The 51,803-nt window shown below is 56.4% G+C and carries 48 protein-coding genes (1 of these 48 only partly in view); 27 read left to right on the forward strand and 21 right to left on the reverse strand.

The window, feature by feature from the left end; translation table 11 throughout:
• The 3 genes from ACFFK0_RS16790 to ACFFK0_RS16800 form a co-directional block, all read right to left on the reverse strand.
• Nucleotides 1-1,570: the 5' portion of a CoA-disulfide reductase gene (locus tag ACFFK0_RS16790; RefSeq protein ID WP_377471422.1), read on the reverse strand. The gene continues 875 nt to the left of window position 1, outside the view; only the first 1,570 of its 2,445 coding nucleotides appear in the window; its start codon is at nt 1,568-1,570; the stop codon falls past the left edge of the window.
• A 145-nt stretch (nt 1,571-1,715) separates the two neighbouring features.
• Nucleotides 1,716-2,477 (reverse strand): YdcF family protein, encoded by a 762-nt coding sequence (locus ACFFK0_RS16795; RefSeq protein WP_377471423.1) that lies wholly within the window; start codon nt 2,475-2,477, stop codon nt 1,716-1,718.
• Nucleotides 2,478-2,486: 9 nt separating this feature from the next.
• Nucleotides 2,487-2,933 carry a DUF6526 family protein gene (locus tag ACFFK0_RS16800; protein WP_377471424.1) on the reverse strand — a complete coding sequence of 149 codons (447 nt, stop codon included), beginning with the start codon at nt 2,931-2,933 and terminating at the stop codon, nt 2,487-2,489.
• A gap of 87 nt (nt 2,934-3,020) precedes the next feature.
• On the opposite strand from ACFFK0_RS16800, the gene ACFFK0_RS16805 reads away from it, so the two are divergent.
• A complete protein-coding gene (locus tag ACFFK0_RS16805) occupies nt 3,021-3,701 on the forward strand; it encodes an HAD family hydrolase (protein WP_377471425.1) in 681 nt (226 codons plus the stop codon).
• 2 nt (nt 3,702-3,703) lie between these two features.
• On the opposite strand, the gene ACFFK0_RS16810 is transcribed toward ACFFK0_RS16805, so the two are convergent.
• From ACFFK0_RS16810 to ACFFK0_RS16840, 7 genes are all read right to left on the reverse strand, one after another.
• A complete protein-coding gene (locus ACFFK0_RS16810; RefSeq protein WP_377471426.1) occupies nt 3,704-4,135 on the reverse strand; it encodes a YmaF family protein in 432 nt (143 codons plus the stop codon).
• 62 nt (nt 4,136-4,197) lie between these two features.
• Nucleotides 4,198-5,265, reverse strand: a complete 1,068-nt coding sequence (locus ACFFK0_RS16815) for a YheC/YheD family endospore coat-associated protein (protein ID WP_377471427.1) — start codon at nt 5,263-5,265, stop codon at nt 4,198-4,200.
• 41 nt (nt 5,266-5,306) lie between these two features.
• The gene (locus ACFFK0_RS16820) at nt 5,307-6,425 is read right to left on the reverse strand and encodes a YheC/YheD family endospore coat-associated protein (protein ID WP_377471429.1); all 1,119 of its coding nucleotides are present in this window, start codon (nt 6,423-6,425) and stop codon (nt 5,307-5,309) included.
• Nucleotides 6,425-7,795, reverse strand: coding sequence for a YheC/YheD family endospore coat-associated protein (locus ACFFK0_RS16825; protein ID WP_377471430.1), 1,371 nt, complete (start codon nt 7,793-7,795; stop codon nt 6,425-6,427). The genes ACFFK0_RS16820 and ACFFK0_RS16825 overlap by 1 nt, the downstream gene beginning before the upstream one ends.
• Before the next feature lie 14 nt (nt 7,796-7,809).
• Nucleotides 7,810-9,015 carry a YheC/YheD family endospore coat-associated protein gene (locus ACFFK0_RS16830; protein ID WP_377471431.1) on the reverse strand — a complete coding sequence of 402 codons (1,206 nt, stop codon included), beginning with the start codon at nt 9,013-9,015 and terminating at the stop codon, nt 7,810-7,812.
• 12 nt (nt 9,016-9,027) lie between these two features.
• Nucleotides 9,028-10,419: a YheC/YheD family endospore coat-associated protein gene (locus ACFFK0_RS16835; protein WP_377471432.1), complete on the reverse strand. Its 1,392-nt coding sequence runs from the start codon at nt 10,417-10,419 to the stop codon at nt 9,028-9,030.
• A gap of 196 nt (nt 10,420-10,615) precedes the next feature.
• A complete protein-coding gene (locus ACFFK0_RS16840; RefSeq protein ID WP_377471433.1) occupies nt 10,616-10,777 on the reverse strand; it encodes a hypothetical protein in 162 nt (53 codons plus the stop codon).
• A gap of 161 nt (nt 10,778-10,938) precedes the next feature.
• On the opposite strand from ACFFK0_RS16840, the gene ACFFK0_RS16845 reads away from it, so the two are divergent.
• Nucleotides 10,939-11,628 carry a hypothetical protein gene (locus ACFFK0_RS16845; protein WP_377471435.1) on the forward strand — a complete coding sequence of 230 codons (690 nt, stop codon included), beginning with the start codon at nt 10,939-10,941 and terminating at the stop codon, nt 11,626-11,628.
• Nucleotides 11,629-12,520: 892 nt separating this feature from the next.
• Here ACFFK0_RS16845 and ACFFK0_RS16850 read toward each other — a convergent pair.
• Nucleotides 12,521-13,114 (reverse strand): hypothetical protein, encoded by a 594-nt coding sequence (locus ACFFK0_RS16850; RefSeq protein WP_377471436.1) that lies wholly within the window; start codon nt 13,112-13,114, stop codon nt 12,521-12,523.
• A 104-nt stretch (nt 13,115-13,218) separates the two neighbouring features.
• On the opposite strand from ACFFK0_RS16850, the gene ACFFK0_RS16855 reads away from it, so the two are divergent.
• Both ACFFK0_RS16855 and ACFFK0_RS16860 read left to right on the forward strand, forming a co-directional pair.
• On the forward strand, nt 13,219-13,917 hold the full coding sequence (locus ACFFK0_RS16855; RefSeq protein ID WP_377471437.1) for a response regulator transcription factor: 699 nt from the start codon (nt 13,219-13,221) through the stop codon (nt 13,915-13,917).
• The gene (locus tag ACFFK0_RS16860) at nt 13,914-15,188 is read left to right on the forward strand and encodes a sensor histidine kinase (protein WP_377471438.1); all 1,275 of its coding nucleotides are present in this window, start codon (nt 13,914-13,916) and stop codon (nt 15,186-15,188) included. Before ACFFK0_RS16855 ends, ACFFK0_RS16860 begins: the two co-directional genes overlap by 4 nt.
• Here the strand turns inward: ACFFK0_RS16860 and ACFFK0_RS16865 are convergent.
• Together ACFFK0_RS16865 and ACFFK0_RS16870 are read right to left on the reverse strand one after the other, a co-directional pair.
• Nucleotides 15,163-17,016: a transglycosylase domain-containing protein gene (locus ACFFK0_RS16865; protein WP_377471439.1), complete on the reverse strand. Its 1,854-nt coding sequence runs from the start codon at nt 17,014-17,016 to the stop codon at nt 15,163-15,165. The two genes, ACFFK0_RS16860 and ACFFK0_RS16865, sit on opposite strands and share 26 nt — an antisense overlap.
• A gap of 65 nt (nt 17,017-17,081) precedes the next feature.
• A complete protein-coding gene (locus ACFFK0_RS16870; protein WP_377471440.1) occupies nt 17,082-17,438 on the reverse strand; it encodes an aminoacyl-tRNA hydrolase in 357 nt (118 codons plus the stop codon).
• An 85-nt stretch (nt 17,439-17,523) separates the two neighbouring features.
• Here ACFFK0_RS16870 and ACFFK0_RS16875 point away from each other — a divergent pair, with 85 nt between their 5' ends.
• Both ACFFK0_RS16875 and ACFFK0_RS16880 read left to right on the forward strand, forming a co-directional pair.
• Complete coding sequence (locus ACFFK0_RS16875) at nt 17,524-18,540, forward strand: oxidoreductase (protein WP_377471441.1); 1,017 nt, start codon at nt 17,524-17,526, stop codon at nt 18,538-18,540.
• A gap of 411 nt (nt 18,541-18,951) precedes the next feature.
• The gene (locus ACFFK0_RS16880) at nt 18,952-19,230 is read left to right on the forward strand and encodes a hypothetical protein (protein ID WP_377471442.1); all 279 of its coding nucleotides are present in this window, start codon (nt 18,952-18,954) and stop codon (nt 19,228-19,230) included.
• A gap of 394 nt (nt 19,231-19,624) precedes the next feature.
• Here the strand turns inward: ACFFK0_RS16880 and ACFFK0_RS16885 are convergent, their stop codons facing one another.
• Nucleotides 19,625-20,230: a hypothetical protein gene (locus ACFFK0_RS16885; RefSeq protein ID WP_377471443.1), complete on the reverse strand. Its 606-nt coding sequence runs from the start codon at nt 20,228-20,230 to the stop codon at nt 19,625-19,627.
• A gap of 190 nt (nt 20,231-20,420) precedes the next feature.
• Between ACFFK0_RS16885 and ACFFK0_RS16890 the strand changes: the two genes are divergently transcribed.
• Nucleotides 20,421-21,734, forward strand: a complete 1,314-nt coding sequence (locus tag ACFFK0_RS16890) for a DRTGG domain-containing protein (RefSeq protein WP_377471478.1) — start codon at nt 20,421-20,423, stop codon at nt 21,732-21,734.
• On the opposite strand, the gene ACFFK0_RS16895 is transcribed toward ACFFK0_RS16890, so the two are convergent.
• On the reverse strand, nt 21,725-22,042 hold the full coding sequence (locus ACFFK0_RS16895) for a YtpI family protein (RefSeq protein ID WP_377471444.1): 318 nt from the start codon (nt 22,040-22,042) through the stop codon (nt 21,725-21,727). The genes ACFFK0_RS16890 and ACFFK0_RS16895 overlap by 10 nt on opposite strands.
• 154 nt (nt 22,043-22,196) lie before the next feature.
• A complete protein-coding gene (locus ACFFK0_RS16900) occupies nt 22,197-22,373 on the reverse strand; it encodes a hypothetical protein (RefSeq protein ID WP_377471445.1) in 177 nt (58 codons plus the stop codon).
• 124 nt (nt 22,374-22,497) lie between these two features.
• On the opposite strand from ACFFK0_RS16900, the gene ACFFK0_RS16905 reads away from it, so the two are divergent.
• From ACFFK0_RS16905 to ACFFK0_RS16915, 3 genes are read left to right on the forward strand one after another with little or no spacing between them, the layout of a single operon-like run.
• Nucleotides 22,498-24,780: an ATP-binding protein gene (locus ACFFK0_RS16905; protein WP_377471479.1), complete on the forward strand. Its 2,283-nt coding sequence runs from the start codon at nt 22,498-22,500 to the stop codon at nt 24,778-24,780.
• The gene (locus ACFFK0_RS16910) at nt 24,777-25,427 is read left to right on the forward strand and encodes a response regulator transcription factor (protein ID WP_377471446.1); all 651 of its coding nucleotides are present in this window, start codon (nt 24,777-24,779) and stop codon (nt 25,425-25,427) included. The genes ACFFK0_RS16905 and ACFFK0_RS16910 overlap by 4 nt, the downstream gene beginning before the upstream one ends.
• Nucleotides 25,424-26,344: a polyprenyl synthetase family protein gene (locus ACFFK0_RS16915; RefSeq protein WP_377471447.1), complete on the forward strand. Its 921-nt coding sequence runs from the start codon at nt 25,424-25,426 to the stop codon at nt 26,342-26,344. Before ACFFK0_RS16910 ends, ACFFK0_RS16915 begins: the two co-directional genes overlap by 4 nt.
• Nucleotides 26,345-26,362: 18 nt before the next feature.
• Here ACFFK0_RS16915 and ACFFK0_RS16920 read toward each other — a convergent pair whose 3' ends face one another.
• Both ACFFK0_RS16920 and ACFFK0_RS16925 read right to left on the reverse strand, forming a co-directional pair.
• Nucleotides 26,363-26,884 carry a sporulation membrane protein YtrI gene (locus ACFFK0_RS16920; protein WP_377471448.1) on the reverse strand — a complete coding sequence of 174 codons (522 nt, stop codon included), beginning with the start codon at nt 26,882-26,884 and terminating at the stop codon, nt 26,363-26,365.
• On the reverse strand, nt 26,881-27,210 hold the full coding sequence (locus ACFFK0_RS16925; protein WP_377471449.1) for a YtrH family sporulation protein: 330 nt from the start codon (nt 27,208-27,210) through the stop codon (nt 26,881-26,883). The genes ACFFK0_RS16920 and ACFFK0_RS16925 overlap by 4 nt, the downstream gene beginning before the upstream one ends.
• Before the next feature lie 121 nt (nt 27,211-27,331).
• Here ACFFK0_RS16925 and ACFFK0_RS16930 point away from each other — a divergent pair, with 121 nt between their 5' ends.
• The 8 genes from ACFFK0_RS16930 (at nt 27,332) to ACFFK0_RS16965 (ending at nt 38,398) form a co-directional block, all read left to right on the forward strand.
• A complete protein-coding gene (locus tag ACFFK0_RS16930) occupies nt 27,332-31,000 on the forward strand; it encodes a DNA polymerase III subunit alpha (protein WP_377471451.1) in 3,669 nt (1,222 codons plus the stop codon).
• A 154-nt stretch (nt 31,001-31,154) separates the two neighbouring features.
• Nucleotides 31,155-31,661 (forward strand): phosphatidylglycerophosphatase A family protein, encoded by a 507-nt coding sequence (locus tag ACFFK0_RS16935; protein WP_377471452.1) that lies wholly within the window; start codon nt 31,155-31,157, stop codon nt 31,659-31,661.
• Nucleotides 31,662-31,792: 131 nt separating this feature from the next.
• Nucleotides 31,793-31,981: a glutamate decarboxylase gene (locus ACFFK0_RS16940; RefSeq protein ID WP_377471454.1), complete on the forward strand. Its 189-nt coding sequence runs from the start codon at nt 31,793-31,795 to the stop codon at nt 31,979-31,981.
• A 70-nt stretch (nt 31,982-32,051) separates the two neighbouring features.
• Nucleotides 32,052-32,936, forward strand: a complete 885-nt coding sequence (gene accD, locus ACFFK0_RS16945; RefSeq protein ID WP_377471455.1) for an acetyl-CoA carboxylase, carboxyltransferase subunit beta — start codon at nt 32,052-32,054, stop codon at nt 32,934-32,936.
• A complete protein-coding gene (locus tag ACFFK0_RS16950; protein WP_377471456.1) occupies nt 32,926-33,900 on the forward strand; it encodes an acetyl-CoA carboxylase carboxyltransferase subunit alpha in 975 nt (324 codons plus the stop codon). Before accD ends, ACFFK0_RS16950 begins: the two co-directional genes overlap by 11 nt.
• Nucleotides 33,893-35,647 carry a pyruvate kinase gene (pyk, locus tag ACFFK0_RS16955; protein ID WP_377471457.1) on the forward strand — a complete coding sequence of 585 codons (1,755 nt, stop codon included), beginning with the start codon at nt 33,893-33,895 and terminating at the stop codon, nt 35,645-35,647. Before ACFFK0_RS16950 ends, pyk begins: the two co-directional genes overlap by 8 nt.
• 86 nt (nt 35,648-35,733) lie before the next feature.
• Complete coding sequence (locus ACFFK0_RS16960) at nt 35,734-36,153, forward strand: acyl-CoA thioesterase (RefSeq protein ID WP_377471458.1); 420 nt, start codon at nt 35,734-35,736, stop codon at nt 36,151-36,153.
• A gap of 148 nt (nt 36,154-36,301) precedes the next feature.
• Nucleotides 36,302-38,398 carry an RNA degradosome polyphosphate kinase gene (locus ACFFK0_RS16965; protein WP_377471459.1) on the forward strand — a complete coding sequence of 699 codons (2,097 nt, stop codon included), beginning with the start codon at nt 36,302-36,304 and terminating at the stop codon, nt 38,396-38,398.
• On the opposite strand, the gene ACFFK0_RS16970 is transcribed toward ACFFK0_RS16965, so the two are convergent.
• Complete coding sequence (locus ACFFK0_RS16970; RefSeq protein ID WP_377471460.1) at nt 38,370-39,911, reverse strand: Ppx/GppA phosphatase family protein; 1,542 nt, start codon at nt 39,909-39,911, stop codon at nt 38,370-38,372. The two genes, ACFFK0_RS16965 and ACFFK0_RS16970, sit on opposite strands and share 29 nt — an antisense overlap.
• A gap of 285 nt (nt 39,912-40,196) precedes the next feature.
• On the opposite strand from ACFFK0_RS16970, the gene citZ reads away from it, so the two are divergent.
• The 4 genes from citZ to ACFFK0_RS16990 all read left to right on the forward strand — a co-directional run bounded on the left by citZ (nt 40,197) and on the right by ACFFK0_RS16990 (nt 44,458).
• Nucleotides 40,197-41,309, forward strand: a complete 1,113-nt coding sequence (gene citZ / locus ACFFK0_RS16975; RefSeq protein ID WP_377471461.1) for a citrate synthase — start codon at nt 40,197-40,199, stop codon at nt 41,307-41,309.
• 132 nt (nt 41,310-41,441) lie between these two features.
• On the forward strand, nt 41,442-42,740 hold the full coding sequence (gene icd / locus ACFFK0_RS16980; protein WP_377471462.1) for an NADP-dependent isocitrate dehydrogenase: 1,299 nt from the start codon (nt 41,442-41,444) through the stop codon (nt 42,738-42,740).
• Between the two features lie 168 nt (nt 42,741-42,908).
• Nucleotides 42,909-43,850, forward strand: coding sequence for a malate dehydrogenase (gene mdh, locus ACFFK0_RS16985; RefSeq protein WP_377471480.1), 942 nt, complete (start codon nt 42,909-42,911; stop codon nt 43,848-43,850).
• A gap of 173 nt (nt 43,851-44,023) precedes the next feature.
• Complete coding sequence (locus tag ACFFK0_RS16990; RefSeq protein ID WP_377471463.1) at nt 44,024-44,458, forward strand: hypothetical protein; 435 nt, start codon at nt 44,024-44,026, stop codon at nt 44,456-44,458.
• A gap of 87 nt (nt 44,459-44,545) precedes the next feature.
• Here ACFFK0_RS16990 and yfbR read toward each other — a convergent pair whose 3' ends face one another.
• On the reverse strand, nt 44,546-45,142 hold the full coding sequence (gene yfbR, locus ACFFK0_RS16995) for a 5'-deoxynucleotidase (RefSeq protein WP_377471464.1): 597 nt from the start codon (nt 45,140-45,142) through the stop codon (nt 44,546-44,548).
• A 2-nt stretch (nt 45,143-45,144) separates the two neighbouring features.
• Nucleotides 45,145-46,038, reverse strand: a complete 894-nt coding sequence (locus tag ACFFK0_RS17000; RefSeq protein WP_377471465.1) for a polysaccharide deacetylase family protein — start codon at nt 46,036-46,038, stop codon at nt 45,145-45,147.
• An 83-nt stretch (nt 46,039-46,121) separates the two neighbouring features.
• On the opposite strand from ACFFK0_RS17000, the gene ACFFK0_RS17005 reads away from it, so the two are divergent.
• The 5 genes from ACFFK0_RS17005 to ACFFK0_RS17025 all read left to right on the forward strand — a co-directional run bounded on the left by ACFFK0_RS17005 (nt 46,122) and on the right by ACFFK0_RS17025 (nt 51,782).
• A complete protein-coding gene (locus ACFFK0_RS17005; RefSeq protein WP_377471466.1) occupies nt 46,122-47,669 on the forward strand; it encodes a fumarate hydratase in 1,548 nt (515 codons plus the stop codon).
• 78 nt (nt 47,670-47,747) lie between these two features.
• Nucleotides 47,748-48,236 carry a hypothetical protein gene (locus tag ACFFK0_RS17010; RefSeq protein WP_377471467.1) on the forward strand — a complete coding sequence of 163 codons (489 nt, stop codon included), beginning with the start codon at nt 47,748-47,750 and terminating at the stop codon, nt 48,234-48,236.
• 92 nt (nt 48,237-48,328) lie between these two features.
• On the forward strand, nt 48,329-50,158 hold the full coding sequence (pnpS, locus tag ACFFK0_RS17015) for a two-component system histidine kinase PnpS (protein WP_377471468.1): 1,830 nt from the start codon (nt 48,329-48,331) through the stop codon (nt 50,156-50,158).
• Between the two features lie 76 nt (nt 50,159-50,234).
• Nucleotides 50,235-50,951, forward strand: a complete 717-nt coding sequence (locus ACFFK0_RS17020) for a response regulator transcription factor (protein WP_377471470.1) — start codon at nt 50,235-50,237, stop codon at nt 50,949-50,951.
• A gap of 243 nt (nt 50,952-51,194) precedes the next feature.
• Nucleotides 51,195-51,782, forward strand: a complete 588-nt coding sequence (locus ACFFK0_RS17025; RefSeq protein WP_377471471.1) for a hypothetical protein — start codon at nt 51,195-51,197, stop codon at nt 51,780-51,782.
• Nucleotides 51,783-51,803 lie beyond the last annotated feature (21 nt).

The following is a 51,803-nucleotide window of genomic DNA, read 5'->3' on the forward strand; positions in this document are numbered from 1 at the left end:
GAGCCGCTGCGTATCCGCGCTGCCCGACCTGGCACGATACAGCGAGAGGAGCGTCCTTTGGAATATGTTGCAGCGAAAAGCGCAGCGAGTTCAGAGGCATGCAGACAGAGCCGGGAATGAAACCGAGCTCCCGTTCGATTTCGTCCCGAACGTCGATCAGCAGACCACCTTCTTGAACGAATCGGTCCACTTCATGCCACTGCATCGTCTCGACCAAACCGTCCATCACGTTGGAGGCGACATAGCCGGCCATATTGACCGGATCTTTCGCCGAAGAATAAGGAGGGGCATACGCCAATTCCAGATCGGCCAGCTCGTCGGCTCTCAGGCCTCCCCGCATCGCCGTTGCGATCACATCGATTCGCTTGTCCGCGCCATCCGCTCCGACCGCTTGCGCGCCAAGAATTCGGCCGGAGTCTTTATCGAAGAGCAGCTTGAGCGAAATGGAGGCGGCTCCGGGGTAATAGCCCGCATGAGAGCTTGGATGAATATGAACGGTTTCGTAAGGGATGCCGAGCCTTTTCAGCGTTTTCTCGTTATTGCCGGTTACGGCGGCAGTAAGGTCGAACACTTTCACAATGGCCGTACCGAAGGCGCCGGCATACGAAGCCGGTTTTCCGTTAATATGGTCGGCAGCAAGCCTGCCTTGCCGGTTCGCTCCCCAAGCGAGCGGAACGACCGTCTCGAAGCCGTGGATTCGATCTTTTACTTCAATGGCATCGCCAACAGCATAAATGGCCGGATCGCTTGTCTGCAAATGCTCATTTACCCGGATGGAGCCCCTGACGCCCAACTCCAGGCCGGCCTGCCGCGCCAGCTCGCTTTCCGGTTGAACGCCGACGGCAAGCACGATCATATCGGTAACGAACTGGCTGCCGGATGCAAGCCGTATCGTTCGTCCCCGATCAACGAGTTCGGCGACCGCGTCATTGAACACCATTGCGACGCCTTTGAGCGCCAGGTGCTGCTCGACGATCTTCGCCATCTCCGGGTCAAGCGGCCCGAGCACTTGCGGATTCCGCTCGATTACGGTGACCTCGAGGCCGCGATGGCGAAGGTTTTCCGCCATCTCGATACCGATAAAGCCGCCCCCGATAATCGTCGCGTGCTTCGGCTTGATGCTGTCAACGTGCGCTTTAATCTTGTCTGTGTCAGGGATACTGCGGAGGGTAAATACCGACTCGGCATCGGACAAGCCCGGAATGTCCGGAACGATCGGACGTGCCCCGGGCGACAGAATGACGATGTCGTAAGCTTGCTCATGGATGTCTCCGGTTACAACGTTGCGGGCGATCACCTTCTTGGCGGCACGGTCGATCGCCGTCACTTCGTTGAGCGTGCGGACGTCGATGCGAAACCGATCGTTCATCGCCTGAGGAGACTGAATCAGCAGCTTGTCGCGGCTCGCAATCGTTTCACCGATATAGTAAGGCAAGCCGCAGTTGGCAAAAGAAATATGCTCGCCTCGTTCGTACATAATGATCCGATCGTTCTCGCCCAGCCGACGAAGGCGCGCCGCCGCGGAAGCTCCGCCAGCCACGCCGCCGATAATAACTATTGTTCTATTCATTTGTTATCACTCCTAAAGTAAAAATGTCAAATACCCCTACGGGTATAATAATACCCCACGGGGTATGTAGAAGTCTATAAAAAAAATAACGGCGGACGGAACATCGCTTTTCGTGTTCCCATCTTCGCCGTCAATCGTCCCTTCGTTACCTTGCCCAAATCGCCAGCAGCCCCAAATATTCCTTCAGCGCGAGCGCCGTCAGCCCCATTCCCTGCGCGGATGGAATGTACGACAGCAGGGAAACGCCGATGTCCGTGTTTACTTTATAATCAGTCGGATACGCAATGGCATCGATCCCGTTCTGCCGGAATTCCGCCATTGACCGCGGCATATGGAAGGCGGAGGTGACCAGCAGCGGCTTGCTCCAGCCTTCCTGCTTCAGAATCGCCGCACTGTTAATGGCGTTCTCCTTTGTATTGCGGCTCGTCCTGTCTAACCGGATGCGCTCCGGCGGAACGCCGAGGCCGATCAGCTCGCGCTGCGCAATCTCGCCTTCATTGCCCGTCGTCGCGAAAACCTGGCCGCCGCTGACGGTAATCGGCAGCCCCGTCGCCAGCTGCAAGCGTGCGGCTGTGACGATGCGCGCGGCCGTATCCGATTGGGCATGGCCGAGGCTGCCTCCTACGTTCGGCGTATCCAGCGTCGCTCCGCCTGTCAGTATCACGATGCTGTCCGCTTGCAGCTGCCCGGGAGGAACGTACTGCCGTTCGAGAGAATGGGTAAGCAGCGAGCCGAAAAGCGGGGTGGAGACGATAGCGAACAGCACCGTGCCGATACCGGTAACGGCAGCGGCGCGACGGTGTGTCGTGCGTGCAAAGAGCCAAATGGAGGCTGCGCCAAACCAGATTACGAAGCAGGCGGGCGGCAGGAGTAAGGAGTACACGGATTTTACTAACAGCAGCAGCATATGAAGCCCTTACACCCGATCGAAATCCGGCTGCCAGTTCCGGATCGCTTTCTTGATATCGTCAGGCTTCATGGCCGACTCGGCGGCGCGGGCGGCAAGCGCAGGCAGCTCATCATCCCCGGCAAAACGCAGCGCAACGATCTGCTTAATGGTCAATCTCCGGTCAAGAGGCTTCGAGGTCAGGATGTAATGGCGAAGGTTCGTCTCGGCTCGAATGGCGCGGTCCTGTACTTTATTGCCGTACAGCCTTGTCAATGCACCGATGTTCAGCAGCGTGAATCCGATCAGAAACAGCAGCAGCGTTTGGAACGTGAACGATCCCTGGGCCGATTGCACGATCAGGTTGACAAGCGTTCCGATGAAAATGATCAGGCTGAGCGGTGCGGCGGCCATGTGATAGAGCGGGTCTAAACGACGATGATTGCTGTACTCTTGATTTTGCGGCACGTTGGCCATACGAGAATGCCTCCTTAACGGATATAATAGGTTGACACCTACTCCAAACTTTGACATGCTAGTAACAAAAATGCAAGGGAGCATTACATGCAAACAGGACCTCGCAAACCATCACAGCCGGAAGCGATGCTGTTCGATCTCGACGGCACGCTGTTTCAGACGGAGACGCTGCTGCTGCCGGCTTACCATGCAGCATTCGGCCAGCTTCGGGAGGAAGGCCTGTACAACGGACCGACTCCGCCGGAGGAGCGCATTCTCGGCTCGCTCGGGATGCTGCTTGAGCATATTTGGCAGCGGGTGCTGCCGGAGGCGCCGCCCGCCGTGCACCGCCGATTGGACGAGCTGCTGCTGCAGCGGCAGCTGGAAGGGCTCGAACAAGGCGTCGGCAATTTATACGGCGGGGTGGCGGACACGCTGCGGACGCTGCACGCACGCGGCATACGTCTGTTCATTGCCAGCAACGGACTGGAGGAGTACGTCAAGCAGGTCCCGCGGGCGACGGGGATTGCTGAATATTTTGAAGGCTTCTACAGTGCCGGAGAGTACCGGACCCGTTCCAAGGTCGATCTGGTCAGGCTGCTGCTCGACCGCCATCACATTTCATCGGCTTGGATGGTCGGGGACCGGTCATCCGATGTGGAGGCCGGCCGGCGCAACGGGCTGACCGTCGTCGGCTGCGATTATGCCGGCTTCCGTTCCGACGGAGAGCTCGACGGAGACGATATTCGGATTACGCAGTTTGCGCAGCTGCTGGACCATTTGGCTTAATCTTACCAGCCCGGCGGCGGATCCCCGAGGTTGCGGCTTGTGACAGCCTCGAACGTGTGGCGATGCCGTTCGCGGCCGCCTTCGGCATACACGACGCCGCCGGTGAGCGGGGTTCCGCCTGTGCCTTGCGCCTGTACCGGCTTCGTATAATTGTAGTAGGTGACGTCGCTGACGGTATGATAGTGAGAGCCGTCAGGAAGCGGTATCGCCGGTCCCGTACGGTCGTAATAGCGGTGGGTATGACCCGCCGCAGCTTCCGTGATGCCTTGGAAATAATGGAAGTGCCCGTCGTAGGCGCTGCCGTTTGCTGCATAAACGTAGCCGAGCAAGCGGTGCCGGTGACCCTCTTCAACGGACGTAAATGCACCGAACGCATGCGTATGCGGCGGATGCCGCCGCCAGTCCGGCTTCAGGCATGGAACCTTGCGAAGCATAGAATCACCCGCCCTTATCGAGAGTTCAATATTTACACGGAAAACAAGCAGCGACGCCCGGATTATTCCGAACGCCGCTGTTTGCGCTGCTTCAGCAGCCATAACGCATACTCCAGCGGACGGGATATCGCCCTTGCGTATACGTCCTTCTCTCCGATCTTGCGGAACACTTCCCTCGAAGGCTTGGGATTCACCTCAAGCAGCCAGACATGGCCTTTCGGATCGACGGCCAAATCGATGCCCAGCTCGCACAATGAGCCGTACTTTTGCTCCAAGTGATCGGCAATGATGTACGCCAGCCGATGCATAGACCGCTCGATCGCCGCGACCTGCGCGCGGGGGAAGCGCCGGGCGAGCAGCTGCTCGGTCTGTGCCGCCGTGCCGCCGCCATGCAGATTGGATGTGATCGAGCGCGGTGCGCCGATGCGGCCTGCGCAGCCGGTGACGTCCCATTGTCCGCGGCCGTTCTTTTGGATCAGCAGCCGGAAATCGTGAACGCGTCCGTCCGGCAGGACCAGGTTAATGCCCTGCTGCACCAAGTATTGCTCGGTCAGCCCCAGCGCGCCGAGCTTGGCGGCAAGCTGAGCGTCACTAATTCGCTGCGGCTGAAGAATGACCCGGTTGGCATTGCGGCCTTGCACCAAGTAATTTCCGGAGGACGTCTGTTCGATCCGGAGAATGCCCCGCCCGCCCGTGCCGTTGCGAGGCTTCAAATAAACAAGCTTATGTTTCTTGATGAATTTGACCGTATCCGGGATGCCGGTAAATTTTACGGTAACCGGCAGATGCGGAGCGATGCGGTCATTCTCGGACATGTATTGGTAGATGACCCATTTGTTGGCGAGCGGCCGGCCCAAGTATATTAATTTCGGGAACTGGTTGCGGAACGCTTTGACTTGATGATACTTAACCGGCCCCTGGTAGCGGCACCGATCGTAGATCAGATCCGGGATATTTGTCCAGCGGCGTATCCACTTTCCGGACGTACGGTCAAACACGAGAGCGCGAATTGCAGTCTGATCGGGCTTGACGTCTTCGGCCGTAAAGACGAGAACGTCGAGCCCTAGTGTGCGGCCGCGTTGCGACAGCTTCTGGAAGAATGCAAGCTCCTCCAGCTTTTTCTTGTTCATATAAACCGCCAATACGCCAAGACGGGGAAGGCTCAACCCAGTCACCTTCTTTTGTTCTTTTTGGCCAGGTACATCGCATAACGAATCGTGCGTTCAAGAGACTTGCGGCGAATTTCCGGTTCGTCGAACTTCATCGGTTTCGCGTTCGCTTCGAAGAACCATACCCGGCCATCCGTATCGACGCCGAGATCCATCGACATCTCCCCGTAGGTATGCCCCGACGATGCCTCGATTCGGGCGGCAATCTTCAGCGCTGCCTTCTTCACACGCTCGAGAATGCTTTCGGCCTCCGCCGGTCCGAATGCGGAGCTGAGCACTCGGCGCGGCTCGTTGATGGAGCCACCGCGCGGTACATGCGTTGTGATGCTCGCCTTGCCGGCGACCCGGGCGCCGACGCCGGTGACGCTCCATTTGCCCGTGCCTGTTTTCTGCACCAGCGCGCGCAAGTCGTACGGACGTTTGTTGTAGCGGGCGAGTCGGATGCCTTGCTGAACAATATATTCTTTGGACCCGATTTCCGAGCGAAGCTCAGGCCACAGTTCTTCGATACTGCTGAAGACGGCTTCTTGGGAGCCGGTCGTATCTTGCAGCTTCAGCACATACTTGGGCTGACCGCTGCGGAGCGGGCGCTCCAGCCGCATGATGCCTCTGCCGGCCTTGCCCTTCACCGGCTTCAAATACACCGTCCCGTGATCGTTCAAGAGCTGCTCCAATTGCCGGGAGCCAGTGAGCTGATGAGTAACCGGGATGAAGCGGCGCGTTTCGGCGGAGCGGTTCAGCCACTCGGAAAGAGACCATTTGTTAAAAAAGGACGGGTTGAACAGCTGAACTTTACGGCTTTTGAGACACATTTGGATCGTCTGCTGCACTTCCGGGAGCATCTCAAGCTTGCGGTACGGCACCCGGTTATAGATGACGTGCGGCATCGTTACCGGGCTGCGCCGCCATTTGCGGGCTTTGAAGTCGTAGCAGTAAGCGAGAAACAGGTCGCCGGTCAGCTTCAGGTCGGCTGTCGTCACGACGTAAACCTGGGCGCCGAGCTCCTCGCCGATGCGGATAATATCGATAAAATTTTGCTTATTGCCGCGGAATACCCGCTTTTGATCGGCTACCGTGAGAATGGCGATAACCGTTCGGCTGCCGTTAGGTTGAGAGGGCATTACGAATCCCTCCTCGCCTTAAATTGGCTGGCGTGCAGGCAGTAGTCGAATATGTTGGCAAGCGACTGGTAATCGGCCGACTTCAGGGATGGATGCTTGAAAATCGAGCGTCCCGGCTTGGCGTTAGCCTCGAACATCCATATCCGCTCGCTGCTGTCTATGCCGATGTCGAAGCCGAGCTCGCCCAGCCGGTGATGGTGATGGCGTTCGATCGCCTCGGCGAGGCGGATGGCCGTATCCTTGGCCTTCTGCAGAATTTGCTCGCCCCGCGCCCCGTACACTTGGCGCATCACCTGCTCCGGCGTCATCAGCATGCCGCCGCTGCGGACGTGCGTCGTCACGGAGCCTTTGCCGGCCTTCTTCGCGCCGATCGCGGCCACGACCCAGCGGTTATTTCCGTTCTTGGTCATATGGAAACGGAAGTCGATCGGGCAGCTGTCGATTTCGATAAGCCGGATGCCCTGCTGAGCGACGTAATGGTTAAGCCGTCCTTTGCCCGTGCCGAGCATGCGCATAAGGCTTTCAAACTTGTCGAAGCGGATCAGCACGTTCTTGCCGTTCTGGCGGTAGCGGGCGAAATAGCCGCGCTTCGGCGTATAGGTCAGCCGGTAAATGCCGATACCGAGCGAGCCTCCCGTCGGCTTCAAGTAAATAAAGCGATGCTTCTCGAGCATGTTTCTGATCTGTTCCGCCGACGGATTCAGATGCGATTCCGGTACGTGTTGAAACGCTTCGTCATTGCGGAGCAGGTCGTACACATCCCACTTATCGAAGAAGCTCCAGTTAAACAGCGGGATGCCCCGCTTCACAAAGCGCTGCTTGAAGCTGTTGAGCGAAATGCCTTGATCGGCTTGGCGGCTCGGAAGCCGGTTGTACACGACGTCCGGCAGCGGCACGGTCTTGCGAATCCAGCTGCCGCTTGGCTGCAGAAAGTAGCCGACGACGGTCCCGTTCTGCCATCTGACATCCCTCGGGGTGAAGACGAATGGCAGCGTCGAAGCATCTTTGCCGATTTCCATAATTTGTTTCATAAAACTGGTTAGTGTACCGAATGGCGCGGTCTTGTTGTTGAAGGCGCTGGCGAGCACCCCTACCAGCGGCCCGATGCGCATTTCGCCGCGTCCCGCGGAAATGGCGGAACATTGGCCGGTGCGCGGCAGCTTCAAAGCGGTCACAAGCGACAGCGGGAGGTACAAATGATTTCCGGCTTTCTTCACGAGCCGGAGCGGAGCCGTGACCGACGCGGAGCCGAGATGAACACGGACGTTCTTTGCTCCGTTCAAGCGCAGCGCACGCGCCAGTTCACCGGACACATAGACGGCGCGTTCCGCGCGCTGCGTTGCATGAATCGTGCAGGTTGTCAAACTCATGGGGTTTGTTCCTCCTATAAGGTTTGCGATGCAAGAATGGCATTGCTGCACTGCGCTCCCCGTCTCAGCAGTGAGCGGGCATACCGCAGCGGGTTCTCGACGGAGGCCCGGCGCGTATGCGGCGAGCCGATCCGGGCGAAGCAGGAACGGCCCGGCTTCGAGTTTACCTCGAGGAGCCAGATGCGGCCGCTGCGGTCAATCCCGAAGTCGATTCCAAGCTCGACAAGCCGTCCGCATTGCGACTCAAGAACGATAGGCACGATTTCGGACAGCTGTTGCAGGCGGCCTTCGATTCGCTTTGCCGTCTCCTTGCCGAACTCGCTGGCAAGGAACGGCTCCGCCGGTTCCGCCTCTCCGCCGCCGTGGAGGTTGGCCGTGACGCTGCCGGGAACGCCGCGCCGAACGGCCATGCCGGTGCGCTGCCATTGCCCGCTATCGTCCTTCTGGACGAGACAGCGGATGTCGAACGGCGAGCCGGCCCGATCGTACAAAGTCAAGTAAGGTTGAATCAAATAAGGCCTTGCCTGCACCCGGCGATGGATCCAATCAATGAATGCGGCCCGTTCGCTGAACGAGTAAGCGAACCGCTCGTTGCTTGCCGTACGGCCGCAAACGGTAATGCGATCCGAACCGTCGCCGAGGCCGATATGAAACGCACCGCGGCCCTGGCTGCCGCCGTCGGGCTTCAGAAACAGCTCGCCGTACCGATCGAGCAGGGCCAGCAGTCTCCGCGGGCTTCGAAACAGCTCTGTCGGTGTCAGGTATCGTGAAAGTTCTGCGTCTTTAGCGAGCATCCGCTGGACGGCTCTCTTACCCGGCAGACCGGCGCCAAGCAGCCGCTTGACACGGCCCGGCGCCGCCGACAGCTCGCGCAGCGCTTCGCGGTAGACGGACTGCTCGGCGGCGTTCGCTGCGAAATGACGATCGTAGATGTAATCGGGAAGCGGTACGTCCGCGAGCCGCCAGCCGCCCAAGGCGCTCATTACATAGGCAGGCACCATCGTGCCGTCGATATTCGTGCTCGGCAATTCTCCGCGTAAAGCGGTCAAGAGCCGCTGCGGCGTGACGATGACGACGCGAATGCCGAGCCGGATCCCGGCCTGAACCAGCTCGCGATGAAACGTCTCCCCGGCGAATCCCGGTTCGCCGGGGCGGCCCGCGACGAGAACGCCGACGGTTCCGAAGGCGTTCGAGCCGGTGCTGCGCATCCATCCGCTCATATCGGCCGCTCCTTACAGATGCGCCGCATGCCGGCAATATTTCACGATGCGTTTCACGGAAGGGCGGATTTTACTTTCTTTACGCTCCTCCTCGCTTGCTGCCAGCGGCGTGTTATCGTCCTTAGACGGCTTGGAATTAACCTCCAGCAACCACACCTTGCCCTTCGTGTCTACAGCCAGGTCGATGCCGAGCTCTGCGAAGTGGGCATCGATCTTCGACTCGATGCCCTGAGCGATAGCCAGGGCGCTGCGCCGCAGCTTCGCCAGTACCGAGGCGCGCATTCCGGCGCCCAAGTTCGATTTGGCCAGGGCGGCAGGGACCGTGCTGAGCGTTCCTCCTCGAGCCAGATTGGAAACAAAGTGGGATTCCCCGGCGATCCGGCCTACAATGGACGTGATCGACCATGCGCCGGTTTCGTCGCGCTGAACTAGTGCGCGGAAGTCGACGGGGCGGCCCCCGACGGAGATAAGCTGCAAGCCCTGCTGGATTTGATAACGCTGAGCCTTCAGCTTGCCGGACAGCACTTTGAACGCATCGGGAAGCGACCGGAACGATTGCTTGCGTGTCGCCGTCACTCCGGCATAATGAACCGAATAGCCACCGCCCGCATCTTTGCGCAGCAAAATAATCCCCTTGCCCAAGGAACCGGTAATCGGCTTTAAGAATAAAACCGAATGCCGGGAGGACATCGACTTCAGCATTTGGTAATTTTTGAGCAGATGCGATTCCGGGAGCAAGCCTCGCAGCGACTCCTCTTGGCCCAGCGCATCGAACACTTCGGTTTTGTTTAAATATTTTTCATTAAATACGGTCGCACCGTGCCGAGATTTGACGTCCTTCATGAATTGCTGGACGTTCGGCATATTCTCGTATTTTCGCGAAGTCAGGCGGTTGTACACGACATCCGGCACAGGGAACGTGCGCCGGACCCAGCCTCCGTTCCATGTCCAGCCGGCCACGCTGTTCGCGTTCCCGTGAATATCTTCCGGTATCATGAAGAAAACATGAGCCCCATAGGTCGCGCAGGCGTCGGTAAGCTCCCGGCTGAACGCGGTGATGGAGCCGAACAGCCGGTCGGGCCGCTTACGGTACACACGCGGAACCATGACACCGATCAACGGTCCGATGTGCAGCGTGCGGGTTCCGGGTCGGTAAACCAAACATAATTGAAGGCCGTTGTGAATCCCCAGCTTTGCTGCCAAAGAAGGCGCAAGCCTTAGCGACGAGGAGCGGGATACCGCCGCCACTTGAACCTCCGCTCTGGCTGAGCCGAAGCGCAAGTGTAGCGGCTGGTTCGTCGGGATGCGATATTTCTTCACGACGGCTCCGCCGAGAAATACGGTGCGTTCGTCCTGGGGAAGTTTCAATTGATGGACCTGAACCTGGACTTTTGTTCTGGCCATGAGCATGTCAGCTCCTTTCCGGCACAGGTGTCACATTGCTTTGAAGCATGCGTAAACTACTCCATCATATGAGGACATATATACCTTGGTGCTTGACAGTAGCCCGAGATTCGCCGCTTGGGCGTTAACCGCCGGGCCAAAAAAAAGACTACCCCGCATGAATCGGGATAGTCTGAGGAATGAATGAAGCGGCTGGCTACAGCACGTCTTCTTCCTGTACGGAGGCGATAGGACCGGCCTGCTGTTCGGCCTGCTCATACGCCGTTTCCAGGGCTCCTTCACCGGGTGCCTGCGCGAGCTGCGGGTTGACAACTTTCATATTTTGCGGCTTGGTCTTCTGCTGCTCTTGGTTCGCCATGGCTCTTTGCTCCTTTCCCTTCATGTGAATGTGCGTCGGCGGAACAGCTATAACCTAACCGTAAAAAAACGGATATATGCAAAAGTACGAACGCCTGTCGATCGGACGCACCTCCTCAAAAGGCGGAATCCGTTCGAACGTTGTGGAAGAGGTGAATGAAGATGAATAAAAAATTGGGAATAGCCGTTTTGGCCGCATTTCTGCTCATATCCGTCTTGTACGGCTGGACCGTGCTGGCGGCTTCTCCCGTTCCGGCGGCGAGCACCGGCTCGCTGACTGGCTTGTTCAAGGCGGCAAGTCAGGAGTCCGCAACGATTACGCTGACGTCGGCCGAGCAGGGCGAACAGACCTTCGCGCTGGCCAAGTCGGTTTGGGTATACCGGAATGAACAGAAAGCGAAGCTGAGCGACCTGCAGCATGGCGACAAAGTCGAGCTGATTATGAACAGCAAAGGGCAAGCCGCCTACGTGAAGGCCGTTTCCGCCGTCTCGGCGGCTGCCCGGCCGCAGATTGCTGCGGAGTCGGAGCAGACGCCGGCGCTGATTCCGACTCCGACGCCGTCGCCTGCGCCGGAAGCTCCGCCTGCCGCTTTGCCCGGCGTGCTTTCGCAAGCGGCGCCGGATGCCGCAAGTGCGCAAGAAGCTGGCTTGGTATCAGGTAAGCAAGGGAACGAACGGTGGAGCAAAGACGATGACGATGATAAAAACGATGACGACAGCGAAAGGAAAAAGGACGACGATGAGGACAAGCACGAGGACAAGCACGAGGGCGTTGACCGTAAGGGTAACTTGAAGTCTCAGGAAGAGCGCAGCAAGCATGCTAAAAACAAAAAAGATCGCGGCGATGACTAATTGGGCATTGCTGGGGCCGTTTCGATGTTCGTCTTTTGCTGCTGCACGGTGGTACGGCGGCGCAGCATGGACTCCTGCCGTAGAAGGAGCGGGATAGGTGTCTGACGACCCGGCAATGGGACGAAGAAGTCGCTGCCGGGCTTGTCAGTAAGCAGCTGCCTCGGTGCGCAAGGACAGCCCGTATGGGGTCGTCATCGCACGAACTGACCATCTCGGTGCCCAAAGACCGCCCATAATGGGCCGTCTTCGAACCAGCTGGCCGCATCGGCGCACAAAGACCGCCCACATGGTCCGTCTTCGCACGACCAGACCGTCTCGGCGCCCAAAGACCGCCCCAAATGGGCTCTCTTCGCACGACCAGACCGCTTCGGCGCCCAAAAACCGCCCATACTGGGCTGTCTTCGCACCACCTAACCCCCTCGATGTCCAAAGACCGCCTGTAGTTAACCGTTTAACACTGAAGGAGTGGAATCAACTGAAATCAGGGGCGGTGAGCCTGGGGAGACACTATGTTCACGAGTTGAAGGTTTGCATAAAGGCCGGAGGTCGCTGACAATTCGGAGCTTATTCCGAGCGGGGGGAGGACTAGATCGAGGGAATCGGATTCTGCGGGTAGCAGAAACCGGAAGCTTGAACAAAGGAAGCCGGATCCACGTGCGAGACAACTCCTTGTCCTTTCCGAAGCGGCCTGGTGTCAAAGGTAGCCGTACGGTTGATGTCATCTGCTTGAATAAACCCGAGATGAAGCGGGAAGGTCACAGATCGATCATACTTTTTTAATATCCGGATCGCAGTTTGAACACGCAACGGTCAACTCTCTCTTGTACAGTAGTATGCGTAAGGAACAGATTCCAGGAAAGAGAGGCGAACCTATTATGAAAAAATGGATCGGTTACACGGCATCGGTGCTGCTGCTTGCAGGCCTGTTAGCGGGGTGCGCAAATACGGGCAAGTCGAACGAATTGGAGAGCGACCTGCCGTCTTCGGCTCCGAGCGGCTCATCGGCGCCGAAGACGGAGGATTCGATGGTCACGTCCCCTTCTTCTTCCGGCAACACGGATTCGGGGAGCAAATCCGGCACGGGCTCGAAGACGAGCGATTCGCCGGCCGCCGGCTCTTCCAGCAAGTCGGATAGCACAAGAACAGGAACAGACACGGGCAGAAGCACAGGTACAGATATAAGCACAGGTACAAGCTCAGGTACAAGCTCAGGTACAAGCTCAAGTACAAGCATAGGCACCGGCACAGGCGCGAGTACGGGGTCAGGCACTGTCACAGGAGCGGGCTCCGAAACAAGCAGCGGTTCAAGTACCGGTTCAAGTACCGGATCAAATACCGGAGCAAGTACCGGTGCAAGTACCGGATCAAGCACATCCGGCGCCGACACCGAAGCATCAACCAAGTCGCCTACATCGACGGCACCGAGTGCGGATTCGAAAAAATAAGCAAAATCCCGCCCGCTAAATCCCCTTCCCCTTCCAGGCATTGCCCCGGGAAGGGGTTTTTTTTTTGCTCATACCCCCACAAAATTGGAAAACATGTCCGAATATTGTAAGGTGGACCCAAAATTCGGTTGGAGGTGTGATTGCCATGAACGGGTGGAAAGTGCTGATTGTGGACGACGATCCGAACGTGAGGGAAATTATCCGGCTTTATTTTCAGCAGCATCAAATCGAATTGTTCGAGGCCGGTGGCGGTGCGGAGGCACTTCGCCTTCTCGAGAAGCAGCCGGTGGACGTCGTCGTGCTCGACGTGATGATGCCGGGCATAGACGGCTATGAGACCTGCCGTGAAATCAACAAGCTGTATGACTGTGTGGTCATTATGCTTACGGCTAAGGGGGACGAATTCGACCGCGTGCTCGGCCTCGAGCTGGGCGCCGACGATTACATGACGAAGCCGTTCAGCCCGCGCGAGCTCGTCTCCCGGATGAAGGCGATATTTCGGCGCATGCTGCCGAAGAAGCCGCCCGGTGAGGAAGAGCCAAGAACGAGCCTCGAGTATGACGGTGTCGCCATCTACCTGGATCGGCGGGAGGTCGTCGTACGCGGCGAAAAAATCAGCTTCCGGCCGAAAGAATTCGATCTGCTGGCGTTCTTGGCCAGATCGCCTGGACTCGTGTTCAGCCGCGATCAGCTGCTCGAGCAGGTGTGGGGGTACGATTTCGTCGGCGATATTCGGACGGTCGATGTACATATCAAGAAGGTTCGGCAAAAGCTCAGCGATTTCGGCCGCGATTGCATTCATACGGTGTGGGGGATCGGGTACAAGTTCGAGGTGGACGCATGATATTCGGCATCCGCAAGAGCATATTCCGGCGGCTGCTGTTTAGTTTTATTTTCACCGTGCTGCTGGGGCTGTGCGCCGTTGGACTGATGATTGCACTCATGACCCAATCGTTCATAACGAATACGAAGAAAGACGAGCTGCTGCGGCAGGCTAAGAAAGTCAATCTCGCGCTGCAGCAAGTGGGACCGATGAATCAAGCCGGCATTCGGGAAGCGCTTATGTTCTTCGACCAGTCGTATGACGCCCGGGTGCTGCTGTTTGATGCGAATGGCGGCATCGTGCTTTCCGCTCCGGTGAAGGGCATGCAGGAGATGATCCGCAGCGTGCGGGAAACGGTGCTGTGGGCGACGCTGCTCGGCTTGACGATTTCGGTCGTCATCGCCTCATTCCTTTCGTGGTCGATCTCCAGGCCGCTGCAGACGATCGACCGTACGGCGGCGCGGATCGGCATGGGAGGGTACGGGGAGCGGATTCGCATCTCCTCCAAGGACGAGATAGGGGAGCTTGCCGTGACCATTAACCGGATGGCGGAGAAGCTGGAGCAAATCGACCGTGAGAAGAAGCGTTCCGAACAAATCCGTATGGATGTGCTGGCCAACGTGTCGCATGAGCTGCGGACTCCGCTGACCGCCATGCAGGGCTTCCTGGAGGCGCTGCAGGACGGACTCATCGACGAAGAACGCCGTCAGCGGTATTACGACATTCTTTACAATGAGACGCTGCATATGAATCGGCTGGTCGACGATTTGATGGACCTGATCAAGCTTGAAAATCAAGAGGTCGGACTTGTCCGGGTTCCCCTCAAAATCGGACCTATTCTGCATAATGCCGCTTTCAAATTCGGCCCTGAGGCGGAGGAGAAAGGCACCTCAATCGAGGTGGAGGTGGAGAACGAACTGCCCAAGGTAAATGCGGATTACGACCGGATTGAGCAAATCTTGAACAATTTGGTCAAAAATGCGGTGAAATTTACGGAGCGGGGACGAATCGTACTGCGTGCTTGCCGGGAGGAAGCGTTCGTTCGAATTTCTGTCGAGGATACGGGCCGGGGCATTCCCGAGAGCGAGCGTGAGCTCATCTGGGAGCGCTTCTTCAAGGTCGACCAGGGCCGCAGCTATGGCCGGGGCCCCAGCCGCTCCGGCCAGCACAAGGGCACCGGTCTCGGCCTTGCCATCGTCAAGGAGCTGGTCAAGCTTCATGACGGAAACATTACAGTCGACAGTGTGGTGGACGAAGGGACGACGTTTACGATTCGGCTGCCCGCAGCATGATTTCCCGAAACAAAATGGCCGGCACATGGCCGCCTGAAGTGGTTAAGTAGTGGTTGCGGTCGGTTCGGTCGTAGCCGAGCCAAATGGCGGCTGTCAGTTCCGCCGTATAGCCGACGAACCAGGCGTCCTTGGCGGCATTGCCGTCCAGGCCTTGAAACTCGGGGGTATCCGGCAGCTGCGTCGTACCGGATTTGCCGGCAGCCGGACGGTTCATCGCCGCGTTTCGTCCGGTCCCGCGGGTGACAGCCTCCTGCAGCATAGAGGTTATCGACGCTGCGGTTCGGGGCTTCATGACGGCTTGCCCTTGAACGTTCGCTTTGACGAGCAGATGGCCGTCTTTCGTCTTGATATTGGCGATCGTGTGCGCCTGAACGAGCACGCCTCCTGCGGCGAACGCGCCGTAGGCCTGGGCCATCTGCAGCGGCGATACGCCCTCCGACAAACCGCCGAGCGCAATGCCGAGCTGGCGGTCCTGCTTCGGCAGCGGTATGCCGAGCCGCTTCGCGAAGCTGAGGCCGCTGTCGATGCCGATCTCATGCAGCAGCCAGACGGCAGGCACGTTCCAGGAGGAGACGACCGCCTCGCGCATCGTCACCTGTCCCCGGGAACCGTGATCCCAGTCCTGCGGCCTGTAGCCGCCGATGTCAAGCGGTCCGTCGTAGAGCAGCGATTCCGGCGTATAGCCCTTCTCCAGCGCCGGACCGTATACGGCGATCGGCTTGAAGGCCGAGCCGGGCTGGCGCTTCAGCTGGGTGGCGCGGCTGAAGCCGCGGAACACCTGCTGTCCGCGGCCGCCCGCCACCGCACGGACAGCTCCGAAGCGATGGTCGAGTACGACGGCGCCGCTCTGGAGCAGCTGGTCCGGCTTTCCCGGCGGGAACAAGCTGTCGGTGCGGTATACGTCCAGCACCGCATCCTGTATCTTCGGATCAAGCTCGGTCGTAATCCGCAAACCTCCGGTCAGCAGCTGCTCCTCGGAAAAGCCGTACCGCTCGATCGCTTCCGCTAGTACGGCATCGACATAGGCCGGATAACGGCCCTGCGGATTGTCGCTGCGGGGCTCACGGACGACACCGCTCGGCGCGGCCGACGCCCGCTCGTATTCCGCCGCCGAAATCCGGTCTTGCTCCCGCATTAGGGCGAGCACGGTATTGCGCCGTTCCAGTGCCTGCGCCTCGTTCTGCAGCGGCGAATACCGGCTCGGCGCCTTCGGCAGGGCGGCGAGCATCGCCGCTTCGGGAAGCGTCAGCTCCTTCGCCGGCTTCCCGAAGTACACCTTAGCCGCGCTCTGTATGCCCCAGCTGCCTTCGCCGAAATAGATGCTGTTTAGGTAAAGCTCCAGCACTTCGATTTTGTCGTACGTCATATCGATCTTGATTGCATAGGCGGCTTCGCGCAGCTTGCGCATGAGCGTCTTGTCTGCACCCAGAAATGCATGTCTCGCTAGCTGCTGCGTAATCGTGCTGCCGCCCTCGGAATAGCCGCCGCGCATCACGTCCCGCACGAGCGCCCGGGCTATCGCTCTTAGATCGACGCCCGTATGCTCGAAGTAACGCTGATCCTCGACGGCGAGTACCGCATCGACGAGCGGCTTCGGCAGCTGCGCGATCGACACGGGCTCAATGCGCGAGGCGGACAGCTGCGACACGGTTTTGCCATAGCGGTCGAGCACAAGCGTCGGCTCGGGCAGCGGCTGGTCTAGTGTCGACACGTCCAGGCTGCGAATATATACGTAACCGGCTATGCAGGCGGAAGCGATGCCGAGAGCGCACGCTCCGGCCGACCATGCGGCGATTTTCCCGATGCGGTTTATTTTCCAAGCTGTCATTCGACCTTACCTCCTTGTCAGCGCTATAATGTATTCGCAGAGCCAAGAAGGTATAGGTGCGTCGGCTACAACAATTTGAACCCGGACACGACTTTTTGCGCAGCGCTCTTCTCCATGGGAGGGAGGACGACAACCGTCAGCGAGCCGGCGGCGATTTCCGTATGGCCCGCATCGCGGATCGAGAGGTAGCCGGACTCGACGAGCCGGAGCAGGTCGGCTTCCGCTGCGCGGAGCACGATTTTTTTCTGGCCGCTTTCGAGCCATTGCTGAAATGCGCGGTGATCGCCCTCGGGATCAAGCAAAATATGCAGGGTCAGCGTTGTGGCGGCGTGTGCGACTTGGGCGGCAATTTTGCCCTTGGACATGGGCAGTTCCTCATTCACTACGTAATATTGAACCATATCGAGAGCATCGGCTTTCATCGTCCCATCTCCTCGTAAGTGATTTAATGCTACCTTACAGTATATACTGCTTGTACGACGATTCGAACTAAAGGAGTTGAACAAGATGAGCGCAATGGGAAAAGCATTCGTCGTCACCCGCAACGCTGATAATGGAAGCGTTACCGGCAAGCTGCGCGAGCTGGCGGAGCACGAGCTGCCGGAAGGGGACGTAACTGTCCGCGTCGCATGGTCCGGCGTCAACTACAAGGACGCCTTGGCCGCTTCGCCGAACGGGCGCGTCGTCCGCTCGTACCCGATGGTGCCGGGCATCGATCTGGCCGGCATCGTCATCGCTTCGCGGGATGCGCGTTTCCGCGAAGGAGACGCCGTGCTCGCGACCGGCTACGAGCTCGGCACCGGCCATTACGGCGGCTTTGCCGAGATCGCCCGCCTGCCGGGCGACTGGCTCGTGCCGCTGCCCGCCGGCCTCTCGCTGCGCGACGCGGCGCTGCTCGGCACCGCGGGCTTCACGGCGGCGCTGTCGCTGCACCGCCTCGAAGAGCACGGGCTGCGCCCGCAGGACGGCGACGCGCCCGTGCTCGTCACCGGCGCGACCGGCGGCGTCGGCAGCGCCGCCGTCGCGATGCTGGCGGCCCGCGGCTACGCCGTCGCGGCCGTCACGGGCAAGGCGCCTGCGCACGCATATCTCAGCGAGCTCGGCGCCCAAACCGTCCTTGCTCGCGAGGCGCTGTCCCCGGATGCCGGGGACAAGCGTCCGCTCCGCAAGGAGCAGTGGGCCGGCGCCGTCGACCCCGTCGGCGGGGCCTCCTTGCCGGCCCTGCTCGGCGCGATCCGCTACGGCGGCGCGGTCGCGCTCAGCGGCTTGACCGGCGGCGCCGACTTCGCGGCCACCGTCTACCCGTTCATCCTGCGGGGCGTCAGCCTGCTCGGCATCGATTCCGTGTATTGTCCGATGCCGCTCCGTCTCCGCCTGTGGGAGCGGCTCGGCACCGACTTGAAGCCGCAGCGTCCGGACCTGCTCGTACACCGCGAGATCGGTCTCGAGCAGCTGCCGGAAGCGTTCGGGACGCTGCTGGCCGGCGGCGCGCAGGGCCGATTTCTGGTCAAAATCGGCGGTTGACGCGAACGCGTCGGGCCGTATGCGGCGGCAAGCAGCGGCACATGCGGCCGTAAGCGCGGTGCCGCAACGCAGTTGCACATGCCGTGCTGCTCCCCCCGTACGCGGCCGCATACGCGGTGCTGCACAACGCCGCATACGCGGTTCCGCATGCAACCGCACTTGCCGTTCCGCACAACGCGGCACAACGCGACTCAACGCGCACGCAACCAAACACCGCCGCAAATGCACCTCCACTCATCGCTCATCAAGCGGCGCCAATCGCCTCTACCGGCTCTGCCCAACCGCTCGCCAAACGCAGCGTCGAGGTCATATCCGAAGCGGGACACGCATACCTTGGACTATACGGGCCTGCGCGGATGCCGTAGCGGCATACCTGCGCTGCCCTAAGGACCAAAGGGAGTGAACGCTGCGATGAAAGGATTCAGGAACATCATCTACATGAGCCTCGCCCTCGGGATGCTCTTCTACGCTGTGCCCCGCCTTGAGCTCGGACAAGGCATCTCGACGGCAGCCGTATTCGGCGCCGTTTGGATCGGACTTGCGCTGCTGATCGTCGCCGCCCATCTGCATGAAATTCTCGGCGTCGACGAGGAAACCCGCAAGGAGCTGTCCCGTATCAAGCGGATGAAAAAGTGGCAGCTCGAGCAAACGCTCCAGGGCAAGCGCAAAGTGATGCAGTTCCGCAAATAAGAGAAGGCGCCGCTCTCCGGACCAACGGAGGGTGGCGCCTTTATTCTTCTACACATCAGGAAAAATGTCTGTTCATTATGCGGCGGTGCCGACAGACCTACTGTACTTCGTACATACGGTACATATGGTGCCTTTCAAACTGTCTTCACGGTATTGCGCCTCACGCTGCCCGTTTCCGCCCTAATCGAATAGAGGGAAGCCGGCAAACACAAAATCTGCACAACAATTACAGCATTCCTTCTGTAAAAGGCTCATTGCTTCAGGCTGGAATCGCATAGCTGCCGGTCATATGCCCTTCACACACTGCCCTCACAACTGTCCCTCACACACTGCCCTCAAAAATCTTCCATCTCCTTGCGGTAAGCGGCTGCAAGCAGCATGACGAGGCTCAGCGTTATGCCGTCAGCATGACAGGCAAATACGGCATACTGGACTCTCTTTGCAGCGGCATCGCGAAAATGATGATCAGGAACAAGATCAGCGGTGCTATAAAGTGACGGTTCCCTCGTTTGGTTCCGGAGTCGGATACGCTCACAAACGTGAAGCCCAGCCTGTATTTGCACAATACCCATGTCAGCAGCATTGTGCCTCCGATGAATACAAGCGTGAAGACGTTATGCAGCTGGGGCCAGGGCAAGCCGTCCGTACTGAAGTTCAGCGGGGATGATGTGATTATGGATATCAAGTAGTATTTCAACGCCGTAGACTGCAGCGCCACGAAGCCGCCGATCACCGCTATCGTCATGGCGTAAAGAGGCCTGAATCGATAAAACTTGTACAGAGCGACAAAGAACAGGGCGAATTGAATCGGCACAATATGGGAAACAAGCGGCGGGAACAAGCCGGCCAGCAGAGATATCCCCTTGACAAGCAGGACCGATATAGCGTTATGCGGCCAGAATTGCGCAAGCTTCAGCCGAAATACTGCCAGCGCCAGCATCAGGATGGCGAACCATTGGCAGGCCTCCAGCAAATGGCAAGAGAGAGGAAATCCGTTCATAATGACTCCATTAATAATGAGTATTTACATGCTGAGCAGTGCCAGCATCCAATCTCCTACCATTCTACTTGAACAAAGGTCAATTTTGAACCTTCGCTTTCTTAAATCTTTTAAAGGTTGTATACTACAGATTAATACAGAAAGCATTGAAGAGGTGACACAGTTGGATTCGAGCAATACGACTGAAGTGATGACGAAGCATGAACAAATTTTAAAATATATCGAAAGCGTCAAGCTGGGCACCAAAATATCCGTCCGCAAAATCGCCCAGATGCTGCAGGTCAGTGAGGGCACGGCGTACCGCGCCATTAAAGAGGCCGAAAATCTCGGGCTCGTATCAACGAAGGAGCGGATCGGCACCGTTCGGGTGGAACGCAAGCAGCGGCAAAATATCGACAAGCTGACGTTCGCCGAGGTCGTCAATATGGTCGACGGGGAAGTACTGGGGGGAGCGGGCGGCCTGCACAAGATGCTGCATAAATTCGTCATCGGCGCGATGCAGCAGGACGCGATGATGCGATATATCGAGCCGGGGAGCTTGCTGATCGTCGGCAACCGCTTCCGGGCTCATCTTGGTGCGCTTGAGCACGGAGCGAGCGTGCTGATTACCGGCGGCTTCGATACGTCCGACGAGGTGAAGGAGCTCGCGGACAAGCTGGAGCTGCCGATTATCAGCTCCAGCTACGATACGTTTACGGTCGCATCCATGATCAACAGGGCGATCTACGACCGGCTTATCAAGAAAAAAATTATGCTGATCGAGGACATCATGGCGGGGGAGGCCGATGTATTCTCGCTAAAGACGACGAGCACGTGGAGCGACTGGAAGAAGCTTCTGGACGACACCGGACACAGCCGATATCCGGTCGTCGACGAGTGGAACCGGGTCATCGGCATCGTGACGCCGAAGGATATGGTCGGCGCAGAGCCGAATCAGACGGTGGACAAGCTGATGACGCGCAATCCGCTCACCGTCACGCCGCATACGTCGGTCGCTTCGGCGGCGCATATGATGGTTTGGGAGGGGCTCGAGCTGCTGCCGATCGTCGATACCAACCGCAAGCTGCTCGGTGTCATTAACCGGATCGACGTATTGAAGGCTCTGCAATATATCCAGAAGCAGCCGCAGAACGGCGAGACGTTTGAAGAGCTGATCTGGTCCGGACTCGAGGAAGGGCGCGACGAGAAGGGAAGGCTTGTGTACCGGGGAACGATCACGCCGCAAATGACGAATCATCTCGGCACCGTATCGGAGGGGGTGCTGACGACGCTGATGACGCAGGCGGCGTATCGGGTTGTGCAGGAGTTCAAGAAAGGCGACCTGGTGATGGACAACATGTCGACTTATTTCATCAAGCCTGTGCAGATCGACTCCGAAATCGAAATACGGCCGACCGTTCTGGAGGTCAGCCGCAAGTTCGGCAAGATCGACGTCGGGATTTACCACGCCGGAGCGCTTGTTTCGAAGGCGATGCTGACGGCCCAGGTCATCGATCAGGGCTGATGCTGTTTCTTCGGCTGCTCGAGCAAGCGGGTATAGATGCCGTGATTGCGAATGCCGGCGAACAGATTGAACAGCCCCAGAAGCAGGCATACGGTCCCGAATACTCTTCGCAGATTGGAATCGTTGAAGAAAAACAACTGGGAGACAGCGATACTGATGAGCATAATGCCCATGGAGATGTTCAGACGCGAATTGTACAGCCCTCGCTTGCCTGGGTCTAGCTCCCGCCGCATGCGAATGCTGAGGCCGATCGAGAGCGCAACGGTAAACACAATGATGCAGAGCAGAATTACTTGAATCGTTAACATAACGGATCACAACACTTTCTATGGAACGGTTTGCTTTTTACTGTAGCGGTTTCCGCTCCAAATTGCAATGAGGGCACATGTGGGTTGGAAACCAAAAAAATCCCTTTTCCCTGCAGCGGAAATCCGCTGGGGAAAAGGGATTGTTCACGAAAAATTAGTACCAGCCTTGCGATGGAGCTGTTTCGTTTTTCTGTTTAAACGCTTTCAATACTGCGTTTTGTTCAGACACGGACAGCGAGGCGACAGACACCGGTTTCGTGCTGCGTTCCGTTTGATTTTGCTTCGCGTTTTTAACGGCATGATACAGATCATTGGACCAAGTAGGTTTCATAGAAATACCCTCTCTTTCAATTTATTTACTATTGTTATACCATGAAATGTGAGAAGGGTAATAGGGGGAATCCTCACTGAAAAGGAAAATAATTACAGTTATTTTCGTGCTTTCTTTTTTGTTTATGAATCTTTGGAGCATCTACCTCATTTATTCCCACTGGCCTTTGAAGATCGTCGTGTCGCCGAATGAACAGGGAGCCTGGGTCATCACCGATTTTTCCTTGAGTTCGAACGTATCTCCCGACGGGCTGAAATATGGGGACCAGATCGTATCCGTAAACGGTATCGATCCTGGGAAGTATTTCTCCGTAATCCGTTGGCGATCGCTGGATCAAGTAGATTCGGTAGATTTGATTCGGAGCGGTACGGTGCCGATCCATTTGGATACGACATCCAGCCCATCCTGGATTCCAGAGGATGTATCCCCGGTAGTCATCGAGCTGCTTTGTCTGGCCGGCGCCGTACTGCTGATTCGTGCTTTGCCGAGGTCGCTCTCGGCCCGTCATCTTGCCTATGTATTTATAAATATCAGTTTAGCTTTTCTGAGCTTTCCGGCTTCCATTCGCGGGGACCCCTTCGGCAAGCTGCTTATCCATGCATCGGTAATGGTATTGCCGATCGTGTTTTTGCAATTTTTGATCGTATTGCTTAACGAGAAGGGCGGGCTAAAGCTTACCTTCAAAGGGAAGCGAGTCGTATGGGGGGCCGTCTCCGCCATTGTGGCACTAATGTCCTTTTATTTTTTTGACAGCCCTTATACCAATACTATCTACAACTTTGTCGTAAGCATGGTCTTTGCATTTTTCATCGTCGGTCTTGTCGTCAATCTCGTTTTCTTATTCGGCATTTACTGGAAGCACCGGCGCAACAGGTCCCATGTCTCGTTAATGGTATCGACGATTTGGTTCGGCATGGCCGTCTCGTTTGCTCCGATCACCTTCTTTTCCTTCTTGCCTGATGTGCTGTTCGGGCAGGAATGGGTGTATTCCTATTACATGTCCTGGTTTATTTTCGTCCTGCCTGTAACGTTCGCATACTTAATCGTGGCCAAGAAGCTCTACGATATGGAACTTATCGTCCGAAGAATTGCGCTGGTGCTGTTCGTTTCGCTGCTGCCGAGCTTTGTCCTGGCTTTGCTGTACCGGCTGCTCCTGCCGGCCGAAACGTCTTGGCGCGGCACGTCTGTCGTATTTCTGATGCTGCTGGCCAGCTTCACCTTCGTTCTGTACTCTTTTGAGTATTTTACGACAAAGCTGCAGCCGCTGCTGTTTCCGCGCAAGCATCAGCTGCAAATCGCCCTGATAAATATTTCGACAAAGCTTCAATCGATATCTTCGTTTCACGATCTGAAAGGCATCATTCTCGTCGATATCGTCTCGACGCTGCAGGTATTCGGCGGAGCGATCGTGTTCAAGTATGACGATGAGTTCGAGACAATCAGCGAAGGAGCGATCGACCCTAGGGAGGCTGAGGCGCTCGTACTTGCAGACGGAGAAGCCGATCAAGAGAACTATTCCCTTATCAAAATTAACCGCAACGAGGAGTACACCAGCTACTTGATTATTTCCCGGAAAATGACGGGGACGCTGCTCAGTACGGAGGAGCTGCAATGGCTGAAGCTGATTACTTCGTATCTTGCGGTAAGTCTCGAGAACGTGTACCTGATCCGGAAGCTGACGATGAAGCTTGGACAGCTGGCTCTGCAATTGCCGAACGAGGATGCGGCCAAGCAGCTGGTTTGGTTCCGCAAAATGATGTTCGATTTGCAGGAGCGCGAGCGTACGCGTATCGCCACCGACCTGCACGACACGACGATGCAGGACTTGTTTTTCCTGAAACAGCGGCTGAATGCCCTGCTTGAGAAATACGCATTTACCGCGAACGACCGCAAGCAGATGGACGGACTGCTCGACTACATCGATATTATCAACGTTAATTTGCGGCAAAGCTGCTTTGAGCTTCATCCGTACATGCTCAAGGAGATCGGCCTTGTTCATACGGTACGGCGGTTGGTCGAATTCGAGGCGCCGGTCTCACCGTTTGAAATCGGCTTCCGGACGGGCGGTGCGGAATTCATTGAACAGCAGGATCTCGATACGAAACGGCACATTTTCCGGATGATTCAGGAGCTCGTCAACAACGCCAAGAAGCATTCCCGGGCGACCCGTATCCGGCTTGAGCTGTATGGCTCTCCTAGTGCGATCCGGATCGAATACGAGGACAACGGCATCGGATTCGATGTCAAGCAGATGGCGGTTGCGGATATCGGTACTTCCGGCAGGGGAATCGATCAGATCAAGAGCCGCATCTTCTCCATGAATGGGAAATTTGAGCTGCAAACATCGACAGGAACGGGCGTTACCTTCATAGTCACAATACCGATAAGGGAAGGAATGACGGCATGATGAATTCGATGAGAGCCATTGTCGTAGACGATCACCCGCTTATGGCGCAAGCCACGAAGCAGCTGCTCGAGCAGCTGGAAGGAATTGAGGTGCTGGGCGTCGCTCACGACGGGAAGTCCGGTTTGGACTTGGTCGTAAGGTTCATGCCCGACCTTGTGATGCTGGATTACCAGCTGCCGGATCAAGAGGGAAGCGATCTTGCCGCTGCGATTAAGGAAGTATCGCCGAAGACGCATGTGGTCATTTTCACAGGAGTCGATGTGTCGGCGCTGATGCACAGGTTCCTGGAGCTGGAAGTGAGCGGTGTCATCTCTAAAGAAACCAAGCATACCACGATCGGGCATATGCTGGCGTGCATCATGGACAACCATTTCGTGCTGCCGCGCAGCTTTACGAAGAGCTTGCTGTCCAATCCCGTGCCTGAGGCCGATTATGAGCTTGCCGAGGAAGAAGTACAGCTCATGAATATGCTCGTGCGGGGAGCTACGCTGGAGCAGATAGCGCAGAAGCTGCATATTAGCAGGCGGTCGGTGGACAACTATCAGCGGAAAATTTTCGACAAAATGGGGGTTCGGCTTCGGGCGCAGGCGATCGAGCGGTTCGTTCACAGCAAATATTATTATGAGGTTGGTGGGGCGGGAAAATGAAGTCAGTCGTTGTGAATGCCTTGTCCGCATTAATTGATGCGCATTTCCCCGATGAGCCCTTGAACGGCTTGCTTCGTGCAGCGGTGAAGCTCAAGCAGGAGGAGCGGTCGATTTGGGGAGAACTGACCGATACGGCTTACCGGATGTTCGGCGGTGCCTCTGAGCGGATTGCACACCGGACCGCGGTGGCGGAGCTTGTCCTGCTTGCCCTGGACATTGTCGACGACCTGCAGGACGAAGACAATGTGAACGCCGTATGGATGCAGTCTCCGCGGGCGCTCGCTTTGAACGCCGTGCTTGCCTTGTACGCCCTCGCTGCCGTCGAGCTGGCGGCCGGGGAGGGGCGCGGAGCGGAAGCGCTGGCGAGCTTCGGGCGAATGCTGGCGGAATCGGTGAACGGCCAGCAGCGCGACATCGATGGGAACATCGGCTCGGAGGACGAATACGTGGAGATGGCCGCACGCAAATCCGGCTCGTTGTATCGGCTCGCCTGCATGCTGGGGTATACGCTTGTAGATCCGCCTCTGGATCCTTCGGTTGTCAGTACGATGGACGAGCTGGCGCTTTGTGCCGGAATGATTGCGCAGCTGGAGAACGATCTGAACGACGTGCTCCGGTTCGACGTCAAGAGCGACTTGCTGGGCCGGAAGAAGACGATCGCGACCCTGTTCCTGCTGCGGGGCAGCGCCGAGGAGTTTCCCGGGCTTCTCGATTATTACGAAGGGCGGATGTCCGTCGAACGGTTCCTGCAGCTGCAGCCGGACATTGCGGCGTATGTGTCCGGCTCCGGCTGCATCGAATATACGCGGGCGATCCAGCACCTCTATCGCGAGCAGGCTGAGCCGCTGCTGGCCCGGCTTCCGGTCAGCGATGCATGGAGAGAGAGGTTCCGCGAATTGTTAAATTTGAACGCATAGAGCGTTGGGGTAAGGCGGCTAATCGTCGATTCCCGAAAGCGTCGGCGTTTTCGTGCTGTCCTTCGCTTTCACATAGTAGGTAAGCTGATTGCCGGATAAGAACAGCGCGTGGACGTCGACCCGGTAATCTTTGCCCTGGACGCCGAAGAACGTTTTGCTGGCGAGCAGTTTCGTATATACGTCCAGATCGTCTTGAATGTCAGCGCTTTTCTTGCCGATTAGAAATTTGAGATCGTTGCGGATCTTCGTTTCCAGTTCCTTCTGCGTGATGCTGTCAAGGGCCGCCTTTCCGTCCTCGGCTACCACCCTCACGTTGATTTTGGCGATTGCCCCCTGAATTTCCCTCTGTTTGGTCGCTCTTCGGTTTTCTTCTTCCAGCTGTGCGACCTTATCCTTCAACGCGTAATTTTGCTCCAGCAGCAGGTTGAACAAATGCTGGTGAATGCTCATGAATACGGCCGCTCCGACGATGCCGCCGGCGATGAAGATGCCGACGGCCTGGAAGAAGCGGGCGTATTTGTCGACCTCCGGCACTCTCATGACGACGTTCCCGACTTGCAGATCATTTGAATGAGCGAGGTGCCCAGCTGAGCGCCGATAAAGGCGGAAATAATGAACAAGATTTGCTTGCCCGCCATCGATACGTGACCTTCCGCAAACGAGTTTTCGATATATCGTATCGGGTCGATCGTTCCGCCGACAGCGGCGACCATCGCCCATATTTTCATTTTTTCGGCCAGATTGAGCATCTGCACGGTAGGCGGCTGCAGCATCAGTACGGAGGCGACGCCGCCCAGCATGGCTCCGCCCAGCACGACGCCGAAGGCTACGAAGAAATTAACGATCAGTTGGCTGATAAGAGGCATACGGCACCTTGCCTTTCGTCTTCCTTGGACTTTTGTTCGTGTGCTGTTCGCAAATTGTTCGCCTTATGGTACAATCATATGAGAAGCTTGTTCAAAACATGACGAAGGGAGCGTGGACGGCATGGGCGAGTTTGTTCATCTGCACGTACACAGCGAATACAGTTTGCTTGACGGAGCGGCGCGCATCGATGCGCTGGTGAAGCGGGCGGCGGAGCTCGGCATGACTTCGCTCGCCCTGACCGACCACGGCGTCATGTACGGGGCGATCGCCTTCTACAAGGCGTGCAAGCAGCGCGGGATCAAACCGATCATCGGCTGCGAGGCGTATTATACGAGCGGTTCCTTGAAGGAGAAGGGCAGCCGGCAGGAGCAGCCGATTTATCATTTGGTTTTGCTGGCGAAGAATGAGACCGGCTATCGGAATTTGATGAAGCTTGTCTCGATCGGGCATCTTCAGGGCTTTCATTACAAGCCGCGCATCGATGCGGAGGCGCTCGCGCAGCATGCGGAGGGGCTCGTATGCCTGAGCGCTTGTCTCGGCAGCGAAATTTCTCAGCACCTGCTGTATGACCGGCGTGACGAGGCGCTAGCGGCGGCCCTGCGCTACAAGGCGATTTTCGGTGACGATTTCTATTTGGAAATCCAGGACCACGGCATGATGGAGCAGAAGAAGGTCATGAAGGCGATGATCGAGCTGAGCCGTGAGACCGGCATTCCGCTCGTAGCGACGAATGACGTGCACTACGTCGAGGAAAGCGATGCGGCGATGCAGGACGTGTTGATCTGTATCGGTACGGGCTCAACCGTAGATGATGAGGACCGCACGCTGAAGCCGCTGACGAACCAGCTGTTTTTGAAGAGCGCGGAGTCGATGCGCAGCTTGTTCGCGCACGTTCCCGAAGCGGTGGACAATACGGTGCGCATCGCGGCATCGTGCGAGCTGGAGCTGACGTTCGGGAAGTCGATTCTGCCGCAGTTCCAACCGCTGCCGGATGGGCTCGATGCAGCCGCTTATTTGCGCGAGCTGTGTGTGCGCGGGCTGGAGGAGCGGTATGGAGCGCGCGAAGATTGGCACTCTTCGGGAGCCCCTTCCGCCGGGGCCGGCTGCAGCTGCGAGGAGCACGGCGGCTCCGCGGCCGGCGGAGCGGAAGCCGAAGGCGGCTTTCGCCGGGAAGCGGAGGCGCGGCTGGCGTATGAGTTGGATGTAATCGAGCGGATGGGGTATTCGGATTATTTTCTGATCGTGTGGGATTTCATCCGGTTCGCTCATGAGCAGGGCATTGCGACAGGGCCGGGGCGTGGCTCGTCGGCGGGAAGCCTGGTCGCTTACGCCCTGAAGATTACGGATGTCGATCCGCTGCGGTACCGGCTGCTGTTCGAGCGGTTTCTGAACCCGGAGCGGGTATCGATGCCGGATATCGATATCGACTTCAGCGACGAACGGCGCGACGAGGTCATCGATTATGTGATGCACAAATACGGGGCCGAACGAGTGGCGCAGATTATTACGTTCGGCACGATGGCGGCCCGTGCTGCGGTGCGCGATGTGGGCCGCGCTCTGAACGTGCCGTACGGCGAAGTCGACCGGGCCGCGAAGCTCATTCCGCATTCGCTCGGCATTACGCTCGAGGAGGCGATGAAGGCCGTACCGGAGCTGCAGGCGGCGGCCGCCCGTTCGGCAAAGACGGCCGAGCTGCTGGAGATGGCGCGCAAGGTTGAAGGGATGCCGCGCCATGCGTCGACGCATGCGGCCGGCGTCGTGATTTCGCGCGAGCCGCTGACCGAATATGTACCGCTGCAGGAAGGCGCGGTACAAACGCCGCTGACGCAATATACAATGGAGCACCTCGAATCAATCGGCCTGCTCAAGATGGATTTTCTCGGCTTGCGGACGCTGTCGATCATCGAACGGACACTCGGCTGGATCGAACGCGAGCATGGCGTGAAGCTGCGTCTGGACCAGCTTGATCTGGACCGCGACGATGCGACGTATGCAGTGCTGAGCAGGGGAGATACGACGGGGGTATTCCAGCTCGAGTCGGCGGGTATGCGGCGGGTGCTGCGGGATTTGCGCCCAACGTGCTTCGAGGATATCATTTCGGTTCTGGCCCTGTACCGGCCGGGACCGATGGAGTTCATTCCGCAGTACATTCAAGCGAAGCACGGCGCCGTTGAGGTTGTCTATCCGCATCCGACCTTGGAGCCGATTCTGCGGGATACGTACGGTATCATCGTATATCAGGAGCAGATTATGCAGATCGCCTCCACGATGGCCGGCTTCCGGCTCGGCGAAGCGGATTTGCTGCGCCGGGCCGTATCGAAGAAGAAGCGGGAGGTGCTCGACGAGCAGCGGGCCCATTTCGTCGCCGGAGCACTCCGTCAAGGGTACGGGGAGACAGAGGCGAATCTCGTCTACGACATGATCGTTCGCTTCGCGGATTACGGCTTCCCGCGCGCCCATGCGACGGCTTACGGCGTATTGGCGTTTCAGACGGCGTATTTGAAGGCTCATTACCCCGTAGCCTTCATGGCTTCGATGCTGACAGCCGTCATGGGCAACCACCGCAAGACGGCGGAATACGTCGACGAATGCCGGCGGATGGGCATCCCCGTGCTGCCGCCCGACGTTACGTCAAGCGGCGTCACGTTTACGCCGATTGCCGGCGGCGAGGGGCATTCGCCGGGCATCCGATTTGGACTGGCCGCCGTCAAGAACGTAGGCACGCAGGCGATCGAGGCGATCATGCGGGAGCGGAACAAAGGGCCGTTCGAAAGCTTGTTCGACTTTTGCCGCCGCGTCGATCTGCGGGTGTGCAACAAGCGGGTGATCGAGTCGCTCATCTATTGCGGCGCCATGGACGAGCTGCCCGGCAATCGGGCCCAGAAGATCGCAATGATCGATTACGCCGTCGACGCCGCTCTGAAATACCAGAAGGACCGGGACGAGCTGCAGCTGTCGCTGCTCGGCTTCGAAGAGACACCGAATTGGGACATCAGCTTCCCGGAGATGTCCGACGTGTCGTCGACGCAGCGGCTGGAGTGGGAGAAGGAGCTGCTCGGCATGTACGTATCCGGCCACCCTCTCGATGCCTATGCGCAGCTGCTGGAGGAGGCGCGGCTCGATATGCTGCACGACTTGGCGGATTATCCCGACAACAGCGACGTGCTCGTCGCCGGTATGGTTGTCTCCAGCAAAACGATCGTCACGAAGAAAGGACAGGCAATGGCGTTCGCCGAGGTCGAGGACCGAATCGAGAAGACGGAGGTCGTCTTGTTCCCCGAGCTGTGGAAGCAGGCTGCCCCGCTCGTTGCCAAGGGCCGGCTTCTGCTGATCCGGGCGAAGCTGCAGCTGCAGGACGAAGGCTTCAAGCTGCTGGCGGAGCGCATCGCCGATCTCTCGGGACCGGGAGCGGAGGCGCTGCTGCGGAGCTGGAAGCCCGGGGCGCCTGCAGGAAACACCGCCATGTCGGGAACCGAAGGCGCTTCACGGAGGCAGGCTGCACCGGCGGCGACCAAGGCCGCCGAGTCTGCGCCGGCCGTCGGCAAGCCGCGGACGGCGCGCGAGCAGCGCGTTTTCGTCAAAATATCCCCTGACCGCGAAGAGCCGCAGCGGCTGAAGAAGCTGCAAGCGCTCCTGCAGCAGCATGCCGGACCGCTTCCTGTCGCACTGTTCTACGAGCGGACGCAGCGAGTCCTGGGGCTCAGCGACCAGTACCGGGTCAAACCGACGGCTGAGCTCATCCGGGCTATTGAGGCGATCATGGGCGACCAATCGGCCCGCGTGAAATAATTTCACACTCGTTATCGTACAAGCGGAGCATTCGGGCAGAGCTGGGCCTGGCGAGCGGCTCCGCTATGAAACATATTTCGAGCTTCCTGTTCATACGTATGGTAGAACCGGCGGCAGCCGGCATCACTCTACGTATGAACGAGGAGATGAACGCATGAAGGGCCATCCGATTGAGGAGCTATTGAACAAACGCGGCGTTACGGTTGAACAAATTGCGGACATTGTATACAAGCTTCAACATCCTTATAACGATGAGCTAACCAAGGATGCATGCCTGGAGAGCGTCTATGCGGTGCTGAGCAAGCGGGAAGTGCAGTACACCCTGTATACGGGAATCGCTTTGGATGAGATGGCGGAGCGAAAGCTGCTTCCTCAGCCGCTGCAGTCGATCATGGAAGCCGACGAATCGCTTTACGGCGTGGACGAGACGCTGGCGCTCGGCATCGTGCACGTTTACGGCATGATCGGGCTGACCAGCTTCGGCTATTTGGATAAGGAGAAGATAGGGATTATCCGCACGTTGAACGATCACAAGCAGGCGATTCATGTATTCCTGGACGATCTTGTCGCAGGGCTTGCAGCGGCGGCATCGGCGCGAATCGCTCACCAAAATCCGAAAGCGGTCGAATATGAAGGGATTTCGCCTAACGACGAGCATTGAGCAGCTTCCGAAGCTGCTCTTCTTCAACGTGCGTCGTTTAGCTTTGTTGCGGGTAAAAGCGACATTGTGCTATGATGATTCTATTGTGTGTCCAAGCATAATTCGCTGAAAGCCGCATAGGAGGATCGTTTATGTGGACGGTAATTTATATCGCACCGACTGCCAAAATTGCCGATCGCATCAAGACGAAGCTTTCGGAGGAGGGCTTCCTTGTTCAGGTTCGCCCCATTAGCCTGACGAAGAACCAGTTCGAAATTTTGGTACCGGAGGGCGAGCTCGAGGAAGTTCAGGAAGTACTCAATTCAATTTTACATAGATAACGCCAACGCCAAAGCTCGGACTTCATTCGCTTCATCGTTACTACTACTCTATAGCCGGTGAGGTGTACCTGTGTTAAAAGATCTGTTTCACAAGCGTAAGTACGCGACAATTCCTTCTGAACGAGTAGAACGCCCGGAAAGGGCCAAGCGCGACATCCCGGAAGGACTCATGAACAAGTGTCCGAAGTGCGGAAACATTCAATACAGCAAAGAACTTGAGAAAAATTTGAAGGTGTGCTCCTCCTGCGGCTACCATTTCAAGCTGAATGCCATCGAACGGGTTCAGATGACGCTCGATGACGGCCGAATCTTTGAGTATGACACGGATATCGTGTCCGAAGACCCGCTCGGTTTTCCGGACTATCCGGACAAGCTGCGCAAGGCGACCGAAGGAACCGGGCTGCGGGACGCGATTATCACCGGCGAAGGAACAATCGGAGGCTTCCCCGTCGTTATCGGCGTCATGAGCTTCGACTTTATGGGCGGTTCGCTCGGCTCCGTCGTCGGCGAGAAAATTGCGCGGGCCGCGGAGATGGCGCTGCAGAAAGGCTATCCGCTGCTCATTTTCTCGACCTCGGGCGGGGCGAGAATGCAAGAGAGCATCTTGAGCTTGATGCAGATGGCGAAGACGAGCGCGGTGCTGACCAAGCTCCACGAGAAGGGCATCCTCTACGTGTCGGTCATTACCGACCCGACCTTCGGCGGCGTGTCGGCAAGCTACGCGATGCTGGGCGATATAATTATCGCCGAGCCTAACGCATCGTTCGGATTTGCAGGCCGGCGCGTTATTGAACAGACGATCCAGCAGAAGCTGCCGGATAACTTCCAGACCGCGGAGTCGAATTTTCAGCAAGGCCAGTTGGACAAGGTTGTTGCCCGCAAGGACTTGCGGACTGTGCTGACGAAAATCCTCGATATGCACACGATGAAAGGGGACGCGGCGTATGGCGAATGATTTGGCCTTCGAAAAGCCGTTGATCGAGCTGCGTGCAACGATCGACGAGCTGAAGAAAATCAGCGAAGATAAGCATATCGACTTCTCCGAGGAAATTCGCCGGTTGGAAATGAAGTACCGGGAAATCGAGAACGAGTTGTATGCTGTCATGTCGGCGGCCGAGCGGATGCAGATTGCTCGCCATCCGGCGCGTCCCACGACAATCGATTACATTCAAGCGATTTGTACGGATTTTGTCGAACTTCACGGCGATCGGCTGCATGGCGACGATTTGGCTATTGTCGGCGGCATTGCCAAGCTGAACGGCATACCTGTTACTGTAGTCGGACATCAAAGAGGCAAGGACACGAAGGACAACATCACCCGGCATTTCGGCATGCCTCATCCCGAGGGCTTCCGAAAAGCGCTGAGACTGATGCGGCAGGCGGACAAGTTCCGCCGGCCTATCGTGACGTTCATCGATACGAAGGGGGCATACCCCGGCAAGGCGGCGGAAGAGAGAGGACAAAGCGAGGCGATTGCCCACAATTTGTTCGAGATGGCTTCGTTCCGCGTCCCGATCATTTGCATCGTTATCGGTGAGGGCGGCAGCGGCGGCGCACTTGCGCTCGGTGTCGGCAACCGTGTATTAATGCTGGAAAATGCGATCTACTCGGCGATTTCGCCGGAGGGCGCAGCCTCCATTATATATAAAGATTCTTCGAAGGCGCTGGAAGCTGCAGAAGCGATGAAAATCACCGCGGCGGATCTGGAAAGACTCGGCGTCATCGACGGCATCGTCCCCGAGCCGAAGGGCGGCGCACACCGCGACCATGCGGCGCAAGCGGAGCTGCTGAAGGAACATATTGTTCGTCATTTGACCGATCTAATGACGCTAAGCGAAGATCAGCTTCGTGAAGACCGTTATAATAAATTTAGAAAGATCGGCCGATTCACCTATACCCAGGAGGGAAACCATGCGTAAAACGAAGATTGTATGTACTATCGGACCTGCCAGTGAATCTGTTGAAAACCTGAAGAAATTGATGGTCGCGGGGATGAACGTCGCTCGCCTGAACTTCTCGCACGGCGATTTCGAGGAGCACGGCAACCGGATCAAAAATATTCGCCAGGCGTGCGCCGAAACCGGGAAAACCGTGGCGATTCTCCTTGACACGAAAGGTCCGGAAATCCGCACCGGCAAGCTGAAAGTAGACGCTGTCGAGCTTGTACAGGACAATGAAATTACGCTCACGACGGAAGAAATTTTGGGCGACGAGAACCGCATTTCGATTACGTATCCGGAATTGCCGAAGGATGTCCAGATCGGCTCGACCATTCTGATCGACGACGGCCTGATCGGGCTGAAGGTTATCGACTTGACCGACACGGAAATCAAGTGCAGCATTACGAACGGCGGTACGCTGAAAAGCAAGAAAGGCGTTAATGTACCTGGCGTCAAAGTATCTTTGCCGGGCATCACGGAGAAGGATGCAAACGATATCGTATTCGGCATTCAGCAGGGCGTCGATTTCATCGCTGCATCGTTCGTACGCAAAGCGAGCGACGTATTGGAAATTCGCCAGCTGCTCGAGCAGCACAATGCATCCCATATCCAGATTATTTCCAAGATTGAGAATGAAGAGGGCGTCCAAAATCTCGACGAAATTCTCGAGGTTTCCGACGGTCTCATGGTTGCGCGCGGTGACCTCGGCGTAGAGATTCCTGCCGAAGAGGTTCCGCTCGTTCAAAAGCAGATGATCAAGAAATGCAATCAGGCCGGCAAGCCGGTCATTACGGCAACGATGATGCTTGACTCGATGCAGCGCAATCCTCGTCCGACGCGTGCCGAAGCGTCCGACGTGGCAAACGCCGTATTCGACGGCTCGGATGCCGTCATGCTGTCCGGCGAAACGGCCGCAGGCAAATATCCGGTGGAGTCCGTTCAAACGATGGCGCGTATTGCCGAGAAAGCGGAATCTGCGCTGGATCATAAAGAAATGTATATTCGCCAAATGAGCTTCCAGCAGAAGAATGTAACGGAGGTCATCTCGCAGGCGGTCGCCAATTCCGCTCTGGAGCTCGATGCACGCGCCATTCTGACGCCGACGGAAACGGGATATACCGCCCGCATGGTTTCAAAATACCGGCCTAAGGCACCGATCATCGCGATTACGCCGAACGAGCAGGTGATCCGCCGCTTGAGTCTCGTATGGGGCGTTGTGCCGATCTCGGGCGTCGAAGCGAAGACGACGGACGAGCTGTTCGATCTGGCTGTAGAGAACAGCGTGAAGTCGGGCCATATTAGTCTCGGCGACATCGTTGTGATTACGGCTGGAGTTCCTGTCGGCCGCTCCGGTACGACGAATCTGATCAAGGTTCATCAAGTTGGCGAGATGGTAGCCAAAGGTCAAGGGATCGGTACGCAGACGGCTACAGGCAAAGTCGTCATTGCCCGCACGCCGGAAGAGGCGAACGCCAAGATGACTCAGGGAGCTGTGCTGGTTACGGTTTCGACCGACCGCGATTACATGCCTGCATTCGAGAAAGCGTCGGCCGTTATTACGGAAACCGGCGGTATTACTTCGCATCCGGCAGTTGTCGGTCTGAGCCTGGGCATTCCGGTTATTGTCGGTGTAGACCAGGCGACAGAGCTGCTGAAGGAAGGCATGGAAGTGTCGATTTACCCGGAGGTCGGCGTGATCTATTCCGGACGGGCGAAAGTCCTGTAAGAGGCTAGCGTATAAATAAGGGCTGCCCGCTGTACAAGCGGCGGCTCTTTTTTTATCCATTTTTATAAACCGATGGAGGTGCAGCTGTGAGCTATTCGTTTACGTTCCGGGTCCGCTACCAGGAAACCGACCGTATGGGAGTAGTGTACCATACGAACTATATCAATTGGTTCGAATGGGGACGTACGGAGCTGATCCGCGCTTGCGGTTATCCGTACGAGCGAATTGAAGAACAGGGACTTTTGCTTCCGGTGCTGGAGGTAGGCGCCCAATTCAAGCAGGCGGCCAGGTATGATGAGTGCGTCACGGTGTTCACGAAGGTAACCGCTTGTACGGGAGTCCGGCTCGAATTCGAGTATGAAATCAGGCGCGGCGAAGCCGATCCGGAAGGTTTGCTCTTCGCGACAGGATTTACCAAGCATATGTGGGTAACTAAAGAGTGGAAGCCGGCACGATTGGAGCGGCATCTTCCGGAGCTGCACCGCATGCTGCAGGAACGATTCTAAGAATTTTACATAACGTTAACAAAACTCGAATAAATTTACGAAAAATTAATAAATATTTACAAAAACATTCGTTGTCGAGTGAAATATTGAATAGTACAATTATATCGACTATTATGTCGAAAGCTGGTATCCATGGCGGAGGGTTAACATGACGGAATCTCAAGCTTCACATACGACGAAAGAAGGCGCATCCATTTACTTCAACCGCGATTTGAGCTGGATTGAATTCAATTGGCGTGTGCTGGAAGAAGCTCAAGATCCGAGCACGCCGCTCCTGGAAAGAATGAAATTCCTGTCCATCGTATCATCGAATTTGGATGAATTCATGAGCGTGCGGGTAGCAGGCGTCAAGGATCAGATGAAGGCTGGATATACAAAGAAGGATTTTACCGGTTTCACACCTGCCGGGTTGTTCCGGCGCATTATGAAGCGTACCGCGAGGCTCGTCGCCGAGCAGTACAAATCGTATCGCGACATCTGCCGGCAGCTGGCGAAGGAAGGCATCGTCTTCGTCGATTACAACGGTCTGAATCAAAGCCAGAAGAAGGCGATGGACGCTTATTATCACGATATTATTTTCCCGGTGCTGACGCCGATGGCCGTCGATCAGAGCCGTCCGTTTCCGCTTGTTCACACCCAGTCGGTCTATCTTGCCGTCGTGCTGGAGCGCGAGGGGCAGACGAGCGAGGACGAGCCTTATTTTGCCATAGTGCAGGTGCCTTCGAATCTTTCCCGTATCATTCCCGTGCCGGCTAGGGCGAACAGCAAGAAGCAGGAGTTCATCTTGATCGAAGAGCTGATCAAAGAACATATTCAATCGCTGTTCAGCGGGTATACGCCGATCGCGGCACATACGTTCCGGCTGACGCGCAATGCCGACTTGACCTTGAACGAAGAGGGCGCGGAGGATTTGCTGGAGGAGATTGAGAAGGAGCTGCGCCGCAGGCGGTGGGGGGCTCCGGTGCGGCTTGAAGTTCAGGAAGATATGCACCCGTATGCGCTGACGCAGCTGCAGGATGAATTCGAGATCGATGAGCACGTATTTATGATCAACGGACCGGTCGATTTAACGTTCTTTATGAAGCTGGCGGGACAAATTCGCGGCTTCGATCATTTGCGCTACCCGTCGATTGATCCGGTGTATCCGGCCGAGTTCAAGGATTCCGAAGATTTCTTCGAGGTGCTGCGCCAGAAGGACGTGCTTGTTTATCATCCGTACGAATCGTTCGACGCCGTAACCGATTTCATCGAGCAGGCCGCGAACGACTCCCAAGTGCTAGCTATCAAAATGACGCTGTACCGCGTTAGCGGCAATTCGCCGTTAATCAGTGCCCTTGCCCATGCCGCGGAGTCGGGCAAGCAGGTGACCGTCGTCGTTGAGCTGAAAGCGCGATTCGATGAAGAGCGCAATATCGCATGGGCGCGCAAGCTGGAGAAGTCGGGCTGTCACGTCGTCTACGGTCTGGTCGGATTGAAGACGCATGCGAAGATCACACTCGTCGTGCGACAGGAGCAGGATATGCTGCGCAGATATGTACATGTCGGTACGGGCAATTACAATGACAGTACCGCGCGGCTGTACACCGATATCGGTCTGTTCACCTGTCACCCGGTCATCGGCGAAGACGCATCGGCTTTGTTTAACGAAATTACCGGCTACTCTGCACCGCACAATTGGCAGGCGATCGCCGTCGCTCCGACGAACCTGAAGGACGCTTTAATCAGCCTCATTCACCGGGAAGCGGAGCATGCCAGAGCCGGACGGCCGGCGCGAATCATCGGGAAAATGAATTCGCTCTCCAACCAGCAAATGGTCGACGAGCTGTATGCGGCCTCCCAAGCCGGAGTCAACATCGACTTGATCGTCCGGGGCGTTTGCTGCTTGCGTCCGGGCTTGGAAGGGATATCCGATCGAATTACGGTGCGCAGCATCGTCGACCGCTTTCTGGAGCATTCCCGCATCTACTATTTCGAGAACGGCGGTCACCCGGAAGTATTTATTTCAAGCGCCGACTGGATGACAAGAAATCTCAGCCGCCGAATCGAGCTGCTGTTCCCGGTGTTTGACCAGCGTCTTCAACGCATATTGATTCAAATCCTGCAGCTATCGCTGGAGGATAACGTAAAAGCCCGGCGTATGCTGCCGAGCGGTCTTTACGAACCTATTCAAGTTGAAGACGGAACCATGCATCGAAGCCAGTTCGAGGCGATGAACATTAAACAGTGGAAGAAGCTTCTGAAATAACGTCGATCTCAAGCTTGGCATTCCAGGCTTTCTGAAACTCTTTCTCCGCCGCGGCTGCTTCCATAAGCTCCAGCCGAGGCCAGTCTTTGCAGTGAAGACGCAGTCTTACCGCTTTGGTATCGGCGGCTGCCGATACGTGTTCGACCAGCTGGGTTTCGCTCTTATCGAGCGCTACGGCGACTTGAAGCAGCGTGCCCAGCTTGACAATCATCCCTTCGTCGGATTCCGAGACAATGTCCCTGAACTGCAGGAGCATCTGACGGGTCCGGCTTTTTGTTTTATAGGAAGCGATCAGCGCGCAGAGCAGCGTCTCCCGGTGCGACAAGCCGTCGATACGGGTATAGGCGATCATGTAGAACGTATGCCGGGTGTACTGATAGTAATTTACAGCCGATCCGAGTCGGTATAACCGGGCTGCGACGGATAGCAAGCGTCTGGCCGTATCGTCGCCGCCATGCTGCGGAAACAAGTCGTCGAACAGCTTGAGGGCGATGCGTTCGACTTGCTTCGCATGCTGAAGCGGAATGAAGGAATGCAGGGCTAGCTGGTTGTTCACGCTGTGCTCCAGCACATCGTCGACGATCGGCCGTTCAGGCCGGATCATTTCGTAAAACAAGCCGTCCCGCAAACCTGCGCCGCTGACAATGTACTTTTTCGTTTGGAGCAGTCCGAACAAGGTATGAAGAATGAGCAGGCCAGGTACGATGATATCGGCTCGATCCTTCGACAGGCCTTCGATTTTTTTGCGCTTCTCGTAAGTAAGCGACGGGAGCCAGTCCACCAGCTCTTGAACGTTTTCGGGGTAAAGGTGATAATTGTGCGCCTGATTGAACGAGTATTTGCGCCGCTTCTGATCGAGCTTGCCGAGCGTCCTGACCGTACCGCCCAGACCGATGAGAGGCAGCCCCGGATTCGCCGTCATCCAGGGGTGCGCGGCGGCGGCTTCCATCACCATCGCCCGAATCGTTTGGATTTGTTCGGAGGTGACGTCGCCGTCCTTCGTATGCATCCGGCACGTATTGACGGCACCGAACGGAAAAGAAACGCTGTGCCGGACGCGGCGGTTTTGGAACAGCGTTACTTCCGTGCTGCCGCCGCCGATATCTACAATAAAACCGTCCTGCACCGCCATGGTGTTGATAACGCCTTGAAAGCCGAGGCGGCCTTCATCTTCTCCGCTCAATACTTCGATGGAGAGGCCCGTCCTTAAGCGGAGCATTTGGACCACCGTCGCCGAATTGGCTGCATTGCGAATAGCGGCTGTCGCAGCGGCTCGGATGCGAGTTACGCCGGATGCGCTGCAAATCGTGCGAAACCGGCTCAGGATGGGAATGATGTCAGCGACATCCTTTTCTTGAAGAATTCCGTCGGATCCGATTCTTTCGCTAAGACGCGCCGATTCCTTCCATTCGCCGACTACGCGGTGCGCGCCCTGCTCGTTATGCGCGACGATGACCAGTCGGATGGAGTTGGATCCGATATCGATAATGCCGATTCGGCTAGTTATGCTCATGCGGTAATCTCCTTGTTTCACTAGTGGCTGTGGAAGCAGTCGCTGCAATATTTCCATTGTATCAATTCCGCCCGTTTCGAACAATCAGGACAAGGGTATAGTTTCCTGTCCGATTAGCCACACTTTGGATGGTGTCGATCGCTGCGATAGACGATAGTTGTAGCTGTGATTATAAAGTTTTATGTCCCATTCGGTTCACAGCGCCAAGTAAATCCTTTATGATGTTAGAAGGGATCATGTACAAAATTGGGAATCCTGTAACTTTCGATATAAGGAGAGATCGCAATGACCGCAACGAAAGGCTTGGAAGGCATCGTAGCCGCCCAATCCTCCATCAGTTCGATCATCGACGGCGTACTGACGTACCGTGGCTACGATATCGACGACCTGGCGGAGAACGCAACGTTCGAAGAAGTAATTTACTTGCTGTGGCACGGGAAGCTTCCGACACAGAGCGAGCTCGACCAGCTGATTGCCGATCTGAACGCCAATGCGAATGTTCCGGCTGCCGTGCTGGATCAAATCAAGACATATCCGAAGAACGCCAATTCGATGGCTGCGCTTCGTTCGGCCGTATCGAGCCTTGCTTTGTATGACGAAGAAGCGAACGACATGAGCGCCGAGTCGAATCTGCGCAAAGCGATCAAGCTTCAAGCGCAAATTCCGACGCTGGTCGCCGCTTTCCAACGCATTCGTAACGGTCAAGAACCGATTGCACCGAAAGGCTACTCGTCTATTGCCGCCAACTTCTTGTACCAGATGACCGGCAAGGAGCCGGACAAGGTAGCGATTGAAGCGCTTGACAAAGCTCTTGTGCTGCATGCCGACCACGAGCTGAACGCTTCCACGTTCGCTGCGCGCGTTACGGTTGCGACTTTGACCGACATCTATTCCGGTATTACATCGGCAATCGGCACGCTGAAGGGACCGCTGCACGGCGGCGCTAACGAAGCGGTCATGGCGATGCTGGAAGAAATCGGCACATACGAGAACATCGAGCCTTACATCAGCGGCAAGCTGGAGAAGAAAGAAAAAATCATGGGCTTCGGTCATCGCGTCTATAAGAACGGCGACCCGCGCGCGAAGCATCTGCAGAAGATGTCGCACGAGCTCGGCAAAATTACGGGGAATATGGACTGGTACAACATGTCGATCAAGATTGAAGACATGGTTACCGGCCAGAAGGGCCTGAAGCCGAACGTCGACTTCTATTCCGCTTCCGTGTATACGGCGCTGGAAATTCCGCGCGATCTGTTTACGCCGATTTTCGCGATTTCCCGCTGCTCCGGCTGGACGGCTCACATTCTCGAGCAGTTCGCCGACAATCGTCTGATTCGTCCTCGCGCCGAATATGTCGGCCCGACGAACCAGAAGTACGTTCCGATCGACGCTCGATAATTTCGATCAACCTGAAGTACCGATAGCGGGCGGTTCAGAGGCGAGCGGTTCCCGCCTTTGAGCACCCGTTTGTTGTGTGTATGCTCTTCATAGCGCCTGCACCGATACATAAACTCAAGGAGGATTTTTCCAATGCCAAATTTCGAACAATACGCATTACCGACTGAAGGCCAGAAGATCACGATCGAGAACGGCAAGCTGAACGTTCCGAATAACCCGATTATTCCGTTCATCGAAGGCGACGGCACAGGCCCTGACATCTGGGCTGCATCGAAGCGCGTACTGGATGCCGCTGTCGAGAAAGCATACAAAGGCGAGAAGAAAATCGCATGGTACGAAGTGTTCGCCGGCGAGAAGGCGTTCAACACATACAACAACTGGCTGCCTAACGATACGCTGGAAGCGATTCGCGAGTACATCGTAGCGATCAAGGGACCTCTGACGACTCCGGTAGGCGGCGGTATCCGCTCCCTGAACGTAGCTCTGCGTCAAGAGCTTGACCTGTACGTGTGCCTGCGTCCTGTTCGTTATTTCGACGGCGTACCTTCCCCGGTGAAGCGTCCTGAGCTTGTCGACATGGTCATTTTCCGCGAGAACACAGAGGACATCTACGCCGGCATCGAGTGGGCGTCGGGCTCCGAAGAAGTGAAGAAGGTTATCGCGTTCCTGCAGAACGAAATGGGCGTTAAGAAGATCCGCTTCCCGGAAACTTCCGGTATCGGCGTAAAGCCGGTTTCGTCCGAAGGCTCCGAGCGTCTCATCCGCGCCGCTATCGAGTATGCGATCGAGCATAACCGCAAGTCCGTGACGATCGTTCACAAGGGCAACATCATGAAGTTCACCGAAGGCGCGTTCAAGAACTGGGGCTATGAGCTGGCTGAGCGCGAGTTCGGCGACAAGGTGTTCACTTGGGCGCAGTTTGACCGCATTAAGGCGGAGCAAGGCGCAGAAGCGGCGAACAAAGCACAGAAGGATGCGGAAGCAGCAGGCAAAATCATCGTGAAGGACGCAATCGCGGACATCGCCCTGCAGCAAGTACTGACTCGTCCGACGGACTTCGACGTCATCGCGACACTGAACCTGAACGGCGACTACTTGTCCGACGCACTCGCGGCGCAAGTCGGCGGTATCGGTATCGCTCCGGGCGCGAACATCAACTACGTGACCGGCCACGCGATCTTCGAAGCTACGCACGGTACGGCTCCAAAGTACGCAGGTCTTGACGTCGTTAACCCGGGCTCCGTGATTTTGTCCGGCGTCATGATGCTCGAGCATCTCGGCTGGCAAGAAGCGGCTAACCTGATCTACGCGGGCATGGAGAAGTCGATCGCTGCGAAGACGGTTACTTATGACTTCGCCCGTCTGATGGAAGGCGCGAAAGAAATTAAGTGCTCCGAGTTTGCAAACGAAATTATTAAGCATATGGCGTAAGTTGCCGAGCTCTTCGGCAGCATGATGTTCACATAGGGGAAGGAGGCGGCTCCTTTAGACTGTTGTTCCACGGAAGGAATGGGAACCATTAGTTTAAAAGTCGCTTCCTTCCCCTATACTATTTGGTAGGAAATTCATTCACTAACTCTAATGGAGGTTGGAATGGTCATGGCAATTCGCCGCAATAAGATTTCCGTTATCGGTGCCGGCTTTACCGGCTCGACAACTGCTTTGATGCTCGGACAGAAAGAACTGGGCGACGTCGTATTGCTGGACATTCCGCAGCTGGAGAATCCGACCAAAGGTAAGGCGCTCGACATGCTGGAGGCAAGTCCGGTCCAAGGCTTCGATTCGAATATTATCGGTACGGCAAATTACGAAGACATTGCAGGTTCCGACGTTGTCATCATTACGGCCGGCATCGCACGCAAGCCGGGCATGAGCCGCGACGACCTCGTGAATACGAACGCAGGCATCGTCAAATCGGTATGCGAGAACGTGAAAACATACGCTCCGGAGTCGATTGTCATCATTCTGTCCAACCCGGTTGACGCGATGACTTACGTTGCTTACAACACGCTCGGCTTCCCGAAAAACCGTGTCATCGGCCAATCCGGCGTACTCGATACGGCACGCTACCAAACCTTTATTTCGCAAGAGCTGAACGTTTCGGTGGAGGACGTTCGCGGCGTCGTTCTCGGCGGCCACGGTGACGACATGGTACCGCTCGTTCGTTACACCTATGCCGGCGGCATCCCGATTGAGAAACTGATTTCCGCTGAACGTATCGAGGCGATTGTCAAGCGCACACGCACAGGCGGCGGCGAAATCGTCAATCTGCTCGGAAGCGGGTCGGCTTATTACGCTCCTGCCGCATCGCTCGTGCAAATGACGGAAGCGATCCTGAAGGACAAAAAGCGTATATTGCCGACGATCGCGCTGCTGGAGGGCGAGTACGGCTACGACAACCTGTTTATGGGCGTTCAGACGATTCTCGGCGGCAGCGGCATCGAGAAAATTATCGAGCTTGACCTGACGCCGGAAGAGAAGGCGGCGCTGGACAAATCCGCCGAGTCGGTACGTAACGTGATGAAGGTCGTTACATTGTAAGCGGAACGATCAAGCTTACCTGCGAATAACCGGCATCATGCCTCTCTGTTAGAGGGACGATGCCGGTTTTTGCCGTTCGGGGCAGCCTCGCCGGCTCAGGCCCTTTGCCCTACCATCCTATTTCTAGTATACTTATTAGGAATCTATGCCATTAAGGGGGCTGTCATCGTACGATGCAACAAGTGTTTGTTTTTTTACATGTGGTAGGCGGGGTCCTGATGGGCTTCTATTTCTTGCTGCCGTTCCTGATCGCTGCTTCGAGCAAGCTTTCCGGTGCTTCTTTGGCAGGCTATATGTCGGTAATGCGAACGATGAATCGCGTCGGTCAGTTCGGTTTGATCTTCGAGCTTCTGACCGGCGGATACTTGATTCCGAAATACACGTACAACATTTGGTGGCTGATCGCCTCGCTGGTGCTGCTCGTAGCGATGGGTGCCGTCACCGGCATCATGGGCGTTCGCATGAAGAAGCTGATCGATGCAGCAACTTCCGGCGGCAGCGTCGACGCGAACCGTAACAGCGCAGCAGTACTGAGCTGGATTTCGGCGGTCTTCCTGCTGGCCATCATTTTCTTGATGTATTCGATGGCACGCGGGATCGCGCTGTAAGCCGATTATCGTTCATATCAGCAGAATAGTAAAGCCGACTCGATCATGCGCCGTAGCAGCGCGGGAGAGTCGGCTTTTGTTGTTCTTTTATTCGTCTTCGCCGGTTAGCAGCGACATTTCATCGAGCGTCTTCTCGAACGAAGGTCCCAGATGCTCGAGAAAGTAGCCGATTTCCGGCATGCCGAGCTTGTCCAGGCTGGCCTGTACCTGCTGGCGGGCTACCGTAAATTCGCGGTTGCCGGCGGCGAGCTCCGTTACGCACTTCAAGTAGGCGTCCAGCAGGTCAGCGGCCTTAACCCATCTATACAGCTCCGGATCCGGCTCCACGAGCAGCTGGCGGTAAACGGCACGCAGCGGCTGTGGAGCAGCCTGAACGAGCCGTTCGGACGCTTCGCGCTCCATCAGGTGAAACTGGCTGCGCAGCTTCTCGTTGTTATGCTTGACCGGCTGAGGGATATCGCCGACGAACACCTCGCTTACATCGTGAAACAAAGCGAGCGATACGACGCGCTCTGTCGGCACGCTGCGGCCGAATACTTCGTTAGCGATCGTACACAATTGATGAGCCAGCGCCGCCACAAAGAAGGAATGCTCCGCGACGGATTCTTTGCGGGTGTTCCACATCAAACTCCAACGGTCAATATATCGCAGCCTATACAAATATGCTGAAAATGGACTGTCCATCGTTATCCCCCTGCATGTGCTTTCGACTTCAATTGTTCCGGCACCCGAACGATCCGCCGGGTGATGGTTTTGTGCAGCCCTTCAGGCGAAATGTTCGGCGAACCGGCATTGATCCGCGGAATCCGCAGCGGATCGACGCCGGGAACGGCCATTTCCGGCGTAATCGTGAATGCGTAGCGCACGCCGGCGTCGCCGACGATAGCGCTGGCTTGCCGGTTCGTGATGCCAAACGGGTAAGCCAGCGTATCGGAGCCTCCCGCCTCCAGCTCGCCGAGCTTCTGCAAACATTGCTTCGTATCCAGCAGCACCCGTTCGCGGTAGGTGTCCTCCGTCTCCGGGGAGCCGTCCCCCCGGGTGATCCGCCCCGTCATGATCGCATCCCCGTTGTCGAGCTTGCCGTGCATCGAATCCGTATGACAGCCGAATGAGACGAGCTCCGGCGACTCCTTCCGCATCGCCCGCAATTCATCGCGCGATAGAGAAGGGATGTACGTTTCCTTCGGATGCTCCAGGGTGCCGGTGATGATATAGTTAACCGCCGGTACGCGAAGCTCGCGCAGAATCGGATACGCCTTCGTATAGAAGCTCTCGTACCCGTCGTCGAAAGTGACGAGCGCGGCATTGGGCGGCACTTCGCCGCTGCCGTCCATGAAGGCGCTGAACTGCTCCAAGGTAATGAAATGATAGTTCAATCGTTTCAGCGTCTCAAGCTGCGACCGGAACAGCTGCGGAGTAATCGTACTGGAGCTTTCCGCCGTCTCATCGACGTGGTGGTACATCAGCACCGCGACCTGATCCCGGTACATGACATCGCTTCGGGACGCTTGCAGAGCCGGCCCGATCAAGCCGATCCCTAATGCGGCCAGCAGCAGCGACAATCCGATCCAAGGTTTCATAGTGCCTCCCCCGTTGTCCTCTTCTGTCGGTAAATGTGCTATAATAAAGTAGCTATTCCGATATGGGAGAGGAGATTTCATTCATGCAACATTTTCAGCAAAGCGTCTATAACCTGATCGTCGAAACATCGACAAATTTGCCGGCCGACGTTCGCAAGGCGATTCAAGCCGCACAAGAGCTTGAAGACAAAGGAACGCGCTCCGCACTGTCGCTTTCGACTATCGGCGAGAATATTAATATGGCTGAGTGCAACGTATCTCCGATCTGCCAAGATACAGGCATGCCTACGTTCATTATACACTGCCCGGTCGGGGCGAACCAAATCGTCATGAAGAAGCAGATTCAGGACGCCGTCGCGCAGGCGACGAAGGACAGCAAGCTCCGTCCGAATTCCGTCGATTCGCTTACCGGTGAGAACCAGGGCAACGTGGGTCCGGGTACGCCGGTCATCCACTTTGAGCAGTGGGAACGGGACGACATCGAAGTGAAGCTGATTCTGAAGGGCGGCGGCTGTGAAAATAAAAACATCCAGTACTCCCTGCCGGCAGAGCTGGAAGGACTGGGCAAAGCCGGCCGCGACCTCGACGGTATCCGAAAGTGCATCATGCACGCCGTGTACCAAGCGCAAGGACAGGGCTGTTCCGCAGGCTTCATCGGCGTCGGCATCGGCGGCGACCGGACAAGCGGCTACGAGCTGGCCAAGCATCAGCTGTTCCGCCCCGTAGACGACGTCAACCCGAATGAAGAGCTGCGCAAGCTTGAAGACTATATCATGGAAAATGCGAACAAGCTCGGGATCGGCACAATGGGCTTCGGCGGCCAAGTATCGCTGCTCGGCTGCAAAATCGGCGTCGCCAACCGGCTGCCGGCATCGTTCTTCGTATCGGTGGCGTACAATTGCTGGGCGTTCCGCCGTCAAGGCGTTATAATCGATGCATCGACTGGCGAAATTAAGGATTGGGTATACAAGAGCGGCAAAGGCATTGCGATGAAAGGACTGGCCGTAGAAGAGGCGGTCGACAAGCTGGAGGAAGCGAACGAGCAGCGCCGCGAAATCGTGCTGCAGACGCCGATCTCCGAAGAGCAGATCCGCAGCCTCAAGGTCGGCGACGTCGTCATTATCAACGGCATGATGCACACAGGCCGCGATGCGCTCCACAAGTATCTGATGGATCATGACAGTCCGGTGGACCTGGAAGGTGCGGCCCTGTACCACTGCGGACCTGTTATGTACAAGGATGAGAACGGCGAGTACCACGTTAAGGCTGCCGGCCCGACAACATCGATTCGCGAGGAGCCTTATCAAGCCGACATTATTAAGAAATTCGGCATTCGCGCCGTGATCGGCAAGGGCGGTATGGGCGCCAAGACGCTGAAAGGCTTGCAGGAGCACGGAGCCGTATATCTCAATGCAATCGGCGGTGCAGCGCAATACTATGCGCAGTGCTTCAAGAAGGTGGAAGGTGTCCACTTCATGGAGTTCGGCATTCCGGAAGCGATGTGGCATTTGCAAACGGAAGGCTTCGCGGCGATCGTCACGATGGATTCGCACGGAAATTCCTTGCACGCCGATGTCGAGAGCGACTCCAGAGCCAAACTGGAGCAATTCAAAGAGCCGGTATTCAAGTAAGCAATAACATTCAGGGGAGACTTCCGCTTGCAGCGACGCGCGGAACAGTCTCCCTTTCCTGCACAACGGGGAGGACGCATGAGCGAACAACATTTTCGTGAAAAAAAGCTGCTCGAACGCACAGCGATCCGAATTTTCCTGCAGCGGCACAACGAACGTTACGAACCCGCCATGCGGCTGTTGTATCAGCAGGAGCGCCCGGATGCCGTGCTGGAAAATACGAAGACCCGCGGCAAAATCGGGCTGGAAATCACCCATTTGTTCTACGACGAATATGAAGCGAAGATGGTGCTGGGCCGGCAAGCGACGATGCAGTGCGAAATCGGCGGACTGGACAAGCTGATCGGAGAGCTGAACGAACGTATTCGTGTGAAGGAGGGGAAATTTGCCGCTTATTCCCACGACTATCCGTTGTCTTTACTCATTCGGAACGCTTCCCCGGCGTTTCGTTTGACCGATATTTTGGAGCGTAAGGAGCTTATTTGCAAATCCGCAGGGCTATTCGAGCATATTTGGTTTTTGTCCCGTGACGGGGGAGATGAATGGCTGCTCGCCGAGTTACATTAATAAATTCTTAACATAAAAAGACTGGACGAGCCGAAGCGTTGAAGGTTACGCTTGAGTGTGGCATTCTATTCCTGACAAAGGTGGAACGAAGCTTGAACCAATTTCGCGCGAAGCTCACATTCATCATGATGGTGATCATCGGCTTGTCGATGTTGACGGCAGGACTGTTCATCGCCAAGGTATTGGAGGATTCCCATGTCGATCTGCTGCGCAGCAATTTGATGCGCGAGCTGAAGGTCATCTCCGTATCCGGCGATTGGGGCAAAAGTACGGCGAGTACCGACGAGAGCATTAGTCATTATACGGAACAAGCGACCGAGCTGAAAAATTTGGCGTATACCCGAATTACGTATATCGGATCGGACGGACAGGTATTGGGTGACTCCGACCAGGATCCTCGTCTCATGGACAATCACTTCGATCGCGAGGAAATCGCCGGTGCACGGGCGAACGGATTCGGCAGCTCGATTCGGTATAGCGACACGCTAAAGCAGAATATGCTATATGTGGCGATGAGGCTGGATCAGCCGGGACAACAGAACGGATATTTGCGGCTTGCTATGAGTCTCAAGGATGTGGAAGCGACGGTTGAGAAGGTGTGGTATTTTCTCATCGTCGGACTTGCCGTCTTGTTCGTTCTGGCCGGAGCGGTGTCTTACCGGATTGCCCGCGGCCTGACAAGGCCTATAGAGAAAATTACCCGCGTCGCCAAGCAAATTACGAACATGAACTACAAAGCGCGCGTCAATATGAGCAGGAACGACGAGGTCGGTCAGCTGGGACGGGCGATCAATGCGATGGCGGACAGCCTCCAGCTGCAGATGCACCGCATTACGGAGAACGAAAACCGGCTGAAGAGCGTCCTGGAAAATATGACGAGCGGCGTCATGATGATCGATAAAGACGAGCGGATCGTGCTGCTGAACCCGGCTGCCGAAGATTTGCTCGGATTTACGGCGCAGGAGCTGCTCGGCAAGAAGTATGACGAGGCGAAGCAGCAATACGAATTCGCCAAGCTCATTCAAGAATGCGTGGATACGGGGGAGCATGTCCGCGACGAAATGATGTTTTATTATCCGTCGGAGCGCATCCTGGATATTAACCTCAGCCCTATAGCCCATGAAGGCGACGAATGGGCCGGCGTATTGATCGTACTGCACGATATTACGGCGGTTCGACGCCTGGAGCGGATGCGAAGCGAGTTCGTCGCCAACGTCTCGCATGAGCTCAAGACACCGATCGCCGCGGTGAAAGGCTTTACGGAGACACTGCTGGCCGGGGCGCTGAACGACATGGATACGGCGAAGCAGTTTTTGCAAATTATTTTCGATGAATCGGAGCGGCTCAACCGGTTGATCGGGGATATTCTGGAGCTGTCGAAGATTGAATCCAAGCGGATTCCGCTGCAGTTCTCGCCGGTCGATATGCCGGTGTTTGTCGATAATCTAATCAGTATGATGAGGCCGGAAGCGAACAAGAAGCATATTGAGCTGCTGAGTCAGGTTCCGGACGATATGTATATGGAAGCCGACGAGGATCGATTGCGGCAAATTTTTATTAATTTGCTGTCGAACGGCATCAACTATACGCCCGAGGGCGGAAAGGTTAAGGTTCGGATCGATCCGTTGTACGGTGAAGGCGGTAAGTACTCGACTGCCGGAGAGCTAGGCGAACCGGCTGAATACGAACGAGTCCGGATTACGATTCAAGACACGGGCATCGGCATTCCCAAGAAAGATTTGCCGCGCATTTTCGAACGGTTCTACCGTGTGGACAAGGCTCGGTCGCGCAGCTCCGGAGGCACCGGGTTAGGGCTATCGATCGTGAAGCATCTGGTAGAGCTGCATCATGGAACGATTCGGGTGGATAGCGAGCCGGGTTTCGGTACGACATTTACGATCGAGCTTCCGGTGATTCATTAATTTTCAAGAAATGATGGTTTTTTCATGAAGATGATGATACGCTAACAATGAATACTCTTAGTTGGGGGATCCCTGTATGGGAAACAAAATTTTAGTCATCGAGGACGAGCCTACCCTGGCCCGGTTGCTCTCCTATAACTTGACCCAGGAAGGCTATGAGACGAAAGTCGTCGATCACGGAGCCGACGGCTTGCAGGCGGCGCTGCAGCAGCCCTTTGACCTCATTATATTAGATATTATGCTGCCTGGGCTCAGCGGCTTCGAGATTTTGGCCAAGCTTCGGCAGAAGGGAAATCAGACGCCGGTTATTATTTTGACGGCAAGGAATGCGGAGGAAGAAGTCGTACAAGGGCTTAAGCATGGCGCCGACGATTATATGACGAAGCCTTTCGGCGTCGCCGAGCTGCTTGCCCGCGTGTCGGCCGTACTGCGACGCACGAAGCCGGATGAAGGCGTCGTGGACAGGCAGCAGTCAAGCGATAAAGTGATCGAAATCGGCGAGCTGCACATTTACCCGGAGAAGTACGAGGTGCTGCTCGGCGGCGAACCGATTCCACTGCGTCCGAAGGAGTTCGAGGTGCTGCTATATTTGGTTCAAAGGCCTGGCGTCGTCGTAACTCGCGACGATTTGATGAATATCGTCTGGGGCTTCGATTATATCGGAGGCCAGCGAACGGTGGACGTTCACGTTTCGTCGCTGCGCAAGAAGCTGGAGATGAATCAGCAGTCGGTGCAGATCGATTCGATTCGGGGCGTAGGGTACAAGCTGGTTACACAGCAGTTGAAGAAGTAAGTCGGATGGGTCCTTTGGGGCCCATTTTTTGTTTTTATCGGGGATATGGGTCGGGGCCTGTCGGGCTGAGCGGCGGATTGCAGCTAGGGGGCTGCGGCTTCGTTGAAATCGGGTTCCCGGTCGTGCCGGGGATATACTGCTTTCCTCGCGCGGCTCCGGGACGAGGCCGAATCGATCATGCTGCCTATTGGAGAAATTTCGTTGCTTGGCAATCATTGCAAATCGAAATCTTAAGGAAATATTATGATTTTGTTTCAAAAATCTTCAGTTTTGTCCTCTATACTGTTTATGTTATGTGAGAAGGCGGAATTACGGAGGTATGAGGTCGACTGCTACAATATCTGTTATTATTTGCTGAAAAATGATTCGGCCGCTGCGAAAGCGGCCTGTCAAACACTTCTTGATCTTTACGTTGACGAAAGCTTCTGGCGGGCGGCTGAGAGGAGCAGCAGCGGCAGCGGGTTTGCGCCGTGCCGCCATCCAAAAAGCAGCACAACACTGGACAGACTGAAACAGGGATTGCGTGACGAAATTATCAACAGAACGTCAGAGAATAGGCGGGAAGAAATGGAACAGGCAAGTGTTATGAATAAACGAGAGAAAATTGAAACCATCTTTGTATGGGCAGTTTTTATTTGTTACACACTTTTTTTATTTAAATTATTGTTCTTATCAAGAGTTTCACTATTGGATTTGTTGAATAGTCAAAGGACTTTAGTTAGGTCAGTCAATCTCATTCCTTTTTATAGTATAAAAGAGTATATATTTAGCAGCTCTGTTACTATAAAAAATTTTGAATATCAAGTTAGCTCCGCTAAGGTCATGATGTGAGCTTCTGGTAGGTGATGGTGT

Source organism: Paenibacillus chartarius (assembly GCF_042432825.1).
GTDB lineage: Bacteria > Bacillota > Bacilli > Paenibacillales > NBRC-103111 > Gordoniibacillus > Gordoniibacillus chartarius.

Excerpts from the sequence above, each read along its gene's own strand:
- ACFFK0_RS16795 (WP_377471423.1), bottom strand. The coding sequence starts at position 2,477 with ATGCTGCTGCTGTTAGTAAAATCCGTGTACTCCTTACTCCTGCCGCCC.
- ACFFK0_RS16800 (WP_377471424.1), bottom strand. The coding sequence starts at position 2,933 with ATGGCCAACGTGCCGCAAAATCAAGAGTACAGCAATCATCGTCGTTTA.
- ACFFK0_RS16805 (WP_377471425.1), top strand. The coding sequence starts at position 3,021 with ATGCAAACAGGACCTCGCAAACCATCACAGCCGGAAGCGATGCTGTTC.
- ACFFK0_RS16810 (WP_377471426.1), bottom strand. The coding sequence starts at position 4,135 with ATGCTTCGCAAGGTTCCATGCCTGAAGCCGGACTGGCGGCGGCATCCG.
- ACFFK0_RS16815 (WP_377471427.1), bottom strand. The coding sequence starts at position 5,265 with ATGAACAAGAAAAAGCTGGAGGAGCTTGCATTCTTCCAGAAGCTGTCG.
- ACFFK0_RS16820 (WP_377471429.1), bottom strand. The coding sequence starts at position 6,425 with ATGCCCTCTCAACCTAACGGCAGCCGAACGGTTATCGCCATTCTCACG.
- ACFFK0_RS16825 (WP_377471430.1), bottom strand. The coding sequence starts at position 7,795 with ATGAGTTTGACAACCTGCACGATTCATGCAACGCAGCGCGCGGAACGC.
- ACFFK0_RS16830 (WP_377471431.1), bottom strand. The coding sequence starts at position 9,015 with ATGAGCGGATGGATGCGCAGCACCGGCTCGAACGCCTTCGGAACCGTC.
- ACFFK0_RS16835 (WP_377471432.1), bottom strand. The coding sequence starts at position 10,419 with ATGGCCAGAACAAAAGTCCAGGTTCAGGTCCATCAATTGAAACTTCCC.
- ACFFK0_RS16840 (WP_377471433.1), bottom strand. The coding sequence starts at position 10,777 with ATGGCGAACCAAGAGCAGCAGAAGACCAAGCCGCAAAATATGAAAGTT.
- ACFFK0_RS16845 (WP_377471435.1), top strand. The coding sequence starts at position 10,939 with ATGAATAAAAAATTGGGAATAGCCGTTTTGGCCGCATTTCTGCTCATA.
- ACFFK0_RS16850 (WP_377471436.1), bottom strand. The coding sequence starts at position 13,114 with ATGCCTGGAAGGGGAAGGGGATTTAGCGGGCGGGATTTTGCTTATTTT.
- ACFFK0_RS16855 (WP_377471437.1), top strand. The coding sequence starts at position 13,219 with ATGAACGGGTGGAAAGTGCTGATTGTGGACGACGATCCGAACGTGAGG.
- ACFFK0_RS16860 (WP_377471438.1), top strand. The coding sequence starts at position 13,914 with ATGATATTCGGCATCCGCAAGAGCATATTCCGGCGGCTGCTGTTTAGT.
- ACFFK0_RS16865 (WP_377471439.1), bottom strand. The coding sequence starts at position 17,016 with ATGACAGCTTGGAAAATAAACCGCATCGGGAAAATCGCCGCATGGTCG.
- ACFFK0_RS16870 (WP_377471440.1), bottom strand. The coding sequence starts at position 17,438 with ATGAAAGCCGATGCTCTCGATATGGTTCAATATTACGTAGTGAATGAG.
- ACFFK0_RS16875 (WP_377471441.1), top strand. The coding sequence starts at position 17,524 with ATGAGCGCAATGGGAAAAGCATTCGTCGTCACCCGCAACGCTGATAAT.
- ACFFK0_RS16880 (WP_377471442.1), top strand. The coding sequence starts at position 18,952 with ATGAAAGGATTCAGGAACATCATCTACATGAGCCTCGCCCTCGGGATG.
- ACFFK0_RS16885 (WP_377471443.1), bottom strand. The coding sequence starts at position 20,230 with ATGAACGGATTTCCTCTCTCTTGCCATTTGCTGGAGGCCTGCCAATGG.
- ACFFK0_RS16890 (WP_377471478.1), top strand. The coding sequence starts at position 20,421 with ATGACGAAGCATGAACAAATTTTAAAATATATCGAAAGCGTCAAGCTG.
- ACFFK0_RS16895 (WP_377471444.1), bottom strand. The coding sequence starts at position 22,042 with ATGTTAACGATTCAAGTAATTCTGCTCTGCATCATTGTGTTTACCGTT.
- ACFFK0_RS16900 (WP_377471445.1), bottom strand. The coding sequence starts at position 22,373 with ATGAAACCTACTTGGTCCAATGATCTGTATCATGCCGTTAAAAACGCG.
- ACFFK0_RS16905 (WP_377471479.1), top strand. The coding sequence starts at position 22,498 with ATGAATCTTTGGAGCATCTACCTCATTTATTCCCACTGGCCTTTGAAG.
- ACFFK0_RS16910 (WP_377471446.1), top strand. The coding sequence starts at position 24,777 with ATGATGAATTCGATGAGAGCCATTGTCGTAGACGATCACCCGCTTATG.
- ACFFK0_RS16915 (WP_377471447.1), top strand. The coding sequence starts at position 25,424 with ATGAAGTCAGTCGTTGTGAATGCCTTGTCCGCATTAATTGATGCGCAT.
- ACFFK0_RS16920 (WP_377471448.1), bottom strand. The coding sequence starts at position 26,884 with ATGAGAGTGCCGGAGGTCGACAAATACGCCCGCTTCTTCCAGGCCGTC.
- ACFFK0_RS16925 (WP_377471449.1), bottom strand. The coding sequence starts at position 27,210 with ATGCCTCTTATCAGCCAACTGATCGTTAATTTCTTCGTAGCCTTCGGC.
- ACFFK0_RS16930 (WP_377471451.1), top strand. The coding sequence starts at position 27,332 with ATGGGCGAGTTTGTTCATCTGCACGTACACAGCGAATACAGTTTGCTT.
- ACFFK0_RS16935 (WP_377471452.1), top strand. The coding sequence starts at position 31,155 with ATGAAGGGCCATCCGATTGAGGAGCTATTGAACAAACGCGGCGTTACG.
- ACFFK0_RS16940 (WP_377471454.1), top strand. The coding sequence starts at position 31,793 with ATGTGGACGGTAATTTATATCGCACCGACTGCCAAAATTGCCGATCGC.
- ACFFK0_RS16950 (WP_377471456.1), top strand. The coding sequence starts at position 32,926 with ATGGCGAATGATTTGGCCTTCGAAAAGCCGTTGATCGAGCTGCGTGCA.
- pyk (WP_377471457.1), top strand. The coding sequence starts at position 33,893 with ATGCGTAAAACGAAGATTGTATGTACTATCGGACCTGCCAGTGAATCT.
- ACFFK0_RS16965 (WP_377471459.1), top strand. The coding sequence starts at position 36,302 with ATGACGGAATCTCAAGCTTCACATACGACGAAAGAAGGCGCATCCATT.
- ACFFK0_RS16970 (WP_377471460.1), bottom strand. The coding sequence starts at position 39,911 with ATGAGCATAACTAGCCGAATCGGCATTATCGATATCGGATCCAACTCC.
- citZ (WP_377471461.1), top strand. The coding sequence starts at position 40,197 with ATGACCGCAACGAAAGGCTTGGAAGGCATCGTAGCCGCCCAATCCTCC.
- icd (WP_377471462.1), top strand. The coding sequence starts at position 41,442 with ATGCCAAATTTCGAACAATACGCATTACCGACTGAAGGCCAGAAGATC.
- mdh (WP_377471480.1), top strand. The coding sequence starts at position 42,909 with ATGGCAATTCGCCGCAATAAGATTTCCGTTATCGGTGCCGGCTTTACC.
- ACFFK0_RS16990 (WP_377471463.1), top strand. The coding sequence starts at position 44,024 with ATGCAACAAGTGTTTGTTTTTTTACATGTGGTAGGCGGGGTCCTGATG.
- yfbR (WP_377471464.1), bottom strand. The coding sequence starts at position 45,142 with ATGGACAGTCCATTTTCAGCATATTTGTATAGGCTGCGATATATTGAC.
- ACFFK0_RS17000 (WP_377471465.1), bottom strand. The coding sequence starts at position 46,038 with ATGAAACCTTGGATCGGATTGTCGCTGCTGCTGGCCGCATTAGGGATC.
- ACFFK0_RS17005 (WP_377471466.1), top strand. The coding sequence starts at position 46,122 with ATGCAACATTTTCAGCAAAGCGTCTATAACCTGATCGTCGAAACATCG.
- ACFFK0_RS17010 (WP_377471467.1), top strand. The coding sequence starts at position 47,748 with ATGAGCGAACAACATTTTCGTGAAAAAAAGCTGCTCGAACGCACAGCG.
- ACFFK0_RS17020 (WP_377471470.1), top strand. The coding sequence starts at position 50,235 with ATGGGAAACAAAATTTTAGTCATCGAGGACGAGCCTACCCTGGCCCGG.
- ACFFK0_RS17025 (WP_377471471.1), top strand. The coding sequence starts at position 51,195 with ATGATTTTGTTTCAAAAATCTTCAGTTTTGTCCTCTATACTGTTTATG.